This is a genomic window from Dyadobacter sp. SRI_021, from assembly GCF_057586235.1.
Map to the genome: position 1 here is coordinate 1 of NZ_JBYCZM010000017.1, position 56,855 is coordinate 56,855.

A 56,855-nucleotide genomic window follows, 5' to 3' on the forward strand; every position below is an offset into this window, starting at 1 on the left:
GTATGCTGCTATAAAAGTGCTGAATGATTTGTCGAATGACTTGTCAAGATTGTAATTGATCAGGAACGATAGGTAATCTTGCAGCTTTGAGCGAGGGACGTTGGTAAGCAACGGTGTGATATCGTAAGCCTTTTCACCGAATATATTCGATAATCCTATTAACTGGAATTCGGAAATTACTTTTGTTGGGTCAAGTCTGCTCATGGTAATCTAGATAATTGATTAGGAATTATTCACTAACCACCGTCCGTGTCGTTTGCAAGGGTCGGCAGTAGCTTAGCTCACCTTTGGTATCACTAAATTACGGGAAATTGACTTATTCCGGTCGAGTAGTGGAAAACTCCAAGATCTCTTAAATACTGCACGGTCTGGCTAATATCAGAATGTCCGCATTGTTCTTTTACCAGCATGAGGTCTTTCGTTGCTTTATATAGTGCAATTACGCCGGTGTGCTTCCATCCGTAAATGTCGTAACCCTGCTTTTCCAGTTCCATTTTCTCCAAGACCTTTCGATGTTTGTCGTAGAAAAAATTGTGGCTAACCAGCGTTTTACCTGGCTTATAACCATGTGAAAACAGGTAAAAATGCGGCGGGTATTCCCGCACATTCCATTCTTTAAAGATTTCCTCGAGACCGGGCGGTATCATTACTGAACGGTGATTTGTCTTTGATGTGTCGGCATAAATGATAATGTGATCGTCCTTGATATCGCCCACCTGCATTTTGCGTACTTCTTCCCAGGGCCTGCAAAATGTGTAGTAAATCATTCTGACGAAAAACCATAATTCCGGCAGCTCTAATTCGTCACACTTGGCTTTGTAGTCGGCCACCTGATGCGAGTTGTAGGCAATATGCTTACTGGTTTTCGTTTTGAGGTTAAAAAGGGTTTCTGAAATTGGATTTGACGTAAGCTTGTAAATCGGCTTGCTGTATATGAAAAATCCGCTGACAAATCCCTTATAGGTGTTATATGACTTATTGCCCATGTTGAGCGTTTCCAGCGCATGGGTGCGCAGATCAGCGGCATGTTCATTATTGAAATCCTGGATATTCAGGTTCATTAGCCTGTACGCTTCCAGGAAGTCCAAAAAGTAATTTGTCCACTTTTCGTAGGTTTTGACGGATTGCGGCTTTAATGTCCGTTTCTTATCCGCCATGAACTGGTCGAGCGCCACCACGAGCGGCATTTGTCCAATTTCTCTAAGCTTTTTTACTGGGTCAATATGCCCCCCTGCCTTCAACACTGTATTTATTTCCACAATTATTATTCGGGCGGTTTCCTTCCGTTCCTTTTGAGTACCGCCCTGTACTAACTTCTTTCTTCTTTTCAGGCTTTGATCCCTTTCCGAATACACATAATACTGCACGTACCAGGTGGATTTTTTCGGTGTTTTTAATTCGGCTGGCTCGAATGGAAAGACCTTTTCAGGGGATAGTTCCAGCTCGTATTTCGTTGCTAAAAATTGTCCCGAAATTGTCCCGAGCGCCGATTTTGAATTTTCAGACATAAAAAAAGTGCGTTTACAGCTCATAAACGCACTTTTTACAATGTGACCAGAAGGAGAGTCGAACTCCTATGCCCGAACGGGCACTACCCCCTCAAAGTAGCGTGTCTACCAATTCCACCACCTGGCCGTCAATCGTGATGCAAAAGTAGTATTTTAATGATTCGGCGCAACAGTTGTACCCCGATTTTTTTGAGAAAATATCGCGCATTGCGCAAAAAAACTTCGTGTTTGCGCAATTTGGTCGTAGTTTTATGCCCCGAAAACGGGATAGTACCCAAAGGATCAGACTGTTCAGCCTTTTGGCCGACGAGGGCTCAGAAATATTAAAAATTTTAGATTTAGTAATTAGCATAAAAGCCCTGGCATCGATCCAAGGCTTTTTATGTTAATTACCGTTATGTGAAATCCGGCGTCTAGGTCGACAATGGGCGGCCGGCAGGGATATTGATACGTTGGCGGTTGTTCGGAAAGGTCGCTCGTTTGGCAGTAAACTTCGCATTTACATATTCCACCATATCGATTTCGCCGGTAATGGTGTCGCCCGAAAGCTTCCCGTAGAATGTCATCGTCAGGTTGTCGCCCGGCACGCTGTACCGGCTCTGGAACCGGACTTCGTCGCCGTCGATGTTACCAAACAGCTCGCGTGTCGCGAACTCGCCTTTGTGGGTTCCGTACAGGTAGTTGCCATCCTGCCTTTCGATAATGAATGTATGCTTGCTGGTACTGGTGTAAAATTCGATGCTCACATCCCAGCGGCCTGCGATTTCAGCGGCAGGCGCTTTCATGACCGCTTCGGCTTTTGGTGCGCTGCGCTTGCGGGTGAGGATTTCGTAAATGCGTTCCGCCACAATCTTGTCGTTGCCGGGGCCCATCATATAAGCGGCTACGGTAATCGACGTGGTAGGAGGGCCCGATTGTGCTGCCTGGCCCCTGCGGAAGCCGGTTCCTACGGCCACACGCGGTTTGGTGGTTTGCAGCTCGTCGGCTACTTCCTGGCCGGTGATATTCAGCTTGGCAGGGTCCCAGGTTATGGTTAATGTCGGTGTAGCATTATCTAATGCCCCTTCTGCCGGCTCTTTAATTTCGAGTTTGGCGCTCGGGATACCGTTCAGTTTTTTGGAAATGTTTTCCAGCCATGATACCCAGGTTCTCATTTCAGCCTTATGGTCGCGCGTGGCCCATGCTTCCACGGCTGCGAGCATCCCTATCATTTCTTCGCGGCCTACTTTATTGTTACGGCAAGGTCCGTGGTGCGGCGCACTGGCCTGCCATGCCGACATGAGTACGTCCTTGTCGCCGAGCATCAAACCTGCGCATTGCGGCCCGCGGATTACCTTTCCGCCACTATACGCCACCACGCTTGCGCCGGCTTGCAAATGGATGTTAGGGATCGTCAAACGCTCGGCAGCGGCGTCCACCAGCAGCGGAACTCCCGCAGGCTTGGCGATATCTGCTACGGCCTTAACAGTCCACGGTTCGTCGCCAGGCATCATGTAAATCATCGCTGTGCGCGGAGTAATGGCCTTTTTGAGCTCTTCGATGGTTTCAACCGTAATGATTTTCACGCCCACATTGCGAATCGCGTGGTCATACACATTGCGCGAGGACCTGGGGATAATCACCTCTGTTTTTTCAAAACCTTCCAGATTGGGAATGCGGATCAGTTTCTCAGGATTACCACCCGCAATAATGCCCGCGGTTACCTCGTTCATCCCCGCCGCGCAGCCCGATGATACCATGCCCCATTCGGCGCCGGTGATCTCGGCAAGGCGCTGGCCAACCCCAAATGCCAGCTCGTCGATCTGTACATTATATTGGCACGCATACTCCATGGCCTGACGAACTTCGGGCAGCTCAATAGACGCCCCGATAATGGTAAATGTCCCCCGGCAGTTGATAATCGGCTCCACGCCGATCGACTGATAGATTTGCGGTCCCGGTTTCAATGGCCCGGGTGCCGACACGGCGCCGGCCGCCTTCTGAAACCATTTCGGTTTGCTGCTTTCGGCAAAGGCCGCAGACGTGCTGGCCGCCGCGCTCAGAACGCTTCCCGCGAGCGGGATCATGGAAAGATCTTTTAAAAGTTCTCTGCGTTTCATTGGTGTTAAGGTATTGGGGGTTTGAATGGTTAAAGGGCTTTCTCAGGAAATGGTCAGGTGTTGTCAGGTGTTGTCAGGTGTTGTCAGGTTGGTCAGGTATTGTCAAGTGTTGATTAGGTGTTGTCAAGTTTGGTCAGGTGTTGAGGTAAGGATGCCTGATTGGGTTTGGAATACCCTTTTTCTTGAATAAATATCTTCCTTTTAATTACCTGGGGCCTGTTCCCGGGGTTTGCGGGCCCTGGTTGGTTGCAGGGCGTTCCGGACGGGGCAGGTTAACGGGCTCTACGCGCGCATTGAGCGTGTACACGATGTTGCCGCCGCGGATGGTTGCTTCGGTTTCGATGCGTTTTTTGCCGGTGATTTTACCATCGCGGGCGTAGAAGCCGAAGTTACCTTCACGCAAGTTCAGTATGGCCACGTCGGCGGGCGAGCCTACGGACAGGTTCCCGAGCTCCTCGCGGCGGATCTCCTGTGCGGGGTTCCAGGTGCTGGCTTTGATCACACTTTTGAAATCCATGCCCATGGCCATAAACATAGACATGATATTATTCATATCCTTCATGGCCGAGTTCATGCTGCTTGTGTGGAGATCGGTACTGATCGAATTGGGATAAAAGCCCTGCTTGATCGCCGGCTGTCCCTGGGAGAAAAGGAAGCTCGCACCTCCGAAACCCACGTCAAATATCACCCCGCGTTTCTGTGCTTCGATCGCGTAGGATTTCACTTTATTGGTCGATACGTCGACGATAGACTCGCGGCCGCGGCCGCTGTTATTGCTATTGCCGCCGAAGCAATGGGTGTAAATGTCGCCTTTGCGGAATTTTTTCAAATACAATTCTTCCAATGGTAAAACCGGATTGGCACTGCCGAAATCGACCATAATAGGGATGTTGGCGAGCGTACCGGCCTCCAATGCGCGGTCGGTGGGTGTCCAGTCATGACCTACGAAATGTGCCAGCTTTACACCTACGACGTCGTTGGGATACTTTTTGGCCATTTCGGCTGTGGCTTTCGCGTCCATTTCTTCGAGGCTGTTTTCGAATTTCCCGCCGGCCATTCCTTCGCCCACGATGTTCAGGAATGCGAGCACGCGGGTTTTGGAAAGGTCGATGGTTTGTTTTTTGAAGGTCTCAAAATTTTTCCAACCGGAGCTTCCCGCGTCGACAACGGTGGTTACTCCTGAACGGAATGTGAAACCGTCTGCGGGCAGGCCGTTTGGACCATTGCGATAAGTGCCTTTGAGGTCGGTACCCCAGAAAAAGTGTACGTGAATGTCGATCAGCCCGGGCGTGACGTAGAGCCCTTTGGCATCCACCACCTGTACGGCCTGGCTGGCATCGATGTTTTTGGCCACGAGGGCGATCTTCCCGTCCTCACCGCCCGGCGTGCCATCGATGGCCACGTCCATAACGGCGTCGATATTGTTTTTCGGGTCGATCACATGCCCGCCTTTAATCACGATGCTGTATTTCTTGTTTTGCGACCAGGCTGGCTGACACAGCATCAAGAGCACCGCCAGGGCTGAAAGGGAGAAAGCTCTCATAAATATTAAGGGTTTAGGATAGATAAACGCTTCTGTAAAATGCCATTGCAAGCAGGCTGCATTCACAATGAGGACACATATTTCATGTTAACCCCCCCATCACTGGCGCGTAATTATTTTCACTGTGCCTGATATGCCGATAAAAGCAGCAGCGACACCGCTTTTACGCTGGTATTCAGTCCCAAACACAGGATTTTTTGTTCAGATAGTTTGCTTACTAGCCAATCCAAAAAGATTACCTTTTTCACTCGCCGGGGCTAAGTAATTTACGGGAAATCCAATTTCGCTGCTCCGATCCATCGGCTGGCTGGGGTGGCTCTGCCGCGGCCGGAAGATTTTGTCGGGTGTTTATGCCTGTAAAATCAGGGTAGAATTGACCAACGGTCGTTTTTGAACTACAAGGGCGTTGCGAGCCTGCTTCGCTGAGAAAAAAAGCGGTGGGTCTGTCCTGTTTCCGGCATCCCGTTTGTAATGGGGGTAGTTGAAACAATATTCACCTCAAAAACAAACCATCATGGGAAAGCTCATTGCCTACAATTTCACGACGCTCAATGGTTATTTCAAAGGCCCCGATAACGATATCAGCTGGCACCGGCATGGCGAAGAAGAAAACGGGTTTGCAGCAGACAATCTCGAAGCAAAAGCTACGCTGCTCTTCGGCAGGGTAACCTATGAAATGATGGCAGGTTTCTGGCCGACACCCATGGCCATCGAAAGTATGCCGGAAGTCGCCCAAGGTATGAATGAATCCGAGAAGATCGTATTTTCAACCACCCTCGAAAGCGCCGGTTGGGAGAATACCACGCTCATTAAAGGAGATCTCATAGAAGCCGTTCGAAAACTTAAAGCCATTCCAGACAAAGTCATGACCATTCTGGGCAGCGGCAGCATTATCGCGCAACTCGCGGAAGCAAGGCTGATTGACGAGTACCAGTTCATGATCGACCCCGTTGCGATCGGGGAAGGTACGCCTTCATTCCAGGGGTTGACACGGAAACTGGATTTGAAGCTGATTAACCACCGTGTGTTTAAAAGCGGGGTCGTGCTGTTGAGCTATGAGGCGATTTGAAATCTTTAAACTGGAACGATCATGGAAGAATATCTGATCCGAAAACTTCCATAGGTAAAAAATGGCATAAATTTGACTATTTAGGCCATTTTTATGATACATAGTGATCGTGTAACAATGAATGTTGCAATGAAATAAATCTGGGCAAGTACGCCCTAAATGTTCTTATGTGTGGATGGCAGCAATTTGAGGGCTTGGTTCGCCGGGGATTGCTGCAACGCAAAGCTAACTGCTTGGGTCATAGGAGCGACAAGGTCGATGAAGAAATTCGAAATTGTTGACAACTAGGCGAGTCGCTATCTTACACAGTGAAACCTTTTCTATTCAATCTATGGAGTTAAGAATACTGATATTTTCGACCTTTTTTATCTTTCTGCTAGGATGCAAGAAAGACGAGCGTGTTGCCCCGGAGGAGAACGCCCAGAGTTATGTCAGTTATTCCATCGATGGTAAAAAATATCGTTTGGAGCACAACAATGGAAGCCAGTATGTTAGCTATTTTTATGGTAATGAAGGTGGCAGTATTCTCTCCTACAAATTGGGAGTAGCTGCCAGGGATTCAGCAGGTAAAGTCCCTTCCTTTTTGATAACCATTTGGAGGGATGAACCAGTTACAAAAGGTGTATGGAAAGTTTCAACCGATTATTATCGAACTTCTAACGTGCTAATGAGCTGGGTACATCTTAAAACTAAAAATCCGCTTGTGTATCGTGCATACTGGTCATTTTATGAGGGTACAGTTGAGGTCACAGAGCTGACAGAACATACAATAAGAGGGGTATTTTCCGGTGTTGTGGAAGAGGATCCGAATAGTATCATTCGCTTTCACGAAAAATTTCAAGTAACTGACGGAGAGTTTTTTGTGAATCGGAGGCTGGGCTATTCAGTCGAATCCAAACATTAATGCGCCCGCTGTCCGACATGTGTTTTCGATCTATTGATCAGTGCCAGTGGAAGGCGAAGCAGTGGAGCTTTACTGAGTATTGAGCATAAATTCCCGGCGATAGTTCATTGTCCGGTCGTCACTTTACTAATGCAGCTATGGCTTTGTCGATCAATGAAAAATCAATGTTTTCAATCCTGCCAAACAATTCTAACTGATCACCCCTTCGGTAATGTTTGGGTTTAATGTCTGGCGTCAGCCCTGCTGCTTGGAACATTTCCCTCGTGAAATTGGCTAAGTCTAGCGCCTTTTCTTCGCTTTTGGGAAATAGTGGATCTACTTTGTTGAAAACCATCTTTATGGCATCGAAAACGGCATTCCTAATGCTTTGTAGGCTATCCAAGAATGCGATCTGTTCGATCTTTGAATTCAGGTTTCCGACGTACGCCGAGATATGGTATTTCGATCTAATTGCTTCTGACTTGTCTATTTTTAGGAGCGCATTGCGCCATCGATCAAAAACAGTATAGTCGCCATCCTCAACAGACTGCAAAAAATATTCCTTGTGTTCATTATAATATTTGATTTGCATATCGATGTAGGTACATAGTTTCGCTAGCTCCAAAAGTCCCAGGACCACCGGGCGGGGAAGCAGGTCCAGGTTCTCGTACCGGGCCTCGACCGAAAGAAGCCATTGGACGAATTTCTTCTTCAATGGGCTTTTCGAGTCGAGCGTGATTAGCTTTATAAATTCTAGTCTAAGTAATAAAATCTCCTTTGTATTCGGTTGGTTATCAGTGCTCATCGTATACGATGAGTAAAAATAATCATAATCTTTTACCGGAGTGGTTAGCTCAGACTTCCCTTGAAAGAGGTACTCGGCATTTATCCAGCCTTTTATGTCTCTTGAATAGTTTGATGTACGGAGTCTGAGCGCTTCATGTAACTGATCGCTATACCCGTAACGGTCGTTATTGTGGTAGATTATTTCAATCATTCCTCCTCTGTTTCACCATATTCATGAATAATTTCCTTCAGGGTTTCAGGAAGGTATATCCATACCTCATTTCCTCCATCAAAAAATCCATCACTCTTGGCATCGGACCAATATTTCCTTGCTTCCTCATAGTACGGTAGAGTCAGCCTTCTGAGAAATTCGATGTATTCTCTGACGTTTGCAACTTCGGGCACATACTGATCATCAACGAAATCGGGGCCACTATCAATCATTCCGTAAAGAATAGGTAAACCTTCCTCGCCAAGGAAGTATTCTAGATGGTTGTCGGATCTGTCTCCGCGGTTATCATAATGGTAACATCGAACTTGTCGAGTTCCGTCGCTTAATGGAGACACTCGCGAATGATGGACAATTTTGAAACCTTGATTCTTTCTTCGTCCCGTCGCTGGATCTTTCGTGTGAAGCCACTCAACCCAGCCATCTTCCGGCTTTTCGATTATTTGTCCGCATTTGTCGCAAATGAACTGCTTTAAAGGTTCTAGCATATTATAGAGGAGTTAAAATGAAAAAAAATCAATCAATCTTTCAGCCCGAAGTCAGCCTTCACGTTAGCGTAATCGTTGTAGGGCTCCAGGTTCACGCGCTTGCCGGGAGTTCCTTTGATTACGACAGCTCGAAAAACGAAGGTTGAGCCAGCAGGAAGAACGGTTTTGGTAATCTTACCAACATCCTACCAAATATCAAAATAGTTTGATTGAGCGGGAGTCGGATGGTTTGCTACTGCGAATTTTGATAACTTACTACTTTGCCTTTCTCTATGTACAAGTAAATGCTTCCATATACCCACTGCTCATGAACGCCCCAAGTTCCCACTGACTTATTTATTGTCTCTGGTTCGCCTAAGCTAACACGAGCCATTTCCGCGGTCATCCCAACCCAATAGTATCCATCAACTAATTTCTGACCTACTGTGTTGCCATATTTGGCAATTACTCCCTTTTTCCATTCTTCAATTTCTTTTTCTGTCTGTTTTTTTAACTTGTCGGATGCCTGTTTCTCCGCTGCCATTTTTTCGAGTTCGGCATTAATTGCAGCATCCTTGGTCTTCTTTTCAATGGCTGATTTATACTTTCTGGCCTCTTCGTTTTCGTCGATCATTATGTCCATTACATATCCGGAGGCATCCTCTTTTGATATTAACCAATAGTGGCCGGTGTAATCCAATAGTTTTACAATCTCACCAGGTTTTACCTCACCAACAACGGCCGACGACCATTCGGGTTGTCTGAATACTTTGCCGTCTCGCTTGACTTTTGCGGGAATAAAAGTGTCCGTTATTTCACGGTAGTACTTAGATGCGATTTGCTTCTTTTCCAGCCGGTCAAGTTCCTCCCAGGCTTTGTTGAGGGAATCCTGTTTTATGGAGATTTCACTTCGTAGTCGACTGACCTTTTTTTTCAAATCATCAATGGCCTGCTGAGATACATTTTGTGCCGACGCATAAAATGTGGGCGCGAGGAAAAATAGAAGTGACGTGGATGAGGCACATGCCAGTCGGGCAAATGTAGATTTATTCATTGCGTGGAGGGTGATTTCTTCCCTCAACTTAATGGGTTTCATCCAAATCCGCAAATCTATTTGCGCGGGTCGGTTATAGCGACTACACTATAAAGTTCTAATATGTCGTCAAAAGGAATGAGATCGTTTGGATAATGCTCATTCTCTGGCCCGGAAAACCTAATTGCCTGTTTGTCTCGATCGTAGTCAGTCACATGAAGCAGCAAGATTCCATGTTTCACTACTACGATATAAGTTGGGTACTTACGAAAGCTGATTCCTCTCTTCCAAGTGGATTTCTCAATCTTCTTACCGGTCGTTATCCACCCCTCACCGATAAAATCTTCAACGGAGCCTCCGTGATGCTCAATGGGTGTCTCAAAGCTCATGTATTCACCGAATTGCAAATCATCTACTGCTATTACGTGCTTTTGTAACTGGGAAGCGAAGTCGGTGTCATCCAGGTTGTCAATGTAAGCTCTTATAGCCTCGGTCCTGACTAGTGGACACAACACTAGGTATCTATCTTGGCCGAGATGGCGAAATTCTGTCACGCCTTGCGCTTTGATTAACTGCAAGTTTCGGTCTTCAATATGTAGCGAGCTTAGCATCTCACCACTGCCAGTAAGGAGCCATGAAAGATTGATACCAGGGAATCGTTCAGAAATCTGTTGGATGAAATGCTCGTTAACGGCGATTCTTCGAGAAATCATCAGATCAAACACTTTTTGGTCAATGTTAAGCTCAGCTAATATAGAATCTAGGTTATATTTCTTTGCGTCAATATATTCTTTAAATCTTTGAATTACAGAGTATTTAGGGTGGGCTGCGTGGACTGTCGTATCATTAATCAGGTCATAAACACTTACGCCCAGGCCTCTTGCGAATTCCTCTAATGTCTGCATGCTCGGCTTGTCGTTCTTCAATAGAAGCGAAATATTTTGCCGTGATTTCCCCAAAATGTCGGCCAAGTCGGATTGTTTAAGTCCTTGATTATTAAGTATTTGTATAACATTATCTCGAAATCCCATGAAAATTGTCAATTTTAGTAATAATATTATTGACAATAAATCAATAATATTATTTACATTTGTTAGTATACAACTAAGGTAATGTCAAACTATTGAGTGAACAAATAATTTGATTAATCGGTAAAGTTAAAAATTAACATGAAAACAGAAGAATTTGATTTGCGAACGCCATTTGCGATTCAGCGAGAAGCTCGCGACATGGAAATCTACACTGAATTTCAGAAGCTGTCGGGACAGCCCGGAGCGATGAAAACAAGGGTAAGCGAAATTATCTGCCAGAAGTATGGCATCAACTCTACAGTTACTCTCTTAATGCTCCGTAAGCGCGTCGAAAAACGTTTAGCCGCTCAAAGTGCGGTGCCCGCTTGACAATGATTCGAATATTTCATTGTAATCTACCTCATCATGGAACATCCCTATCAACCAATTTTTGACCGCTTGGATAGGATAGACGAGCGCCTCGACCGTGCCATATCCGAAAATCAAAATGAACATGGCCTTAACAAGTTTGAGTTTGTCCGGGCGGAACAGGCCGCGGGAATTCTCGGAGTATCGCTTCCGACGATCCGGCTCTACACGTCTTCAAAAAAGCTACGACATTACAAGCGTGGGCACTATGTATACTACAAAATCGACGACCTGAATGAGTTTGTCAAGAAAGGTCTGATCGAAACTAAGTCTTTCAAAAAGTAATCATTCATCTTCCCTTTAATCAAAAAAAACATGGAAACTTCTGTTAAAGTTACCGCGGGAGAAATCCGCGCAGACCTCTCGAATTGGTTTGGAAACGAGTCGTTTATCTCCGATGCATTCAATTACTCTAATCTGATCAATTACGCGTTTCGGCGCTATTTGATGCTTTCTGACCGCGATGAAAAAACTAAAAATCAAGTGATCTGGCTCAATGACTCATTTGTTTGGTTCATTCAGGATACAGTGACCGATCCGACGTGGCAGGAAACGGAATTCCGCTGCGTGATCATTCCCTCTGAGATTTTCGAGCAGACAAGCTGTGTGGTAGATTTTTTCTCAGCCAATGATGTATTGAATGAGGCATTCGACTCGCTAGCAATGTCAGACGATCTGGACGACATAGTGATACGGACTGATGTAAAGACCTGCCTGTTCAAGTCAAAATCCCTGCTGTATCATATATTGAAGGAATCACTTAACGGCCTTTTCAAAAGTGCTATCAATCGCTATGACCGTAAATTGCCCGCTGATTCTCCTACTAACGTATAGGCACTCTCGTCATGTCGTATTCGTTGAGCAATTTAATCCCGCCTGGTCGGAAAAGCCTGGCCGAACTTCCGGATTACAAGGATGATCTCGATCAGATTGTACACCTGTTTCTGAATCCGGAATTGCCCATCCGAACCGTACCAGTCTGCGGCTGGCGTCGTCTGATCCAGCTGGCCGGTACCGGGTATGATGGCGAATGGCAATTCTTCGCAATCGACAAGAATGGACTGACTTTTCGGTCGTATGTCGATGGATGCTGCCATCTCCCTTGTCTTAATGGGAAGGTCTTGGAGCTGCTGGACCGGATGGGATACATGCTTCCTGCTATGCAGCAAAAACAGGCCCGAAATTATCGTAAGTACGTAAGTTCAAATAAGTGATCACCCAGCCGGGTAATTTACCTCCTATCTATGGCACGACCAACAAAAAACAATGCGCCGTACTTCGGGCACGACAATAACATGCGTAACCACCGGAAGATAAAGGCTCTTCGAGCAAAGTTTCCGGTAGTCGGATACTGCGTTTGGTGCATGTTTTTGGAAGTTTTGACCGAATGCGAAGGCAATCGATGGGCAGAAAATGAGCTCGAAGAGGAGCTTCTAGCCGGTGACTTCGGGGTTTCTGTGACAGAAATACGGGACATACTGAATTACTGTATCAGTTTGGAGCTGATATGCCGCGATAACGGTGTATTGTATAGTCAAACCCTTGATGAGAGGCTTAAATTCTTCTATCAAAAGCGGGATTTATCACGCGAGAGGGCAAAGGGACAAGCCAGGAATGCGGGTAAATTCGACAGTGATAACCGTAAAGACGGGGTTTCTGTCACAGAAATACCGCAATCTAAATCTATATCTAAAGGTAATCTAAAGAATAAAGAGAAAGAGATAATAAATATCTCTTTTGTCGAAATCTGGGATTTGTACGGGAAGAAAGTAGGGGACAAGGCAAAGTGTCAAAAGCATTGGGAAACCAAACTCAACGACAGAGATCGGAAGGCGGTGCTTGACCACATTCCGATCTACCTCTCAACGCTCGACCCGAAAGACACTGCCCGAAAATATCAGTTGCAGCTCCAAACCTATCTCAACCAGCGTAGGTGGGAAACCGACGAATATGTGGCTGCGTCCCGCCCTGAGCCCGAACGCCCACCGGTTGCTCCGATGATTTATCTGAATGATCCGTCCCGCCGTCGCCAACGTCAAAACTCCGAAAATCCATCATGAAAAAGTCAAAATGTCGAGGTGAATGCGTTCCTGCCAGCGAGAAGCCTCAGAATCTCCAAGCTGGTATACTTTACGCGGTGGAATGCGAGGTATGCGGTTTTCACACCTTGTTTACGCTTCCTGGCCAAAAAACACGGCCCAACGATTTCGTAATGCTTGGTGATCAAAAGCCACTTATGCTGGACGGGAAGGTCGATAAATCCTTCCTCGAATTTGGAAGAAAATACGGACACTGCTATACGATTCCGAAAGGGATGATGCCGGAGGCCTCGAAGGAAGAACAAATCGATGCTCTTTACGATGCGCTTGCGAATGGGCTTTTCGGAAACGACGAAGAACGTGCTCTCGAATCCTTCAATAAACTTGTTCTTAAAATTTCAGTGCGATGAACCAAATGATAACCCCGCCACACTCCAAGGAGGTCGAGAAGGATGTACTGTCGGTGATGGTGAACCGTCCCGAGCTTATCGTTCGTGTTGAAGAAATATTGCATCCAGATTGCTTCTATGATGGCCATTACCGGTTCCTATTCGAGTCAATCTTTAAGCTGCACATGGAGGGGGCTGATATTACCCAAAGCAGCCTATTGCGAACAGTTGTCGAGTCTGGCAAGAAAGATTTGCTCGGAACCTACCAGGAAATGAAGCAGTATTTTACGTCTGACACGTTTTTATGGCGTAACGCGATGCTTCTATCAGATCTCTCCGTTAAGCGTGCCATGCTGCTAAAATCAATGGAAATTCAGGCGGCAATTTCTCAGAACGCAACCATCGACAGGCTTGATCAACTGGTGAACGAATCGTCACAGTTAATGACTTCGCGGAATCGACCGCTTACCAACATTACGTTCAGCCATTCGCTTGACGAGTTGGAAACGTTAATTGACAGGCCTGAAACAAAGCTAACCGGTATCACCACCGGTGTTGACGAATTGGATGAATTGACGGGTGGATGGCAGGTTGATGACATCGGTATAATTGCGGGACGGCCAGGCATGGGAAAGACAATGGTCGGTGTATTTCATGCGTACCATGCCGCATTGGCGGGGCACCCGGTGGCCTTCATTTCGCTCGAAATGTCCACGGTAAAGCTGACCAGCCGTATCATGTCCAACGTGTGCGGAGTATCGGCAAGCGATATGACGAAGGGAAGGTTAGCGATGAACCAAAAGTTACTTGTGAAGGAAAGCCGGAAGAAAGTGGACAGTCTGCCGATTTACTATTATGACAACAAGAACTCATGGGATATTGCTGACATATGCCTTCAAATGCGGAACTGGCGGAGAAAGCACGGCATTGAACTCATTTTCATCGACTATGTGCAACTGATCAAGGACCGGACTGTCAAGGATTCCTCCGATTCCACCAGAGTGATAACGTCGGTCTCTCAGAAACTTACCCATTTGAAGGGCACCTTGGGCGTTCCCATTATCGAGCTTGCCCAGCTCAGTCGGAACAACGAGGGAAGGGCAGACAAGAGACCGGGATTGTCCGATTTGAAGGGCTCAGGTCAGCTGGAACAGGATGCCAGTATTGTGATATTCCTTTACCGGCAAGATTACTACGATTCGATAGCTGCCATGGAGAAGAAGGAGAATTTCGTCCCATCTGGCAATTTAGAGTACATTTTTGGCAAGAACCGAGCAGGTGAGACCGGATCGACGTTGTTGAAGTGCGACATGCGCTACAATCGTATTTGGTCTCCGGACGATAGTTTCTTCCCGCCAGAGGCGTCGTCATTCAAGTTATTTTAGGCTTTCGATTTCGCGATTTTATTCCCAAGTTCATAAGGATTAATCACCTAAAACGATTGTGTTATGAACTACGAGTCAGTTAAAATTCGAATGCGCGTACGATTTCAACTTCGCTCAGCCCGCCCAAATAAAATGGGAAAATGCACTTTGGATTGCCGTGTGCGAGTTGGTGGTATTCCGACCAACACCTTCTCAACTTCGCTGAGTATTTACCCATCGACATGGGATTGTAAAAGGCAAATAATCAATGGCGACTCGGACGAAATTATCAAGCAGAACAAAAAGTTGGCAAAAATAAAGATGGCGTTGGAGGAAATCTTCGAGCTGAACTTAGCGCAAGGGAAGACAGTAACTGCCAAAGGAGTCGTCTCTCAATTCCAGGGAAAAACTAAAGTCTTTTTGCGCTTCTCGGAGTTGAGCAGGGAATTCAGAGATGATCTACGTGCGAGAGGACGCAGGAAACCAACTTTGGATAAGTATCGCCGATGCTACGAATATTTGGCTGAGTATCTAGGAACTGATATGCCGATATGGGCAATTGAGCGCAGTCACGTTGCGGGGTTCTGGACCTGGTTAAAGAAGAAGGGCTTTAAGAGGGATTACTGCAACAAGCTTATTCAGGCTTGTCATGGGGCATTTTTATATGCTATCAGAGAAGGGCATATTAATGCAAGTCCGTTCGCTAACATTCGGTTGGAGTGGGAAAATGACTTTGATATTACCTGCCTTGATCACGAAGAGATCGACCTGATCAAGAATAAACAATGGAGTGAAAAATTACAACGTGTCGCAGACTCCTTCCTCTTTATGTGTTACACCGGGCTTCACATCTCTGACTATCAAAATGTCATGGAAACAGACCGCTATGTGTTCCAGGGGATGGAATTTATGAGGGTAAAGCGGTTTAAAACCAAAGTAGAAGCAATGTTTCCTCTGGACCCCGAGGCGATCCGCATTATTGAAAAATATAACGGGATCAACAACCTACCCAAGATTTCAAATCAGAAATCCAACGACTATTTGAAACTGATTGCCGCAGCAGTAGGTATTGAGAAAAATCTTACCAACAAGGTGGCGAGAAAGACATTCACTGACAGATGTTTAAATGACTATGGTCTCAGCGACGAGGTGGTGGCTGTTATGTTGGGGCACACTTCGACCAAACAGTTGAAGCACTATGGAACAATCAAAGAGCGGAGAATACTGAGGGAATGGAAAGGGAAAGCCACGGCCGGTGCAAATATTTATATATAATATCTATTAAAAGATATTTATAATAACTTTTGTCTATATTTGAGTTCTCGAAGTGAGGTTATTGTTTTTAGAGGCTAAGTAACGGGGAGTCAGTTGGGCTCCCTGGCTCTTTGCAAAAATTCAAGCTCATGCATAACAAAGGAGATTTCAAAAGAGACACGTCGCCATCCTCCCGCAAGGTTGAGTCAGAGGGCGCAAAACGTAATGTAGAAACAGCTTCGATTGTGGACACTCGGAGGGCTGAAAGCCGCCCGTCTGTACGTGGAATCGAAACAGGCGCTATCACTTCATGACAATGGATTCAAAGAAACAACTCGACATTATTGTCGAGTAATACCGCGGTGTAGAGCAGTTGGCAGCTCGGTGGGCCCATAACCCACAGGTCACGGGTTCGAGTCCCGTCACCGCTACTAATTTCATCAACAAGCTAAATTGAACTACATGGTCCCCAGCCAGAGAAGGGCGCGGAGATCGAAAAAGACCGAGCTCGTCAAGTATGTGGACGAGCCGGTTGTTGATCGTTCGCCCAAAAATCAGGAAGTGGCCCGCATTGTCGGACTAAAACCCGGTGTACGTATGCTTATCGAGGTTGAGGCTTTGGCCGTCAACGATCGTGCATGCGTCGCCGGGAATTTGTGCATTATAGACGGCCCCAATCATCAGTCCTTTCCTGATCTCCTGTTCCAGATTCACGAAATCAAGTACAAATCATGAGTGAAGCAGCTCTACTACAAAAATGCCTCGATGATATCGCTGAGGCTGGAAAGCTTTATAAAAAGGCCTGCGACCGGCTGCGGGAAGTTGCCGAAGGGATTAGGAGGCGAAGTGAGCCCGTGAATACAAACGTTCGCGGATTCAGTAAGCCAACTCAGGTGGTATTTGACGAAAGTCAATTGAGACGAGAAAAGCAAATATTCCGGCAAGGTCAAACCGCTTTCTTTCTCGATCAAGCTGGAAGAGCGCATGACTGCATCGTTGATGGTTATCGCCGTGACGAAATTCTCGTTTCCAAGGATGGCAAGCCGCTCGGCTGGTTTTCTGATGATACATTGTTCCACTCCACAACCGAGGCATACGCCCCAATCATACGATGATTTTGTTCATTTCAGTGGCTTCCGGTATTGCCGCGAGCACCCTATGGTTCGTCATTTACGAATGGCGCAAAGGTCGTTGGTTAAAGGCCATTAAGCGACTCAGAGACGAGAAGCACCAAACCTTTCATGCGCTCATTTGCCAGTATGAAAAAGCTTCGTTGATAGAGAACCGATTGGTTAAGGAGGAGGCTGAAAATTCAAGGCTGAGGGCGATAATCCGGGAGTTGCGCCGCCACAAACGTTTCATTGAGTCATGAACATCCAGCCTATTCGCTTATATGATCATGATACAAAGATGGTTATTGATCAGGATTTATTGAGAAAGGCGGCGCAAGACCTCATAATAGCCTATCAACTTTTACAGTTGGAACTGGCTGTCAATACATTGGAGGCGGCCAAAGAATCAGCAAGGGCGTTTGGTCGTGCAGTCGGCAAATGCCTCGTTTTAGCAGCTTATGAACGAATTAACTGGACTTACCCCCCGTACCGCCGAAGAGGTAAGAAAAATACGCGATTGCAGAGAGTGGCGCGACAGGGTGCGGCCGCAGCAGCTGCTCGACTTTCCATACTGTCAGACCTGCGACAAAAAAGGGCGTTTGGTAGAGGCGGTTCAGGTCGATCATATAACACCGTTGGAGGTCGGCGGCGCTCCCTTCGATCCTAAGAACCTGCAAAGCCTCTGCAAGCGGTGTCACACCATCAAAAGCGCTGAGGAGGCCAGAAGGAGGAATAAATCAAAATAGCAGTTCATTTTTTCATCAATAAACAATTCAAGTATGGATTCCAATCAATCGTTTGGACAAAAAGCCGTAGGCTTATCTTTCAATCCGTCAGGTGACGATGCAGTATCACAGTGTAAGCAAGGGTTTGCGAATGAGATTGATCGCATGAATGATCTTCGTTCCAATACCAGTAGCGCAGAAGTGCGCCGACTTGCGTCTGTCGCAATCACTGAGTTGCAGACGGCTCAAATGTGGGCAGTGAAGGCGCTGACCTGGAAGGACTAACAATGATCAAGAGGGCGAAGCTTTCAGCTTTGCCCTAATCTTTGAATAATCATACGACTCAAAGTATCCCATGTGAATCGCACCCACGCTTAGAAAAGTTCAATAATTACTCATCAATAAACTATGAAAGCATTTAACGCAGTAATGAACCTATTGGCAGGCGGCATCGTCGCGGTTGTGATATTTGTTATCGTGGTCTCATCATGTGAGCCACGGCGCTACACAACGGAGATAGAATACTGCAATGGAAAGAAGGACACCCTTGTTTATGTAGCAAGATTCAATCCGACGATTGCTACCTACAAAGAAGCTGTTCCAGTCATGTATAAATCCATCTTTTGGGGGAGAACGATCAACGTGTGTTCCTGCCGGGTATTGAAAAGGGAGCAGATAAATTATTAATTCATCAACAAGCTATCATAATCATGAAAATCGAAAACGGATTGCTGTTTTTATCAGCGTATCAATTATCAGGTGACCATAGGTACTATGAGCAATCTTGCATAAACGCATGTGTTCCCATCAGGAACATATCTCACTTGAAGGAGCACCCGCACCGTGGGAAGGTGTACACCGTCCTACATCTTGACAATGGCGATGAGATAATCGCAAATGCTACCATCCCGGATTTGATCAAGCTCATTACGGAGGCCAATGTAATGAACCTGTTCGGCACCGTTCCTTTCAAGCTCTTTGAGGATCCCGAGATCGTCTTAAAGAGAGCCGAAGTTATAAATGGTACAGATTTGAAAACGGTGATAGAGCGGCAGGCTAAGCGGAATGAAGCCCCGTTCTCATTTGCTAAGGGTGGTGTGATAGAGCCTTCACATGAAGACTATGGCACCCATTGAACCAATGAGCACTGAAACAGGCGAGGCTTTATGCTTCGCCTTGTCCTATGTGCTGGTGCTATTGGGACTGTGCCGCATGATGGTCCCTCGAAAAGGGGCGAAAGAGGGGCAAGAAGGGGCAAAACGGGGCGCTTCTTTAAAAAGGCCGTTTCCAGCGTTCTGAGGCCGATTTTGGGGGCTTGTAGTAGGAATGCGATGGGGGAGGGGTCAAAAGTCTGAGAAGGCTTTTTTGACAACCGCCCTTGCCCCCAAACAAATATCGTGTCAAAATTGGAGCAAAATTCCCCGACAGAATGATGGATTTGACTCGCGAATAGACCGCCGACCTTGAAAGGGAGCTGGCAAAAAGGAAAGACAGGAATTGCGGCCGCTGCCCGAGCTGCGGAGGTAAGTGGTCGGCTTACATGGGATGCAGCCGATCTTGGCGAGAGGAGTTGCATTGCTTTGGTTGCCGCCGGCCCGTTGAAAATTGTACATGCTGATTAAAAGTTACCAATGGCAGGAAGAAAACCGAAAGCCACGGACACGCTCCGGGCGCAAGGAACGTACCGAAAGGACCGGCATAAGGATCGAATAGATCCCAATAAAGCTTTGTCGCCGTCACCGGTTGACTGGCTGACCGACGAGGAGAAGGAAGTTTGGGCCCAATGGCATGAATACCTTCAACGAAATGATATTCTGAAAGAAACCGATGAGGTCGCATTCGGAATGCTATGCAAGATTTTTGTCAGGGTTCAAAAACTGTCCAAGACACTACCGGGACCAACCAAGTTTGTGATCAATCACAAATCTGACTCAGGCGCCAGTGTGAAGAAGCGGAATCCGCTGTATGACATTCTTTCAGATAGTGAAAACAAGTTGCTGAAATTGCTGACTGAATTCGGCATGACGCCAGTGAGCAGGGCACGTGTGAAGTCGGCAATCCAGGAAAAGAAAAACCCAATTGGAGCGCTAAGAAATAGACTCAATGGAGGACAGGATTAATCCGATATCGAAGGTATTTGATTACGTTCGCGGGGTGGAGTCTGGTGAAATCCCACTCGGATTGATAGCGAAATTGTCCGTCAAGCGTTTTCAAACCGATCTGGAACGCGGGGCGGATCGGGGCCTTGTGTTTGATGAAAATGCCGCCCAGGTAGCACTTGATTTTTTTGAATGCCTGTGTTTTACCAAGGGCAAATGGAAGGGGAAACCCTTTTCATTGGAGCCTTGGCAAGCCTTCATCGTGGCTAATGTGTTCGGATGGAAGGATGTAATCACTGGCAACCGGAGATTCACTGAGATTTATATTGAAGTGCCCAAGAAAAACGGAAAAACCGAGCTTGCCGCGGGGATCGGATTGTACATGCTGGTGCTTGATGAGGAGAATACTCCGGAGGTTTACGCAGCTGCTTACACCCGGGATCAGGCCGGAATATGTTTCAAGGCTGCTAAATCAATGGCTCGGCAATCGGAATACATCCGCAATGAACTGGATATTTTCGCGAACAGCATCTACTGCGATTACAATGAAGGTTCGATGCTGGCTGTATCGCACGATGCCAATAACACTGAGGGAAAGCATTCCAGCTGCGTAATTTTCGACGAATACCACGTACACAAAACTGATGACGTGAAGACGTCGCTACGGTCCGGGATGGCAGCGCGGGAGCAGCCAATATTCTTTATAATCACAACCGCCGGCGCGAGCCGACAAGTCCCCTGTTTCAGTTACCGGACTGAATGTATCGTTGTTCTTGAAGGTCACTACGAGCGGGACAACCTGTTTGCCATGATCTTTAACCTGGACGAAGGGGATTCATGGGAAGATCCCGAAATGTGGTCCAAAGCAAACCCGAATTATGGCGTGTCGGTGCGACCGAAGTTTTTGGAGGACGAATTTAAAAAGGCGAAGAAGAACGGCCGCGAGGAAGTGGAGTTTAAAACGAAACACCTCAATATGTGGGTGGATTCGGCTGTTACCTGGATTCCCTCGGAGACCTGGAAGAAACTAGCCAGACCGGATTTTACTCCGCCCGAGGGCGCGGTTTGTTATGCTGGCCTTGATTTGGGCTATGCGAGGGATATCGCGTCATTCGCTTTATACTTTCCGGACCACAATTTTCTGACGGTAAAACACTACTGTTCCGAGCATGCTGCCGAATATGCTTCCCGGCCGGCAAATATCAACTATTTGGATTGGGTGAATGCCGGCTACCTCATCGCTACGCCTGGTATGACTACCAATTACGAGTACATTTTCAACGATATCGTCGAGGCTGCAAGCACTTTCGACCTCCGCTTTCTCGGATACGACCCCTTTTCTGCACAGATGCTGAAACAGAAATTAGAGGCGGAGCTCGGAACCACATATGCCGCCGTTCAAAAAGAAGACGGTTCAATCAATTACGATTACCACAACAAGGTTCAAGCATTCCGCCAAGGATTTATATCAATGGGGCCTGCAACGACCCTTTTCGAAGAAACCGTACTCAATGAAAAGCTATTTCATGACGGGAATCCCATCACGGCATGGATGCTGGGGAATGTTGCACTTGCGACCGATGCAGCTGGGAATATCAAGCCAGTAAAAGATAAGAGCAACGGCAAAATAGATGGGATTGTAGCCAGTATCATGGCTATGGGGGAATATTCGATTTGGCATTTAACAACTGATACTTACGCGAATAGCGACAATTATGGCGTTTTCTGATCAAGAAATACAACAAAGCGAGCTCCAAATCACGAAAGAAGGCTTTTTCCGGCTTTATGAGGAGTACAAAAGCAAAGGGATGAGTATGCAAGCGGCATACCTGAAAGTAGCGGCACGCTGCGAGAAAACCGGCATCAAGAGCTATTATTCCTCCTTTTTATCGTTCAAATACGCATTTTATACCTCGAAATAAAAAATACCGGTTATTGGGAATCACTTTTCTAGCGCACGCGTGCGTAGGGTTTTGTAATTTTCCGGTCAAATCATTACTTCGTTGGCAAACTGGATTACAAATCTCATCGGAAGAGGCGCGTTCGTGCCTAAGCCAGCCATTGAAATCGTCCCCATCGCTGAAAAACGGTCGGTTCTGGCTTCAACTGCTGATTCTGCTGATGTGTTTTTGCAAAAACTTGGACTTAACTCATTGCGTGTCCATGTTACAGCGAGCAATGCGATGGGTATAGCCGCCTTTTATGGGTGTGTAAAGTTCATCAGTAATCAAATTGCGAGCCTGCCGTATAATGTATACCGTTCGACCGGAAAGCGAGGTGCTGAAAAACAGTACAAGCATCCGTTAAACTTTGTTTTAGAGACTCGATTTAATAAAAATATGGGGCCGCTCGTGGCTCGAAGATCGATGCTCTTAAACTGCCTGGTTCATGGGTGGTCAGTTTCGGAAATCAAGCGGGACATTAACCGAAGGACCGTCGGAATCATCCCGTATCCGTGCAGCCAAGTGTATATTTTGCATGATATAGCTTCCGATAGCTACTTTTTTGAGATTCCGCATTTGAATAAGCGCCTTTCTCAGGATGATGTCATTTTCTTGAAGGATTTGGACTTCGATGGCGCGAAAGGGACTTCAATTATCACATGGCAGTCCAAAACCATCGAAATCGACCTGACAACCAAGGAGCACGCGCAACAGTTTTTTGCAAATCGTACGTTTATGGGCGGCTTTTTGCGCCACCCTGCCGTCGCGAACGTAAAGGACGAAAAGGCGGCCAAGGTTATCAAAGAAAGGGTGAACGACGCACTTTTGGAGGACGGATTGGCAGTTTTGCCGCCTGATGTGACCTACGAGCCAATGGGTATGTCTCCAAATGATTCTCGGTTGTTGGAGATTTTTAACATGTCATCAAAGGACATTCACAAAATGTTCAATCTGAGCCCATCGATGACAGGCGATCCGGATGTGCAAAGCTCATGGGGAAGCGGAGTAGAGCAGATGTATATCATTCTGACCAACTCGGTCCTTATTCCAATCGCGAGACAAATCGAGGAAGAGGTTAACTATAAGTGCTTCCGAACGGATGAATTGGAGGAGGGATATTACACCAGTCACAATTTTAAAGGTTTGTTGCGAGGTGATTTTAAAACGCAGTCGGAGCATATCTACCGAATGGTAACAGGAGGGGTTTACATGCCAGATGAAGGCCGCGCATATGACGATAAGGGCCCATTGCCGAAGGGAACAGGCGCAAGGGCATACATGAATGGTTCAATGACCCCACTCGATATTATCGATGAGGTAAAAACTTCAAAAAAGAATGGAAACAAGGGTTCTTCCGCAGGAGCTGAGCGAGGTAAGAGCGATCAAGAATGATGAAGGGGTTTGGCATATCCCAGGGAAAGCAATTGTTTTCAATCAGCGTTCCCGCAAAATCGGCTGGTTCTATGAGGTGATTGATTCGAGAGCTTTGGAAGGCGCACGTATCGACGACGCAATTTCCTGCTTTAACCACAATACGAGCATTATTCTGGGATCAGTTCGTAATCAGACTACGAGCTACAACATTACTCCTGGTGCGATGGAATACGATATCCTTCCTCCTGACAACCAGCACACGCAGGATGTAGTAATTGCACCAATTGTACGCCGAGACGTCACCGGTAGCTCCTTCATGTTCAATGCGGCGAGAAAGGGCGACGAATGGGTTGAGGAGGATGGTATCTATGTTCGGTATGTCAAAAAGATCGAGGAAGTGTTCGAGTTCGGGCCCGTCTCCATGCCAGCTTACATGAATACTTCCACGGAGATTGCCAAGCGCTCGTTTGATGACTTCATCAAGGAGCATAAACAACAAGAAATAGCTTTCAGAAGTCAGTTTGCTAAGATGCAGCTGATGCTTTTACGATAATTTTCAATTCATCAATAAACTACAAAATGGCAAAAAAAACGCTTAAAGAGTTGCTGGATGAGCGCGCGGCTAAGGCCGAGGCGGCTGAGACAGCTTCCAAGGTCGGGGATGCCGAAAACCGGAACCTCACCCCAGAGGAATTTAAAACGTTCGAGGACCTGACAGGAGAAATTCGGGCGTTGGATGTGCAAATTGATCAAGCGAGAGCGATTGAATCTTTTCAAGCTGGCCGCGCACAAGGTTTTCCTGGTGGCGGAGAAGAAGGCAACCGCGATACATCGAAAGCTGATCAGAGAGCTTTGGCAGGTTTTAACCTGAACCGTGCCCTTTTAGCGAAATTGGAACAACGCGCACTGGATGGTGTTGAGGCCGAAGTTGCTAAAATGGGAGAAGAACGTGCAATCGATGCAGGTTTGGAGCTTACCGGAAACAGTATCGTCGTTCTTGATTCTGTGTTCGAAAAACGCGGTCAGACAGTAACCGGACAAACAACCAACCCAGGAGACCAGGGTGGTTTGCTGGTTGAAAAAGACCTGCAAGGGCTTTTGGGCTTGATCCAGGCTGATACTTTCCTGGACAAAGTAGGTGCGTGGTTTATGACTGGACTGAAAGGTGATATCGTATTCCCTGTTCAGGAAACAGCACCAGCCATCCAGGAATTGACGGAAATCGAGCAAATGAACGATACGGAAATTCTGTTCAGTTCGATGGAAATGAAGCCCACTCGCCGCGGGACGACCGTGCCGATTTCGCTTCAAACTTTGCGTCAAACTTCGATTGAGATGCAGAACACCGTTTTGACTGCCATTTCCGAGGCTCTCGCACAGAAAATGAATGCGGAAGCCATTGCGACGCTATTGACCATCATCAATTCGGCCAACGGTAACTTATTGGCGCTTGGTGCCAATGGCGCTGTTCCAACTTACAACGACATCGTTGCGCTCGAAGGCCTTGTTGACAGCTTCAACCACAACAAAGGCGTGCCGAAGTACTTGACAAACACAAAAGTACGGTCAAAACTGAAAACGACTCAGATTTTCACCGGAACAAATGGCGCACCGGTTTGGAGCCCTGACAACGTATTGAACGGTTATCCTGCAATAGTTTCCAACATCGTTCCTTCGAACTTGACCAAAGGCACCGCCAACAATGCATCTGCGATCATCTTCGGAAACTTCCGTGATTTCCGTGTGGGTATGTGGGGTGGAACCGAGTACATCATCGACCCATACACCCAGAAAAAGAAAGCGCAGATTGAGGTTACAGCGAATGCGTTCTGGGCAATGAAGGCGGTCCGTAATAAGTCGTTCGCGGGTATCAAAGATGCCCTGACGGCCTAATCGAGGCTTGTGATATTGTATAACCGGGCCGTTTTCGGCGGCCCACATCTATAAAAGTAATGGCAGAACAATCAAAAGAGACGTCGGAGGCAAAAGCGGTCGAAGCTACGTCAGAATACAAAGGCAAAACCAAACAGGTCGAGATCATTAAGTTTCATCCTTTGATAGCTCACGAAGTTGGCGAGACGCCAATTTTGACCGAGGAAAAGGCCAACGAATTGATCGAGAAAAAGTACGCTAAGGCTCTGAAATGAACACCTATCCGGTATTAAAAGCGAAGTACACCTCTTCGCCTGTCACTGTTGAACAGGCGAAGAATTGGCTTCGTCTTGATATTCCGGATTTCACCGAGGATGATGCAAAAATTCAGGATCTGATCAACGCGGCTGTAAGCTATGTGGAGAAAGAGTGTAATTTGTCGCTGGGCGTATCTACCTACGAATGGTACACTGATTATCTCCCATGCAAATTTGCTGATACGTTCAATGTAGCCAGTATTGCCAGTATCGAACAAGAAATTGACGAAAATTTCACGTCGATCGCCGCAACGGAATACAAGCTCATTCCTACGAGTGAAACCACCTCTCGAATCAGGTGGAAATCATCATTCAAGGCAACAGGTAGCTTATTTCGAACAACTTTCACTGCCGGTTACGATGATGGAAAGATACCGCCCAGGCTATTACAGGCTGTTCGGGCACTCATCGCGGAATGGTACGACGACCCCGGCGACTATGTACGTGAAAAAAAGACAATGGCCGACCGCCTTCTTCAACCTTACGTGATAGCTTATGCGGGATAGAAGAGAAAGACGTAGAGGCCTGGGAAGGTATGATAGGCGCGTGCAGCTGATTCGTCCCGTCAACGTCGTAAATGAATATTATGAGCCGGGAACCGGTCAAGAGGTTGTTTATGACAAATATCCGGCCCATAAGCTCGAAAAGGCTTCCGCTCAGGACAATGAAAATTCGAATCAGCGGGTGATTTCTATCCTGTCGGTGGATTGGGACTTGCGGTTTATACCATCGCTCATCAGGGATAAAGATAAGACAATCAACAATACCTGGATTCTCAAAGACCTTACCGATAACCGGACCTACAAAGTTGTGGCGCCGGCATCTGAAATTGGCCGCGGTGATGGCATTCTTATAAAAACTGAACTGGTAGAATGATCAAGATAGATGCAGAAGATTTGAAAATGCTCGCCAGAGGCTTGGACGCTTATCAAAGCATGATGCCGAAAACTGTGGCCAGCTCCGCCTTGCGAAGGTCAGTTCGCCCAATGTTTCAGGCGGCTCGACGTCTCGCGCCGAAAGGCAAGGTGAAGTCGAGTGAAGGGTGGGGAAAATATAAGGGGCCTGAGTACGCACGCGGCGGGGTTACCCGCAGGGATGTTCGAACGAAAATGGTACCTGGTGTCGCCGGCGAAAGTGCCCGGGCGGTAATTGGCGTATCGAAGAAGAAAGGGAAGGTAGGTTGGAGAACACACTTTATTACTCAGGGCTTTACTGATCGTGGTGGCCGGTTCCACAGTGGCAAGAACTTCCTGGAAGATGCTTTTGAGTCCACTATCGGGGCTGTCCGGGACAATTTTGGGAAAGAGGTTTTGCTTTCGTTTCAAAAATGGGCCAGAGGGGTCCTGCCAAAGGGTAAGTACTGATGATCACGAAAGCATTTTTGGATAAGCTGCATTCCACGCCGGAAGTTTCTCAATTGGTAGGTGCCCGCATTCAGCCCAATTTCATCAAGAAAGGAACGGTTCTGCCCGCGGTGTATGTGCTTTCTGACCGAATGGAAAAGCAGGCTTGCTATGATTCGCAGGGTACGCATACAGGCATTATAGAGATAGGAGTTCACGCGAACAGCTATATAGAAGCTCAAAACATCGTTGACGCAATTCGCGAGACGCTCGATGAATTTAGCGGTACGGTGAGCAATGTCGGCATCGTGATCATGAATGGGCAGGTACTTGGAGACAACTCCGACGAAAATACGGAAGCACATATTAAAATAATTGAATACGAAGCGATTGCAGAACGAAAGTAATTCATCAATAAACCATAATAAATTATGCCAGCAAGAGACATATCCACCGTAAGGGGTAATGAAACCACGATGGCGGTGGACAAAGCGGATAACGACAATTTCGTGGTTATCAAATGTGCTACGGACATCAATATGTCCAGTGAACTCGAACAGCTGGAAGCGAACTGCTACGGCGGCAACGAAATTCTGATTTCTGGAAACGATCCGATTCCGGCTTTTACGCTGAACGGCATTGTGAAGGAATATCCCGCCGCTGAAAAAGCCACCAACGTTTCCGGTAACGATTTGGAGGACTGGCACCTTACAAAGGTGGTAAAAGATTTCAAGTATGCCCGGGGAATGACTGGCGACCGTGTCCGAAGCTTCAAGGGATTTGTTTCCGCATACGGGGAGGCAGGTACCGCGAACGGACTGCAAACATACAGCGCGACCATTTCGGCAATGCAAAAAATCACCATCACCGAGGCCCCGTAAGCCAATTTCACTTCATCAACAATCAAGCGAGGTTCGGAAACGGGCCTCGTTTAAACTAAATCGTTATGTCAAAGAAATCAACCACAAAGGCGCAGGCTCAGGTGGAGCCGGAAAAGCTCGATGTTATCAAAGCGCCAACCATGTTCAATATCGGACTGGCCGGGCAATCCTATAACGTCTTTTTCGGGACCAAAGCTTTCATTCGGATCATGGAGGAGCGGCCAACGCTTACTACCTGCTTCGATGTAATGAATGAAATGGTCGCCATTGAAGCGATCCCGTTCTTAATACACTGCGCAATCCGTCCACAGGACCGGACGTGGAAAAGCTTTGATGAATTCCTTGACTTGTACGATGAATGCGAGGATACGGAAGCGATCGCAATGGTTCTTCCCGGTTACCTGAGCGCATGCGGATCGGTCGTAAAAAAGATAACTCCCGCACTCGTCGCAATCGAAAAACTAAACGAAAGCGGGACGAAGTAAAATTTGATCCCGACGACTGGTACCGGGGCGCGGGACTTATGGGCCTGGCTCCCTCTGAATTGGATGCAATAACCCCGTACCAGTTTACCCTACTGCGGGAGGGATTCAATCAGCGCCAAAAGATTGAAAATGATCGATCGAGATACATCGCCTATTGGGTGTATAAGATGGCCGGCAAGGTCGTGGAGAAGCCAGTTTCGGTTGAGCAGTTCCTAAACCCGACTGAAACTGACATGACGATGGATTTGGAAAAATTCATCGAGGAGAAATTCACACCGGAGGCAATGGAGCAGTACGACAGAATATTTAATCCGAAGAAATATGCAACCTAGCGTTGGGGCAACCAACATACGAGTAGGCTCGTCAATTCAAGGATTGCTCGACGGTATGAAGCGGGCATCCGCAGCAGTCCGTTCCACTGTTTTTGAGATCAATAACAAACTTACCGACAGCTACAAACGTGCAGCCAAGGAACAAGCTGTGTTCCGAGGAGGCTTATCGAAATTGAGCGGGGATCTGACAGACATTAGCAAGAAAATGGCTATCGTCGGCGGACTCCCCGCGCTTTTTGCAGCTGGTAAAGCTTTCAAGGACTACGCTGAACTTCAAAAGCTTCAACGCGGTCTGGAACGTTACGGCGAGTCGCTTCGCGAGCTGGCCAAATTGCCAAACATTGGGATTTTCGACGGCGCGAAGGCTTTGATCGGCATGAAAGCTATGAAGCTCAATAGCGACCTGGCTACCCGGTCGTTGAAGGCCTTTGCCAATGCTATTACTGATGCCGGCGGTTCGGCGGTTGACCTGGAACCGGCACTCATTAACCTGAACCAGTTTGTTCGTGGCCGTCACATCAACCAGGTTGATCTTCGACAATTGGCAACTCGTATGCCTCAAACATACGACGCGATGGAGACTGCATTTGGCACCACTGATGTGGAGAAGCTGAATGCCAAAATGCAGAGCATCGGCGTCACTGCCTTCATCGACAAGTTTGTAACCGAGCTTGAAAAGATTCCTTTTGCCGGTGGGGGCGCAGCCAACGCTATGGAGCAGTTGAGCGACGCTACAACATTTGCATCTGCCGCGCTGGGTGAGGGTGCAGACAACGCGTTTGATATCACCGGAAAGATATCCGGATTAACCACGATCTTGGACAACCTTACATCGAACTTTCAGGCCCTCACTCCCGAAGCCCAAAAATCAATCTTTACCCTTGGCGCTTTGGCCGTGGGTATGCCCGCTTTGATAGGATCCGTAGGTGGGCTAATCAAACTTTTGCCACTCCTTGCAACTGGCTTTGGCTTGATATCCGGCCCGATAGCTGCAACCATTGCGGTCGTAGGGGTAGCGGCAGCAGCCATCATCACGAATTGGGACTCGGTCAAGAAATTCCTAACGGACTCGACATGGTGGACAACACTCACTGGACTTGGGAGTTCAGCCCTACGGATATTGATGGAGTCTTTCAAAGTCGTTCTGAACCTGATTCAAGGTGACTGGTCGAACCTTTGGAAGGCAATTGTCAATATTGGCAAAAATGCCGCCAACCTGGTTGTAGATACCTTGGGAGGACTCGTAAAAGGGGCTCTCGGCTTGTTTGGGACCTTCAACGAGGCATTGGGTTTTGAAGCGATTGGCAAGGGCGTGAGCTCGGCTGTGAAATACGTTGACGGGCTGACCCAAAAATTCCGCTTTGATGTGCCTGACTCATTCTCGGCTGCTGGCAAAGCAATCGATGGGGTGAAAGGGGCAATGAGTAAGCTGGGCGGTGAAGCGGCCGACCTGGCCCCTGCCGCTGGCGATGCTGCCGAATATTATGAGAAGATGTCAGAGTCCGCCTTCAAAATCTGGCAGATCGATCTCGCTGGTAAATGGGCAGAAGAGCGCGACGCATTAAAGCAGAAAATAAAAAGCTACAAGGAGCTGATTGGCGTGACCGCCTCGTTGTCCGCCGAGCAGTTGAAATTCAGGTCGCTAGAAATTCATGACAAAAAGCCACAGCTGGGCGATACAGTAGACGACGGCCGAAATCGGGCCAAAGCCTACGGCGCCGCGTTAATGGATTCCAGGCTAAAAGCAACTCAGGACGCAATTGCAAAATCTTCTGCCAAGTATTTCGGTGCTGGCAATCTGCAACTGGATGCCGCGGTTGATCTGAATTCAATGTTCGGCTCAGTGTTTGACCTGGATTCGGCAAAGGAATATTTCAAGGGTTTTGCAAAAGCTGCCGACGAATCTCTCACTCAGTACGCGGACCGGCTCCGAATGATCCTGAGCGTGACAGCTCAATTCAAGGATGCATTCGGATCGGCGTTCAATCTGGAAGATGCGAAGAAGTTCTTTAAAGAGCTCCCCAAGGCTGCAAACATGTCGGGTGAAAAGTATTCGGAATCGACCCAGAGAATGGCGGCGGCCACGGTCCAACTGAACCAGGCTTTCAATGACGCATTCAAAGATGCCGCTCGCGATGCGGCCGTTTCGTCTGGTGAGCTGATCGGCAACCTGATGACTGGCGCGGGAGGGATCGAGGATTTCGGCAAGCGTGTACTTGGCACTCTGTCAAGCCTGCTCAAAGATATGGGTAAGGCGCTTATTGCATCGGGTACCGCGGGGATAGCGCTGAAATTGTTCGCGAAAGTGCCAGCGGCCGCGGTGGCTGCGGGTATTGCACTCGTTGCCCTCGGTCAGGCAACCCAAAACAAAGTAAATAACCAGGTAGGCAAAGCAATACCCAAATTCGCAACAGGGGCCGCTGTTTATGGCCCAACAACTGCTATCGTTGGGGATAACCCTAATGCCCGTCACAATCCGGAGCTCATTGCGCCGGCATCGAAGGTCGATCACTATATCGAGAAAAGCATCAAAAAGCATGGCGGCGGCGGTGACGGCGGAAGTAATGTTTTCATACCAGAAGTGAGGCTTCGCGGCGAAGACATTTACGTCTCGTTCAAACGAACAGAGAAAAGGAACAAGGCAATCTACGGAGGATAATGGGATTAAAATATTTCACCAAGTATCGGGATTCTTTTGGAGATACAAGGGAAGTTAGATTTTTCAAAGACGGATTCGAAGGCGAGCCTATCGAGTGGATTAGTGAGCGTGGCGCGGTTCGATATACAAGGGGTGGATCAGACGGATTCTTTCCCGACCAGCCCATTATTGCCTCGCAAGCTCAAATTGGCCTGATTTTAAAGGAACGCTACGACCTGACCGAATTTGCCACGAACAGGAAAACCTTCTATGTTGAAATAGTAGATACAATATTTAACCGAGTTGTTTGGAGCGGATGGATTGAGCCTTGGGACGCTCGGCACAATTACCAAAAACCGCCCTTCGTGGTCAATCTTACTGCGAGCTGCGGATTAGCACACCTTTCGAAAAAGAAGTACGCAAACCCTGACACCACCTTCAAGAAAACCGGATTGCAGATCATTCAGGACTGCCTGGCTGTGATCGGCCGTGACGACCTTCCTATTCGGCTTTCGACCCACATGTATGAGAATAGCTTTACGGGAGATAGCAGGTTGGGGCTCACATCGTTTGAGGAAAACACATTCAGGTACTATGATGACAATGGGGAAGCGCTCTATTGCGACGTCATCGTGAACAATATCCTGAACCACTTTGACGCTGAGATAACTCAGTGGAATAATATGTGGGTGATAGTTTCCATTGTCGATAAGTCCACGGCTTTTGATACCTCTTATCTTGATCTTTCCCCTTCGCCACACCCAATGGCATGGCCCGGGACGTTTGTCGTAAATGGCGACATTTCCAAGTCGCTCGATGGTGGACAGATCAGGATTTTGCCGCCAATTAATAAATATCGGACCGAGATCGACTTCGGTCAGCAAATGCCGTTTTTCGAGAATGGCAACATGATCATTTGGAATGAGAATGGACTCGTCGGATGGGACTTTACGCACATGCCGAAAGGAAATCCGGGATGGGAACAGTACGGCCTTGGCGGAGAGAGTAGCAAATCCATTCTGAAAGTCAATGGTAAGGCTCCGCAGCCGTATCGGAAGCGCAAGAAGGTAGGACTGTTTAAAAAGCTGACGAACCAGGCGATCAATATCGCTATTGCCGGAACGGGTGCGGTTGGAGCTCTCTTCAACAAGCCCGTACTGAAAGGATCATGGTATGACGTTGAGCCATCAGAATGGATTGAAAGTCCAGGAGGGACAATTTCAAAGGCAGACAAAAGCGTAACGATAACCTTCGAATACGAGACTGAGGCGTTTTCTTCTGACTTACTGATTGCTATAAGAGTGCCTGTTACATTGCCCGACGGTTCGATTCGAAACTTTTGGGTAGATTCTAATTCAAACCCTGCCCAGGCTGGCTCTGACAAATCAAGTTGGAGCTTGGATACCAATTATCACATAATTCGCGTGCCGCCGGTTGATCGAGGAAGTCTGATCAACAAAGGCGAGATTAACGCTTCCAGCAATCCGAATTATCCAGCCGCGAGCGCGCCAAACTGGACTTGGGCAATTACAGGAGTTCCCGCGGGCGAATATAGAAAGATTGGTGGAGTGAACGGGGTGATCGTTGAGAATGGCGATTTGGTGATTGCCCGGGTAGCGAACGCGGGCGGTACGCAGGAGGCAGTAGGTGGCAGCTTCGAAGTGATCAGCGTCCGAAATAATACCAAGCAGGGCATTTTTAGTTGTACGGTGGCTCTCAGCAGCACATTTCTTACTACAAATCTCAGCGTTCCCTATCCAGATAAAGTCTACGTCCGTTTTTACAAAATGGCTGACGATGAAGGCAAGCCGGGGGATTGGTACAAGATTTACAATTTGAAGGGCGAGCTGGAAGGTTTTGTTGCGTCGAACGAGTCGTCCAAATATGCAACCACGTTGGAGCGAGGGGACGTAACAGACGAAGAGGCCGACACGATTAGCCTGATAAGCGGAGACTTTACACCTTGGTATGTTGGGGCTTGGACACGTCCCGGCAGTAACGAAGTTACTTCTTCGTGGAGGCGCAGGCCAAACCTGAACGAGGCGCTTTCGATTTACCGTGCCATGATGAAAGACCGGCTTTGCATGACTACAAAGCCTCTGACTGTTTTTGAAGGGAAGATATTCCTTTTGCCTGGCGATGGGTATGTACATTATTTGCACAGACTCTATTTCGAAGATCAGGACAAATATTTCCGGATCGTCCGCTTTTCTTATGATGATTCCCAAAAAGAGGCTGATGTTACGGCGGTTGAGATTCGGTACGAGGAAATTCCAGATTCTGAATTAAAGCAAGATTCATACATCCCAGGATCAAGGCAATTGAACACAGTTCCTGGCCAGGGTGACGGAATTTATCCGAGCAAGCAAGACAGCACGAACGGCCGGATCAATGCCGAGGATACGCCATTGACGGGCGAGGAAGTATTGGAAGCTATCCAGGCGGTAGGCAGAACGGGTGCATTGTTTGAAGATATCACGCCGCTGACATATGTAGCCGGCGTTGAAAGCGAGGATTCGATCGACCTTCACGATTTCATTTCCGAGGCGTTCACTGAATACGAGGAGGACCTGGAAGAGGAGGATAAAACCGACTTTTCGACGCTGACCTTCAAAATCGTTTCGAAGCCTACGTGGGTTAGTGCTGTCGATGTTGAGAACCTGGTCGTAACCGCAACTGCCCTGGCGCCAAAGTCAGGCTCGTTCTTTATTGACTTCGAGGCATACGACCCAACGGATCCGGAAAATGCGATCCCTATCCGCGTTCCGGTCCTGGTCGAGGAAAATGCGGATTACGTCGAGACATGGCCGCCGGAGTTCGAATCGTTCCCGGTTTTAAGTTTCGTGCTGGATAAGCTGACAACAACAGGCTTTAATTTTCGGGATTACATGCCCGATGGCCACAAGCTTTTACAGTACCGCTTTTTCTCCGTGCCCGAATGGATTACAGCGCGTAGCGTAGTGAATGATGACTTTTCGATCACCGGCCAGCCGCCGATTATTGAGAAGCGTCAAATCACGGTCGAAATATGGGATGGCGTAGCAGAGCACCGTCCGTATACCGACGAGATTACCCTGCAAGTTATTGAGGCAACCGAGATCACCGGCGAGCTGATGGATACTTCGGCGGGCGATGCCAAAATAGGCGACCTGCCGGGCGCTTTTGAGGTAGTGCCGCAATGGGATACCCCTATCATGGTGAAAGGCCTTCACGACCGAGTTTTGATAAAAATAACCGGGGGCGGTGATTTGGGCGACGAGTTGAATATCACCAAAGATTTCCCGTTATCCAGTCCTGCCGAGGAGGGTATTTATAGGCCTTTCGCCGATATCAGCGGAACTACGGCGGGAGTGGGGCAATACCTGATCGAGGTGACCGCATTCCTTGGCGAGAACGAAACAGTTCAACCGCTGGACCTGACGCTTTACGATGAGGAGTATCTGGCAAAAATGCATAAGTTCCTTATCAAGGCAGGTACCCAGGTGGGCGAGATTGCGCCCGATGGCAGCACGTCGTTTGTGTATCCAGGCGCGGCCAACCTTCGCGCGGTTGTGGCTGATCTCGACTTTGACGAAATATATCTCTCCGTCGAAAAAGATGGTGTGATCGTTGGCGTTGAAAAACACTTGACTGGACTTGACCCGCTGGTTGATACAAGCTTCGATGTGTTCGACGATGATACCGAGTTGGAGGCTGGCGTATATACATTTCCGGTACGACTTTTGAAGGTTGGTGTAGATGTTTTTAAACGGACGGACAAGTTCACGATCGAGTCGAAAGATGCAGAGCCGCAGCCGCTTTTGTCGCTGGCTACTTTTGCGCCTGGAACGACCAACGCGACAATTATCGCGGAAAGTATTCCTTTGAAGGGTTCCGAGTATGATCTTGTTCCTTGGACGCTGGTATTTAACGGTTTTGGCCCGGGCGTGGAATGCGTTACAGGTGAGTGGGAATTGGACTTTCTGCGGGGCGGTGCATTCGCTGAGGTAGACCTGGAACAGTTTACGGGATATCCCCAAAAGTTTGCTTATACGTCAGGGAAAACCCTTATATTTGGCAACAAATCATCTTTGAAAATCGGGGACATTCATCAGGCGCCTTCCCGCGTGCTGGCGAAGTTTATTGGCCGTGATGCCGACGGGAAAATCGTAGGCATCGCCCAGGCCGATTTTGGCTTTCGCGTTGCGCTGGATCCGGAAGACTATTCAGGCCTCCGGTTCCTGACATGGCCGGTAGGTAGCGAAATGACACTTATTGACGCCAACGTTCCGAAAACCGGACGTCAATACCTCATGCCTCCTGCGGGATCATGGTGGACTGTCTCAGCTCGCAGCTTCGGCGGCGCTGAGTTTGACGCTGTTAAAGTCATGCTTTCCAAAATAGTAGGAGGTATCGAGGAGGTCTGTTGGGTTTTTGGCTCGGACTACATCGTTTATCACAATGTGGGCAGCGTGGTTACGGAGCTTACGGCAGATGATAAGGCCTACATTTTCGGAATGGATACGGACGGCGACAAAGTTCGGGTCGTATTTCGTGTAGGGGATCATGCCGAAATGCCGCTCGACGGAACGGCGGGGCTCGGATTCTGGAAAATTACGATGATCGCTTACCTGGCAACGGTCGAGGTAGCGACGCTTTCAGCAACAATTGAGCTGATCGAGGATGTAGAGCCGCCTATTAAAGATTGCTGTGCATGCGACTGCGAGGGCGAAGCATCCGAGCAATTGGAATTCCAATTCAATTCGCCCGCTGAGGAGTGGATCGTAACGCATAACCTAAACAAGAAGCCTGATCCTCTGATTCTGATCGGCGGTAAGAAGGTAATGTCTGACGTGCAGTATATCGACAATGATGTTTTCAAAATTATTCATATCAAGCCACAAACTGGTTCTGTGTTAATTATATCATAATCAACAAACTAAGATGGAAATTTACAATAACCTTGATATGCAGCAGAACCAGATCATAAATGTGGTTCTGCATGCATTAGCTGTCCCCCCCAGCGCCCCGGTTGATGGTCAATTGTACTATAATACCAGTACCAAAATTACCTATCAATACGACGCGGTAGCTGCTGCGTGGAAGCCGCTAGGTGCTGGAAATGTCGTTGGTGGTGATGGGCTCGACGAGGTAACCGTTGGCGGAGTTACAACACTTTCCGTAAAGACGGATGGTGTAACCTTAGAAGTAGTGTCCGACGTGGTAAGGGTGAAAGATGGCGGTATTTCCGCTACCAAACTTGCCACTGATTCGGTAACTGCCATTAAAATTCTCAATGGCGCCGTGACCTTCGCGAAGATGCAAAACATCAACGCAATGACCGTAATAGGTCGGACGGCTGCCGGCGCGGGTGTTGCCTCGGAGATTACCCTGATCAATGATAACACGCTTGCCACGGCCACCGCTACCAATATTGCTACGGCGGCTTCAATAAAAGCTTACATCGATTCGCTGGTTGGGGGCCAAGGAAAACAAATTGGCGGGTTTGACGCGGCCACAGCTACAAACTTCCCAGGCACGGCAGCTACCAAAAAAGGGGATTATTGGTATGCAACATCAGCAGGGACGGTACAGGGGCAGAAATTCAACCCGGGTGATGTACTGATTGCCAATAAGGACAACCCATCGACAACCCTTGCTACCGACTGGATTTTCCTCGAAACGAACCGCGACCAGGCTACTGCTACCGTGTTGGGTCTGGTCATGCTTGCAACTGCTGCCGAGGTTCAGACAGGAACGGACGCAAACAAAGTTGTCACACCGTCCACGCTGAGTGCGCGGACCGCAACGGAAACTCGTACCGGTTTGATCGAGATTGCAACGCAGGCGGAAACCGATGCGGGCACGGACGACACCCGCGCAATCACTCCGTTGAAAATGGCTACCTACGTAGCGGCCAGGATCGCCGGCGGCGCATACGCTGCAACTATCGGGGACGGTACGGCCACGGCCTACACTGTCACACACAACCTGAATACGCTTGATGTTGTGGTGGAAGTCCGGAAAGTTTCTGACAATTCATCCGTCATCGTTGACAATCGCGCATCGACCGTTAACGCGGTGATTGTGACATTCGCCAAAGCTCCCGCCGCCGGCGCATTCCGTGTGATCATTAAAAAGTAAGCAATGGATTTTTTTAGCGACGCATATTTCGATAATGCTCTTACCGCCGCCTCCAAGATTCGGGCGGCGACAAGCTACGTCATGCTCGCGGTTGGCGTTGCTAATAGCGCCTACTCGAATGGTGCGTTTGAGGCATACACCCCGCCCGGAGCGTACACTGCTGGCGCCCGGCCTGGTATTGGGTTTCATGCGTCCGGCTCTTTCGGCACCTACCTTTATGCGCAGGCCGCTTCTGATCTCAGGCTGAGGACAGATGCAGGCCTTGATTATACATTATGGCATTCGGGTAATGCTCGGAGCGACGCACAGAACGATACGCGTTATTCTCAGCTTGGGCATACTCACGCAATCGGTGATGTAACCGGCCTGCAAGCCGCGCTCGATGCGAAAACCGGAGGTAGCGGCACGCCTGGGCGCTATGCAAAGTTTGCAACGAGCTCGACTTTTGCCGACAGCCTTTTGAGTGAATCGGGAATAAGCATTACCGCGAACGGCGGCGTGTTTGTTTCCGACGTCGCTCACAATCCAAACTTACGCGGTTATGGGTTGTGGGCTTCGGGGCTTGCCCGTTGGGGCATGGGTAAAGCGGGCACTGAATCGGGTTCAGATTCTGGCTCCGACTTTGTTTTGTGGGCTTACAATGATGGCGGCACTTTCCTACGCGAGCCACTTCGTATTTCTCGGGCGTCTGGCAACGCGACATTCTCGGGCACGATCGCGGTCAGCGGAGGCAATTCAACACAGTGGAACTCTGCCTTTGGGTGGGGTAATCACTCGGGTCTTTACGTTCCCCTCGCGCGCACCGTGTCCGCTGGCACTGGATTGACCGGCGGCGGGGCGTTGTCTGCAAATATTTCCCTGGCTTTCGATACCACTTACGGCGATGGAAGGTATGCAGCACTATCCCATACCCATACAATTGCAAACGTAACGGGTTTGCAGGCCGCACTCGACGCAAAGGTAACAGGAAGCGGAACGACCGGAAGGTTACCGAAATTCTCTGCATCGGCAACCTTGGCAGACAGTATCCTGAGCGAATCAGGAATTAGCATCACCGCTAATGGAGGGATTTTTGTTTCTGATACTCCAACCAACACCAACGTTCGCGGATACACAATTTTAAATGGTGGTCAAACGCGCTGGTCGTTTGGTAAGGCAGGTACTGAATCCGGCTCAGACTCAGGATCAGATTTCACTTTGTGGAGTTTTAATGACGCTGCGGCATTTTTGAGAGAGGCGTTGCGGATTTCCCGCGCAACAGGTAACGCGACATTTTCGGGAACAATTACGGCCAGTGGCGGCAATTCAGGAAACTGGAACACTGCATTTTCCTGGGGCAATCATGCGAGTGCCGGCTATGTTCCATCTACCCGCACGATCACAATCAACGGCACCGCTTTTGACCTTTCCGCGAACCGATCTTGGACTGTCTCGGGTGGTGTTGGAGGATCCGGCACGAACGGGTTTGTAACAAAATGGAATGGAGCAAACTTGACGGATAGCTCGATTAACGACTCTGATGCAAACTACTTGAACACGTCCAAGGGAATGAAATTTGGACAAGATGGATCCCGATGGTCACTAACCGCCGAGCCTAATCCCGGACAATCTTCCTTGATATTTTACAATCCGGCATTGAATGACGGGTATCAAATATCAGCAAGTCCTAGTGGCATGTCATTCGTACAAATTGGCGCCGGGTACATTATGTCGTTCCTTTCCAATAGAAATGTTCAGGTTACTCAGCAGTTGGAAATGCTCGTACCGACTGGAACCGCTCCATTTGTTGTAACCAGTACGACAATGAGCCCTAACCTTAACGCCGATATGGTGGACGGTTTGCACGCAAGTAGTTTTGCATTGGCTTCATCGTTATCCGGTTATGTGCCGACCACCCGTACCATTACTATCAATGGTACTACTCTTGACTTATCAGCTAACCGCTCATGGACAATTGCGGCAGGGATTGGAGGTAGTGCGACGACAGGACGGCTCCCGAAAATGGCTACATCAACGACGTTAACAGATAGTTTGTTAAGCGAATCGGGAATAAGTATAACTGCAAACGGCGGCGTATTTGTTTCGGATGTTGCTCACAATTCAAACGTACGCGGCTATGGACTATGGGCTTCCGGGGTTGTTCGATGGTCTTTTGGCAAGGCTGGCACCGAGTCGGGTTCGGATTCTGGATCTGATTTTGTTCTGTGGAGCTACAACGACGCAGGAACATTTTTACGGGAGCCTTTCAGGGTATCCAGAGCGACGGGCAACGTAACATTTACCGGAACGTTGACCGCATCCGGCGGTAACAGTACGCAGTGGAATGCAGCCGTGCCGAACAGCCGGACGATTACAATTAACGGTACAACTTTTGATCTAACAGCTAACCGATCTTGGACTGTGGCGGGAGGTGTAGGTGGAAGCGGAACTAATGGTTTTATTCCAAAGTGGAATGGGTCAGACCTGACGAATAGTTCGATTGACGATTCGAATAGTTCTTATATCAAGATTAACAAGGACTTCCGGGTTAACAACGACGGGTCTCGCTATTGGGTAGAATTCACCAGCAACACAAGTGCTGCTGGCCTGGCATTTTACAATCCTAGCGGATCATCAAGCTACGGTATGTATTTCGGGTCAGATGGACACTTCCTATTTCAGAGAGGCCCCAACCAACTAATGCGATTCACAAGCGGGAATAATGTTGAGTTTCTGAACGGCTCTGTTCCGTTTATCGTGAACAGTTCCACCACTGTCTCAAACCTGAGCGCGGATATGGTGGATGGCGTTCATGCGTCGAGTCTTGTCCAAACGAGCCGGACGCTTACGATTAATGGCACGACCTACGACCTATCAGCAAACAGATCCTGGACGATTTCGGGCGGAATTTCAGGAAGCGGCTCGACAAGCAAATTTACCAAATGGTCAGGCACAAATTCGGTGGCCGCTGTGGAAATGTATGAGTCGGGCAGTTGGATAGTAGTTGGATCAGAATCAACACGCAGGGATTTGATAATACAAGGGTCGCTCGTACCTAAGCAAATGACAACCTCTGAACTTGCCAGCTACTCGCCGGGCTTCTACGGTGCGCTTGTAGTGGTGACGGATGGCACCGAGGGGTTGTACAGAAGCAAAGACAATGGGTCGGGTGGGGTCACCTGGGTATTTGTAGGATAATCAATTTTTTCATCAATAAACTAAATCAAAAATGGAGACCAGCTACAAAAGTGCTTTCAGATTCGTGGACGTCGCGCAAATTCTGATCAAAGAATCGGACGAAAAAGACACAAAGTTCATCGCGGCGTTGAATTCAGTAATTGAACAGATCGACGAGCAGCGCGACGGGTATGGTAAAAAGCTATTGAAGATCCAGCGCAAGCACGCCGCCGAGGACAAATTCGGGTGTATTCTTCGTGACGAACGCGGCAACTACCGGTATAAAAAGGACCAGGAAGAGGCTATGGAGGAGAAAATTGAGGAGCTGTTCAATCACGAAACCAGCGTAGAGTTTGAACCTGAGTATGTCGATGAGGAATCGATCCCCGCGAGTGTCCCTAAGCACGTCCGCAAGTGGCTTGTTGGCTTCGTTATCGCACCTGTGGAGGAAGAGCCAACACCTGCTAAAAAGCTTTTGAATTCTTTACCAACAACAAACAATACAACCAATGAAAAATAGCAACATCGCGGCGCTGGTGGAAACAGAAACACCGGCGCCTGCCCCGCAATTCGAGTTCGACTACGCGAGCATCAACTTTTCAATCACGGGCCGGGAGGTGAGCACCGGCCAGCCCAAGGCATTTTCATTCAACGATTCGGCCAGTCTCAATTTTAATGACGAGAACGAGCTGAACAGAACATTGAACGACAAGGGCTTTCTGCTTGAAGTCGTGCCCGCCCTCGTTCGGAGAGCTTTGCAGTCGTACGATTCGGAGAACGAAAAGGCGAAGCAACTGAAACAAGCGCTCGGCGCATTGCTTCAATAGTACAATTTCATTTCATCAGCAACTAAATACCCATTCATGAAAAATCTGCTTTTAGCGGCACTCCTGGCATTTTGCCAGGTTGTTTCCGCGCAATCGATCGATCAGGTTATCGACGGAAAAATCAAGGCGTCTGAGGCCCGGCAAAAAGCCTACACGGATAGCCTATTCAAGATCAAAGGTGACGGCGGAGGAACGCAGAATCCGCCAAACGGATTAAAGCCGTGCCCGCGGGGGCCAAAGCCGGAGGACATTTACAACGTCACCACGACGACCGCAATGGTACTGTGGGACGGTGAGGATGTGCGCGGATGGGATTATTCCATTTACAAAGGATCTACTCGCGTTGCCTTCGCATCGGTTAAACCTACGGGCAACCGGGAGCCGATTACTTATGCAGGTCTGGAACCAGGCGAGTACACATTAAGCATGCAGGGGAATACCTGCAAAAGCGACGTGTACAGCAAAACGTTTGTAGTGCCGAAGCCTACCGGCGATAACGGAAACGGCGGGGATGGTGGTAATAGTGGCCCGCCTCCCACAAGCAAAGGAAAGCGGCAAATCATAATGAACCTGACCGGTTATGGGTTCGATGTTTCACAGCCGACCGGTATTAGTCCTGAATGGCTTGAACGTATCGAGGCATTTTGCAATCTCAGTTATAACGGCAAAAAGTTCCGTGGCATCGATGGTATCCGGGTTAATGTAAAGTGGTACAGTTACCAACCCAATGATAAAACGTTTCGCGACGACAAGATTCTCGACCTAATAAATTATTGCAAATCTCGCGGTTTAAAACTTTCAATTGCACTTATCCCTTGGCGTGTAATTGGCGATGGGATGTTTGAGCGGTCCGAATGGCTGGAACAATTACCGGATCCATTCTGGCAGCCCTCCGAAGAGGAGCCTACACAGGACCTTGTGTGGCACGAAGAGGGAAGATTACGTTCCACCGAGAGAACCTATATGCCGAGCCTGCACAGTAAGGAAGGCCAGAAGAAATTTAAAAATGCCGCGCGGCATCTGGCTGAATTCATGGCACAGTACCCCGATTATGTGGATTACATTTCAACGGCAACAAGCACGGGAGAGGAGTATGAAACCAATATCCAACGCGCCACGAATAACCAGATACTTTTAACCGGCTACGGGCAAGCCGATTTGAACGCATGGCGCGAATATTCGGGAGGTTTGCCCGTTCCGTATCCCGCGCAGAATAACGAAGAGCATTTAGCCTACCTGTTCAACAATTCGGAAGTTGGGAGGAAATGGTACGAGTTCCGCACCAAAGGACTGAAAGACTTTCACGCTGCATTCGTTCGCGGCGTGCGCGAGGGAGGTAAAGGGAAGGTTCGTAGCATGGGGATGTACGCCGGCGTTGGCGCACCAAGCGGGACCTGGACCGGCCTTTACAAACTGAATGAAATTTTCAGTGCGGGTACTTCGGATCAGCCGGATTTGATCTATTCCAGCGAGGGCGACGCGGGAAGCCAGAATAGTAAGTTGATGGCTACCGACTTGAATGCGGCCACGTTTCCTGGGGCCGGCTATGCCATCGAATTTGATCCAAATGACGTATCGGCAGATCAGACGTGGGATACCAGTAAGGATGAAGATCTCAATGGCGATATCCTCTATTTCTGGGGTGCCCCGTTCTTCCGACGTGGCGGTGAGATTATTCACTTTGCAATGGCTTACCCTGCCTCAAAAATAAATGCCCAGCTGGGACCGGCGATTTACCGGATCCGCTCCGAGTTCATTGATTCCGATTCCGGAATGACAGGCATCGCCCAGGGCGAAGGCTTCACGTTTCCGATCACTCGCTACGCAGGTTTGCAGGAATATCGGGAAATCTATTCGGGTCGTGGCGGCGGTATCAACAAGGTTGTAAAAATTACCCTGAAATGAAGCTCAACCATTGGAAGATCATCGCCAGCCTACTGGCGGTGATCCTGGTACTCGCCTGTATTCTCTGGTACCGAGGACTCCGGCAACCCACACCAAACCCGGACGCTCCAAGTTTTGCCGATGCAATCCGGGAGAACCAGCGCCGCGCTGATCAGCACGCCGATTCAGTCAATAAACACAATCCCGACTATGAAAAAAATCTTGAAGGGTATCGCAAAAGTGTCGATCCTGATTCTGTTGAGCGTGACGAGCTGGGCGCAAGGATCGAAGCCGAAGCCAGAGCGGACAGCATTCGAAAGCGCGCTCCTCGATAGTGCGTACCGCTACGAAAAATTGAAACTGGCCTTTATCCCACTGAAAACTGCTTATGAATACCAAGGCAAAGAAAATGAAGAGTTACGAGCAACCGTGCGTCTGCAAAACCTGCAAGCTACGGTGCAGAAACAAAGTTTTGAAGCCGCGATCAGCAAGGCGAAACAAGAAGGTGGATTTTGGAGAGGCTTTAAGTGGGGACTCGGCACCGGATACGCAGCAGGATTATTAACAGGGCTTCGGGCCCGTAAATAGCAATTACATGAAATTATTCGAAAAGTTGGATGTGGTTTCAAGCGTGCTCATGACAGCATGGTTGACCATCAAGGGAATATTTACCAATCCCATCCTTTTGCTGCTTTCCTCCTCGACGGTGGGAGTTATCCAGGTATTCATTTACCGGAAGGATCTGACCGTTAAGCTGGTTGCTGCGGTCGGCATTTGCTTTATTTTAATGACTTTCCTCGGGCTGGTTAAACACTACGCGGCCGGAGAATGGAAGGCCGAAATTTTCTTAAAAAAGACGGTTGAGCAGTTTATAGTTATGGTAGCCGTAATTCTCCTCGGCTATGTCGCGTCGCTTGTTGTAGGCGTGGTTTTTAGCGTCGTCACGCAAGCGGAGCCGGAAGCCGCTCCAATACCGAGTGTATCGCTATACTTCATTTTCGCGGGATACGCGGTAATGATCGCGTACTACTTCGTGAAGTGCTGCGACCTGATCGAACAGATTATTCCTAACCTGGTTCCGAAATGGTTTAGCGCACCCTTCCGGAAGTTCCGGGAGACTGGCAACATGAAAGACATGCTGAGTTTTCAGGATGAGGAAAAGGAGGTGGCGCCATGAAAACACAAGCGCAGCTGATCAAGCAGTTTGGTAACCCAGAGGTTAACCGGCTGCCATTCGAAAATAAATGGATGAAGGTGTGGATCGTGCCCGCCGATATCCGGGAGGCAATACCATGCATGCCTGAAAAAATCTATCTGAACCGCCTCATTGAAGTGCCGCTGAACAAGGCGCTGCGAAAGCTGATTGCGCTCGGCTTGCATACGGAAATCAAGACGTGGGACGGGTGTTTCAACATTCGCAAGAAACGCGGCAGTAGCGGGATATCAGCGCATGCATTCGGGATCGCCGTAGATATCAATGCGGCCACGAACCCGTTCAAAGGAAAAGTAACCTGGTCCGCTCCGTTTTTGAAAGTCTGGCGGGATATCGGTTGGATATGTGGTGCAGACTGGTCCGCAGCCTCGCGAGATGGAATGCACTTTCAATGGGAAGGATTTTGACTTTCGATTTAGTTTACAGGTATTTAATAAAAAAGGGGCTTTATGGGCCCCTGATTTGTTTCCAGCCATTCCTTCATGCCACCTTGCAATAATAGTAAAGTTTTGATATTATTGTAATCAATATTTTGATACTTAAAACTTCATCAACATGGAAAAGGACTTTGGAAAGCATGGCCCTCAGATCGTACAGATTCAACGATTCATGGAGGACTCAACACATTATTGGGAGAACGTCAAAGATTACGACGTGGAAAGCAAACAGTTAACCATGGCAGGGCCAGACGACAAGTTAACAATGGAAGAGGCCCAGGTTTTGATCAGGAAGCTTAACCCTACGGGATTCTCTGCTATTTATCGCGTAATTCATTGGCATTGGCCGGAACAGCGAGCGTAGTATGAAAGCCAGGGTTTACAAATCCTGGCTTTTTATTGGCTGAATGTTGAAGTGTTGTTGGACGAGAAGAAGGAATACGATAATTTGACCCCTACTGAATTTAACCATACCTATGAACCCTATACTACGAAATCTTGCTCTTGAAAACTACATGAACTTTGCTAATTCGTTCGATAACAGTAAAGAAATGTATTGGGATCAGTCAAAAAAACGGCTGCGGCACAGCGGCGAATTCGGGACGCACAGGGAAGAGCTGATAAGAAAATGGTTAACTCTTGTAGTCCCTCAACGGCTGAGTATAGGATCAGGTTTCATTATTGGGCCGAGAGGAGCGGTTAGCACTCAATGCGATATAATTATCTATGATAAAAGCAGAACTCCGCTTCTGCAAAATTCTGAAAACCAGCGATTTTTTCCTGTAGAGACTGTTTGTGGAGTGGGCGAGGTGAAATCTATAATATCCACGCCTTCCCAATTGAATAAGTACCTTAGAAAGTTGGCGGAAGTCAAAAAAATACGAGACGATATCGAGTATCAAACACCGTATTGGAGACATCCATGGGGAGATTTGTTTGATCCGAATACAAATCCCTATGATTCAATATTTACATTCTTGATTTGCAAAAAAGTTGATTTTAAGGTGAAGGGATTCGATTATCAAGATGTATCGAGGAAACACTTTCACAATCTCATATTTAGTATGACTGATGGCATGTGGGCATACATTCCAACGGAGATGTCGACCACAGTTCTCGAAATTCCGTTCCAGGGGCCTTATAATCACAGTCCTTGGTTTCAAAGAATGGAGAAACCCGATTTGGCTTCGGGAGAGAAATTGTCCGAGACGGTAGTTGACTTTATTGCTATGCTCAGCAAAGGTATTTCACTCACAACCTTGCTAAACATCGATATGGTCGATTATATATCAGCCAGAGTGTCGGACGAAGATCCTAAGGCAGTGCATAATAGGTAATAGCTGCGTTACGGCTGTCTTCACAGGCCGGAGCAGTGGGTGTAGTGAAAGGCCAGGATTTACGAATCCTGGCTTTCTTGTTTTTGCGGAATGAGTGCGCTGAGGTACTTCTGAGTCTGATCGAGCTCAAACGACCCAAGATATTTTTGTGTGGTTGCCAAATTACTGTGTCCGAGCTTTTGGGATATAAATGCGAGAGGAGCCTCGGCACGAGCCAATGTTGTCGCGAATGAGTGCCTGGCTTCATAAGTATTGAATTTTGCATTGATGTTGAGGTCTTCCGCAACCTTCAACATTCGCCTATTAACCCGGTTAACCAACCTCGATATTTTCTTCTTTTTGGTAAGCTCATCCATTTCCGTGTCAAGAAACGGGAAAATGAATTCATGATTTTGAGAGACCGGGTTGCCGCGCCTTTCAATGATGTCAATGGCCTCTGGCAGCAGGTGGATCACAACTTTGGTTTCGTTATCCTTCTTTGTTTCCTTGGTTTTTGTTCTCGTGAAACTAATCGTGTTCGATGATCTGTCGAAGTCTCCCCAAGTAAGCCGGGCCAGATCTGCAAAGTTCAGCCCGTTGCAGAGGTAGGAGAACAACCACATGTCGCGCGCAAAATTGCGGCTATCTTGATTGCTTTTGTATTCGATAATTTGGCTGATCGCATCAGAAGGAAGGGCTTTCTTTGTGTTTCGAGCCTTCGGTGCCCTATACTTATCTCTTCCAAACGGCCACGTCTCCTCTGAAATTACGCCTTCTTTGATTCCCCTCTTCATCGTCTTATAGACGCATTTCAGGTAATAATCAATGGTGGTAGGCGAGGCCGGCCGGGAGGTTGATTGTAGCCGATGCTTTGCGCCTTTCAACCTCATGAACTTCTCGTAGTCATTCAGGAATGAAACCGTGATCACCCCAAATGGTATTTTCGGCTTTTGCGTCGAGGTAAGGCTCTTACTTGTGACATATCTTATGAGGCTGGCTTTTGCTGAGGTAAAGATTGAGTGTTGTGAAAATCTTTCCTCCGCCAAGAGCTCGTTCGCAATGAAGTCCATTCCGGCCAGCAATTCGGCTGGAAAAACGGTTGCAGGGGCTGCGGGGGTATTGTATCGATGAGCGAACTCCTCGAAAGTGAAATTCTTCCCGAGATCGGCGATTATTTGCTGCGCGCGGAATAGTTGTGTCTCCCGGCGCTTGTCACTTATATCATCGTGGTACTCCCGATTGTAAACGCGATCCCACAGATTTCTTAGCCGCTCATCTTTGACTTTCCCCGAAAGCTTAAGTTCGTTAGCTTTGAGGAAATCGGCGTCTTTAGTAGGTATCACGAGGCCGGTGCTGAAAAGCTTTTGACGGTCCTGGAAGTATACGGATAGCTTTACCGAGAAATGACCTTCTTTGATTCTGCGGTTGTCGAAGTAAACGGAAACGGAGGGCTTTTTTATCATTGCAACATGGGTTTTGTAACAGTGAAAGTTGCAATGTAAAATTAACATTTGGGCAGAAATTGGTTATAACTGAACAGATACTAAATTTTAAAAACTTTCATTTTTGACCGTATAGGCCTATTTTTTGATACTTAGAAATTCATGAAATCTTTATGGAAGAATATCTGATCCTCATGCGCCTTGATCTCATGACAAAGGGTGCACAGCCTTCTCCCGAGCAAATGCAGGAATACATGAAGCAGTACCATCACTGGATCAGCGGCATTGTGAAGGAAGGGAAATTTGCCGGCGGGAAAGGGCTTTCTACGGAAGGAAAAGTTCTTAAAGCCAATAACGTGGTGACGGATGGTCCGTATGCTGAAACCAAGGAATCGCTCGCAGGCTTTATCGTGATCCGGGCGGAGAGCTTCGATGATGCGGTGAGGCTGGCGGCGCGATGCCCTATCCTGAATGGCGATGGGAATAGCGTGGAGGTGCGGAAAATCGTTTCTGTGCATGAACACTGAACCGCTGATCCCGCATTTGTTCAGAACGGAGTACCGGAAGATTGTTTCGGTGCTTTGCAGGCATTTCGGGTTTCGGGAAATAGAAGTGGCGGAGGACATTGCGAGCGATACATTTCTGGTGGCAACGCAGGCGTGGGGCATCGAGGGGCCGCCGCCGAACCCCGCAGGTTGGCTGTACAATACTGCCAAAAACAAAGCGAAAAATTACCTGCACCGGCATTCGATCTACGAGGACCGGGTATTGCCGAAGGTTAGGGCCGGCCTGGATGAGGATCTGGCGGTAGAGATCGATCTTACGCCCGGGAATATTACAGACAGCCAGTTGCAAATGTTGTTTGCGGTGTGTCACCCGGCGATCTCGGAAGAATCGCAGGTAGGGCTGGCGCTGCGGGTGCTTTGCGGATTTGGCATTCAAGAGATTGCCGACGCGTTTCTTACGACCAAAGAGGTCATTAACAAACGGCTAACCCGAGCTAAGGAGCGGCTTCGGGAGGTCGATATTCGCATAGAGATGCCGGCTGCTGCTGTGATGGACACGCGGCTCGGACCTGTGCTGACCACCCTCTATTTGCTTTTCAATGAAGGATATTATTCGATGAGTCAGGATTATACGCTTCGAAAGGATGTATGCCTGGAAGCGATGCGGCTCTGTACGATGCTGATCGAAAACAATGCTACGAACAAGCCGGAGGTCAATGCGCTGATGGCGATGATGTGCTTTCACGCGTCGCGGCTGGATGCGCGCAGGGGCGCTCCGGGCGAGCTGGTGCTATACGAGGAACAGGATCCCGCATTATGGAATGCCGATTTGATTAGGAACGGATGCGCTTTTCTGAAATCGGCAGCGAGGGGCGATCGGGTTTCGCGGTACCATCTTGAAGCGGGCATTGCATACTGGCATACCCAAAAGAAGGACAGTCCCGAAAAATGGAGCAGCATTGTTTACTACTACGATCAGCTACTGAAACTCAATTATTCTCCCGTAGCTGCGCTTAACCGGGCATTTGCAGTATTCAAATGGAAAGGGAAAACCGAGGCGATCCGCGAAACGGAGGCCCTGGCGCTGAAAGGCAATCATTTTTATTTCGCTTTACTGGGCGAACTCTATAACGGAATCGACCAGCAAAAGGCTTTGGAAAACCTGGAAAATGCATTGCGGCTTGCAAGGACCGCTACCGACCAACAGGCGATCCGCAAGCGGATTATGGCACTTTCCTGAAATGACGTCCCTACTTTTTGTTAGTCATTTTCATCAAACGCTTTTTCAACACCCGCTGATAAAGCAAATTATTCAGCCAGATGAAAATGATTACACCCAGGATGATAAACACCGCATTCAGTTTATAAGAGAAGCCCACGAATTTCTCCTTACCATCGAGTGAAAGTTCAAAGCGGAGCCAGGAGCGCTCGACGGTGGTGGTAACATGGTCGAAAGGAAGGGCTTCGTCGTAAATGATTTTGGTGATAAAACGGCCGGTTGTATCCATATAACCATACTTATCATCTATCCGGATCATCGAGACGCCATGGTTGTAATAGGAAGCAAAATCGTATTTCAGTGGGGTCCGTATCTTGCCCGACTTATCGATATGCCCGAATTTACCGTCAATAGCGACCGCAGAACGGTTTTCGGCGGTAAAACCCGTGGCTTCGTCGTATAAATGCGGGATGCGCAATTTGCCGGTTTTATCGATACAGCCCCATTTCCCATTCTTTTTAACCCAAAATAGGCCGTTGGTAGGTTTGCGGGTATCGGTGTATTCAAACGGGACAATGAGATCGCCGGTGAAGGGGCTAATATAACCGTACTTATCGCCGTATTGCACGCGTTCCATTCCCTGGCCCGAGTATTTGTAGTCAGGATCGATGTCGTCGAGTGCCACAGGGACTTTCAGCATCATATTTTTATCAATGATCCCATATTTGCCTTTGTAAAGGAAATGGTAAATAAATTTTGACGCTTTGATTTCCTTTTCGATGAAGCGGCTGAAATTGAAGTTCAGTATATGAAAATCCGTCGGCCTTTGTACCCACCATAAAACATCCTCTTTTGTGTCATGATTGCAGAGGAAATCGATATCGGAATCCTTGATCAGGTAGTCTTTGGTATAATGGTGAATAGGGATTTTGTAGATTTCATTTCCTTTGAGATCAATGTAGGAAAGTCCGTAATGTTTGCCGGATGGATATATAACCCAGGTTTTACCGTCGCGGAAGCGATCGGTGGAAGTGTATTTGGGTTCAATGACAATTTTCCCGCGTTTGTCGATAAAGCCGTGCAGGCCGTGTCCTTCCGGCCCCAGTTCCATCGGTACGAACTCGGCGAGGCCCTCGGCAAAGTCGCCGATGTCGCGGTAGGCGGGTGAGAGCTTACGGCCGCTTTTGTCGGTGATGAATGTCTCATACGACCGGCAGGGGATGCTCACCTTCTTCACGACATACACATCGTCGTATTCACGGTATTCATTGTATTCTTTCAGCCATGTTTTGTTGCCGACGGGCGTTGTCTGAGCCGCGGCCCAGGCCGATTGCAGCAGAAGAAACAGGCATGTAAGATGATAAAAAGTCGGTCGAAGCATTCAAAAAACGCAGGTTTCAGGTTAGTCGCGGCCACTACGCAGAACTATCTGCAAGTCGAGGAACGTGGCAGGCATTCAATTTTAACCTGCAAAAAACAAAAACTTGACAGGATTATCGATTTCCACAGGGGTAATTATTTGAGAAAATAGGTTTAAATTAACCTCGAATTTATTCAGAAATCATGTCGCTGGCCCGGAACGAACAGTTTTATTCGCGTTTGCCTGCCAACCATATTTCGTTGGGCGAACTGCTAACGGAAGAGCACCTTTTTTACAATGTGCCCGAGTCGTGGCATGTGGTGATTACCGACATCCGGAATTCGACCGGTGCCGTCGCGGGCGGAGTGCATGAGACGGTCAACCTGATTGCGACGGGCAGTATCGTGAGCGTACTGAATATCGCATTCAAGGCGGGCATTACCGTACCATTCTTTTTTGGCGGCGACGGGGCCACTTTCATCATGCCGCCTGCGATTGCCGACGCGGCCATGCGTGCGCTGGCTGTTTTCAGGAAAAATACCATGGAAAATTTTGCGCTCGATCTTCGCATCGGTATCGTCGCGGTGAGCGAAATTTATGCTAACGGATACGAGCTGAGACTTAGTAAATTGAGGGTGTCCGGCGCATTTTCGATTCCCGTCATACTGGGCGACGGACTGTATTATGCCGAAAAACTCATTAAAAGCGAGCATTACCGATTCGAGTACGAGCCCAAACCGGATGACGAGCTCGACTTGCGCGGCATGCAGTGCCGGTGGGACAAGATCGGTCCACCGGAAATGGACCAGGAAGTGGTGACGCTCCTCGTGACTGCCCCGGCCGGGAAAAAACAGGCGGAATTGTTCGCGAAGGTAATGGAGCATATCGACGGCATTTATGGGCCTTTTCCGAGTCGGCGGCCTATTTCTGTTGCGAGGCTGATTTGGCGGACGACTTTCAAAAAGATGGAAATGGAGATGCGGGTCAGGGAAGGGAGCACAAGCATGCTCGGCCTGGCGGCGTCCTGGATCGCCTGGCTCTTTGGTTACGTATACTTCCGGACGTCATATGGTAGAAGTTATCTCAACAGCCTGGTCGAAATGTCGGACACATTGGTCATCGACGGGAAGATCAACACGGTCATTACCGGCACACCAGCGCAGCGTGAACGGCTTCAAGCCGCCCTTGACGCCATGGAAGCAGCGCGGGAGATTCAATACGGATTGCATGTGAGCGGCGAATCCGTAATGTCGTGCTACGTCCATGACCTCAAAGACGGCCATATTCATTTCATCGACGGCGCAGAGGGCGGTTATACCAAAGCGGCGGGGATGCTGAAACAGAAGTTGCGGAATGCGGAAGCTTAGCGGCTACTGCGGAGGGCCCACCGGTAGCATATTCTGTACGTCCACCGGGAAGCTGTCATATTTCTGGTACAATTGCAGGTATTTCGCCGGGTCGATCACCGGCTCGGTCAATATAGATTTCAACCCGCGGAAAAAGCCTTCCCGCTGCTGGCCGGGGTTGAATATGAGGTTAATCACCACGTCTTCGTCGGATTGATTGGAAAACCCGTGCGCGGTCATACGCGGGACGTACACCACAGCGCCCTCGCGTGCGCGGATGGGACCATCGGCCAGTTCGACTGTGAGCGTGCCTTTGCGGACGATGAATGTCTCGTCCATAAAACGGTGATAATGCAGTCGTGCGCCGATCGTGGCCGGGGCCAGTTTGATTTCGTAGACGCCCAACTGGTCATTTGAAATGTCGCTGGTGACCTTTAACGTGACGCTGTTGCCGCCCATGGCCAGCACTTCGCCTTCGCCCGGTGCGAAGAGGACGGCTTTATTTTCAAGGGTGTCTGTCAGGAAATCGGTTTCATTTTTCATAGCATTTGTCATTGTTTTGGTTTGAACAGGACAAATGTCGGGCTCCCGTCGGCCGAAAACATTTACAAATGTTGAGACTTCGGAAAATTAATTTTCCGCACGGATGCGGCTGAGCTGGGTAGGGGTAATGCCGAGGTACGATGCGATTTCGTGCTGTTTGAGGCGCGGTTCGAGATTGGGATACTCTTTCAGGAAATTGGCATAACGTGTTTTGGCATTGTCGTACCGGAAGGAGATTTCCAGCGGTTCCTTTTCGATGATCCAATGGAGCTCCATATACCGGATATAGAATGCGGCCAGGTCGTGATGCTTCTCGGTAAGGGATTTGAAATCGTAGAAGTTATATTCCAAGGTCTCCGTAGGTTCAAGCGCCCTGATCGCGAAAATGCTCGGAGAATGCGTGAGCATGGCAGGTAGGGAGCCTGCAAAATGGTTTTCGGGGAAAAACTTCTTGACCACCATATCCCCGTCCGGCGACGCATAGTATTGTGAAAGGAGCCCTTTTACCACAAATCCGACGTTTTTAGGCGTTTGCCCTTCTTTCAAAAAGTAATCGCCCTTCGCATAGCAATGCGGCTTGACGAGCTTCGCCAGATCTTCCATTGCTTCTTCCGAAAGCTTGCCATAAGTATCAAATTTCGCGCGGAGCTGCTGCATTTGTTTTGGTAATAATGAGGAAATAAGGTTGCGATAGTATTCAGGTAAGCAGGTTTATTAAAACTATGACAATAATTACACGGTACAAAATCCAAGTTATGGTCGGCAAGTAACCTATTCCAAGCAGCCTGGACCGCCGCACGTGCTCCCGGATCATCAGTGCAATGATGATTAAACCGCTAATTCCGGCGATTTGCCAGCTAAGATTGAGGAGCATACAGGTAAGCGTCGTCAAAAAAAAGACTAATGACCCTGCAAGAGAGATCGTTGCGAGATTCCCGAGATAATCCCATATTTTGCTTTTTTTGCCGAGCATTAACATGAGACATTGGACCAAAATGTGCCCGGCACAGATTGCAAACTCCCCAACGAACATTTCGCTGGTCACAGTGCCGCCCAGTAACGAGGGGTAGGTAGCCATCACCAGTGACGTAACAACCCACCCTAATGTTATCCACGCGATGCGATACTTCGCATTAAACGACGGCTGGTACCCAAATTTATTTTTAGATGCCGCTGCCGGGATGATCACGCGGCGGTTGTAGGAAATGAATGCGTAGGCTTGCGAGGCAATCCATAAAAACGGTTTCCAGCGGAATAATGGCGCGAGGAGCGGGATAGCATTTCCGCAGACTTTCAGCAGACTTTCGATGCCGTAGGTAACTTCTCCGGTGGCCTGATTGACGAGCGCTATTTCGTTGACGGCGCGTTGCCAATCGAGATTGGGGCAGGCCGCGCCTGCATATTCCTGATAAGCCTCGCGACCGTGGGCGTCCAGCAGGCCGTTGCGCACAAATGCGCCCGTGTACAGATCGCACATCGGGCATTCGGCGTCGTACAAAATGGTGTAGTTATGCAGTGTTTTCATTTGTATAGTATATTTCGAATTTTCAGAAAAAATTGAAAGTTTAGTCTAAAAAAATATTACTTGAACAATTTGAAAATACCACCCCAAAACCAGCTCTCTTCCGCACCCAGCATGGTTTCCAGGGTTTTATCGACGTTTTTAGCCAGCTTGTTGATGTCCGTAACCGACTTGTTGAATGTGCTGAATTCGGGATCGCTGGTATCACCGGTCACCTTCGAGAGCTCGTCGAGTACCTTGATAACCGGCTCCAACTCACGTTTACGACGTTCTTTGGCTACTTGTTTGGCGATATTCCAGACGTCTTTGTCCGCAAAGAAATATTCCTTCCGCTCACCCGGCTTGTGTTGCTTTTCGATCAGGCCCCAGCCGATCAGATCGCGGAGCGTCATGTTGGCATTGCCGCGCGAAATACTGAGCGTTTCCATGATTTCCTCGGTCGTAAGCGGGTCAGGAGAGATCAGGAGTAACGCATGGACCTGCGCCATGGTGCGGTTAATGCCCCATTCCGAGCCCAGTTTGCCCCATGATTCGATAAATTTCCGTTTCGCGTCTTCGAGTTCCATGTTTCAAAGGTAGTGATGTATTTAAACTTTCAAAACTTTTTGAAAGTTTAAATACTAAAATTTTGCATTTGCCGGGTAAGGCAATAGAAAGTAAATCTGAACCGCAGTTGACTTGTAATCCGGCAGGAAATTGGCTGCTGTTTTAACCCAAACCCGATTTACCATGAAACGTTTTGTCATAAAAGGCCTCGCCGGGCTTGTGCTTCTAGTCATTTGCAATGCGTCAAGACCGCACAGGCCTGGTGCCGCGGCGGTAGTGAAGGTAGTGGAGGCATTTCCCAAACTGCATTTCGATTATCCCGTTGATCTTACCCACTCGAACGACGGTTCCAACCGGCTTTTTGTGCTGGAACAGGAAGGGACGATCCGTGTTTTCGAAAACGCCGCGGCAACGTCATCGGCAAAAGTGTTTCTCGATATCAAAAAACTGGTGAGTTATGGCGGTGAGGCAGGGTTATTGGGCCTCGCTTTTCACCCTGACTATAAAAACAATGGCTATTTCTTCCTGAATTACACCACGAAAGTATCGGGCAAGCTCGAAACGGCCATTGTACGCTATAAAGCGAGTGCCAGCGATCCCAATCAGGCCGACCCAGCAAGTGCAACGGTGCTTTTTACATTTGATCAGCCTTTTGACAATCACAATGGGGGAGCTGTGAAATTTGGCAAGGATGGCTACCTCTACATTTCCACAGGCGACGGCGGCAGTTGGGGCGACCCGGGCAATAACGGCCAGAACAAAAGCTCCTGGCTAGGGAAGATTCTGCGTGTGGATGTGAACAGCAAGACAAAGGGCAACTACGGAATTCCGGCCGATAACCCGTTTGCGGGCAACAAGGAAGGATTCAGAGAGGAAATATATGCCTATGGCCTGCGGAACCCGTGGCGGATCAGCTTCGATGATGCCACCAATACGCTTTGGGCCGGAGATGTGGGGCAGAACAAACGGGAGGAGATCGATATCATCGTTAAAGGCGGCAACTATGGCTGGCGGTTAAAGGAAAGTATCGACTGCTATAACCCCAAGCGCGATTGCAATGCCGAAGGGCTGATCGACCCTGTGCTGGACCTGCCGCAGGCTAACGGCGAGCATTCGGTCACGGGCGGGTTTGTGTACCGCGGCAAGGCGGTGCCGTCGCTCGCGGGCAAATATGTATTCGGCGATTACGTAAGCGGGCGACTTTTCGCGCTAGAAACCCAAAATGGCAAAGCGGTTCAGAACAGCATTATTGCCGAAGGCGTAGGGCAAATATCCGCCTTCGGCACCGACCAATCCGACGAACTTTATATCTGCAATTACGGCACAGGAAAAATCATGAAATTGGCGCAGCCTTAATCTGGCTTGCTTATGGCGAAATAGCGGGTTGGGAGCCTGGCGGTAACGTAGAAATTGGTGAGGCGCTGTGTCGCACAATGCTGAAAAACAGCGGTTGTTCCTCCGACAATAAAATCGGTAGCGCCGGTAATTGATAATCCAGTCAGAGAAAGCATTACTACACTGCAAAATTTTCTAAGTGTTATTTTATTATTATTTTTCATACATATTGTTCTAAATGATTGGATTCATTTTGCAATGCCATGGAAGCCCTTATCGTTTTTGCCCTCTATTTGTATTCGCATTTAGGAACCGACTTGCATAGAAATCGATATTATGCAGTCGATGACAGCCGTTTTTTTGCATTACCCAAATGCAATGAGCTGATTCCGTTGCGAAATCCCGACACGCTTTTTCTGGACGCGGCCGTTTTTCATGCCAGTAATGAAATGAGACGAAAACATGATTTACCGCCATTTGAATATGACCCCGGTTTGTACCTGGCATCGTCCGGGCATGCCACTGCGATGGTGTATCGCATGTTTTTCAACCATACCAACCCTTACAGCCCTTACGAACGCACGGCGCAGCGGCGGGTGGAATTATATACCAAAAGATTTAAAAGGGTTGCCGAAAACATCGGCAAATACCAAACACTGGTAAGCGGTGATTTTATGATCGCAAGATGGGACCGTCACTTGAATCAATATGAATTCTTAAATGAAAGCGACCAAAAACGCTGTATTCCGTACACTTATGCGGCCTACGCGCGGTTTGTTGTGGAGCAATGGATGGCGTCGGCGCCCCACCGTCATAATCTATTAAATCCCGTATATACTTATTTGGGTTGCGCCGCC

Annotated in this window: 61 protein-coding genes and 2 tRNA genes (1 of these 63 running past the window's edge); 47 read left to right on the forward strand and 16 right to left on the reverse strand. The window is 48.3% G+C overall.

Annotation, left to right across the window (positions count from 1 at the left end):
* The 5 genes from AC2YIT_RS30055 to AC2YIT_RS30075 all read right to left on the reverse strand — a co-directional run.
* A partial coding sequence (locus tag AC2YIT_RS30055; protein ID WP_487281628.1) for a hypothetical protein occupies positions 1-204 on the reverse strand: 204 nt, incomplete at its 3' end.
* 92 nt (positions 205-296) lie between these two features.
* A complete protein-coding gene (locus tag AC2YIT_RS30060) occupies positions 297-1,508 on the reverse strand; it encodes a tyrosine-type recombinase/integrase (protein ID WP_487281629.1) in 1,212 nt (403 codons plus the stop codon).
* Between the two features lie 43 nt (positions 1,509-1,551).
* Positions 1,552-1,635: transfer RNA gene (locus AC2YIT_RS30065), tRNA-Leu, on the reverse strand.
* A 286-nt stretch (positions 1,636-1,921) separates the two neighbouring features.
* Positions 1,922-3,607, reverse strand: coding sequence for a selenocysteine synthase (locus tag AC2YIT_RS30070; RefSeq protein WP_487281630.1), 1,686 nt, complete (start codon positions 3,605-3,607; stop codon positions 1,922-1,924).
* 205 nt (positions 3,608-3,812) lie between these two features.
* Positions 3,813-5,150 (reverse strand): amidohydrolase/deacetylase family metallohydrolase, encoded by a 1,338-nt coding sequence (locus tag AC2YIT_RS30075; protein ID WP_487281631.1) that lies wholly within the window; start codon positions 5,148-5,150, stop codon positions 3,813-3,815.
* Between the two features lie 514 nt (positions 5,151-5,664).
* On the opposite strand from AC2YIT_RS30075, the gene AC2YIT_RS30080 reads away from it, so the two are divergent.
* Positions 5,665-6,219, forward strand: a complete 555-nt coding sequence (locus tag AC2YIT_RS30080) for a dihydrofolate reductase family protein (RefSeq protein WP_430846199.1) — start codon at positions 5,665-5,667, stop codon at positions 6,217-6,219.
* A 331-nt stretch (positions 6,220-6,550) separates the two neighbouring features.
* Complete coding sequence (locus AC2YIT_RS30085; protein ID WP_487281632.1) at positions 6,551-7,123, forward strand: hypothetical protein; 573 nt, start codon at positions 6,551-6,553, stop codon at positions 7,121-7,123.
* Between the two features lie 118 nt (positions 7,124-7,241).
* Here AC2YIT_RS30085 and AC2YIT_RS30090 read toward each other — a convergent pair whose 3' ends face one another.
* The 4 genes from AC2YIT_RS30090 to AC2YIT_RS30105 form a co-directional block, all read right to left on the reverse strand.
* Positions 7,242-8,099, reverse strand: a complete 858-nt coding sequence (locus AC2YIT_RS30090) for a hypothetical protein (protein WP_487281633.1) — start codon at positions 8,097-8,099, stop codon at positions 7,242-7,244.
* Complete coding sequence (locus AC2YIT_RS30095; RefSeq protein WP_487281634.1) at positions 8,096-8,605, reverse strand: hypothetical protein; 510 nt, start codon at positions 8,603-8,605, stop codon at positions 8,096-8,098. Before AC2YIT_RS30095 ends, AC2YIT_RS30090 begins: the two co-directional genes overlap by 4 nt.
* A 232-nt stretch (positions 8,606-8,837) precedes the next feature.
* Positions 8,838-9,665 (reverse strand): hypothetical protein, encoded by an 828-nt coding sequence (locus tag AC2YIT_RS30100; RefSeq protein ID WP_487281635.1) that lies wholly within the window; start codon positions 9,663-9,665, stop codon positions 8,838-8,840.
* 29 nt (positions 9,666-9,694) lie between these two features.
* The gene (locus tag AC2YIT_RS30105) at positions 9,695-10,648 is read right to left on the reverse strand and encodes a helix-turn-helix transcriptional regulator (RefSeq protein WP_487281636.1); all 954 of its coding nucleotides are present in this window, start codon (positions 10,646-10,648) and stop codon (positions 9,695-9,697) included.
* Between the two features lie 138 nt (positions 10,649-10,786).
* Between AC2YIT_RS30105 and AC2YIT_RS30110 the strand changes: the two genes are divergently transcribed.
* From AC2YIT_RS30110 to AC2YIT_RS30120, 3 genes are all read left to right on the forward strand, one after another.
* Positions 10,787-11,017, forward strand: coding sequence for a hypothetical protein (locus AC2YIT_RS30110; protein ID WP_487281637.1), 231 nt, complete (start codon positions 10,787-10,789; stop codon positions 11,015-11,017).
* Between the two features lie 69 nt (positions 11,018-11,086).
* Positions 11,087-11,341 (forward strand): helix-turn-helix domain-containing protein, encoded by a 255-nt coding sequence (locus AC2YIT_RS30115; RefSeq protein ID WP_487281638.1) that lies wholly within the window; start codon positions 11,087-11,089, stop codon positions 11,339-11,341.
* Positions 11,342-11,371: 30 nt separating this feature from the next.
* On the forward strand, positions 11,372-11,890 hold the full coding sequence (locus AC2YIT_RS30120) for a hypothetical protein (RefSeq protein ID WP_487281639.1): 519 nt from the start codon (positions 11,372-11,374) through the stop codon (positions 11,888-11,890).
* Between the two features lie 32 nt (positions 11,891-11,922).
* Here the strand turns inward: AC2YIT_RS30120 and AC2YIT_RS30125 are convergent, their stop codons facing one another.
* Positions 11,923-12,153 (reverse strand): hypothetical protein, encoded by a 231-nt coding sequence (locus tag AC2YIT_RS30125; RefSeq protein WP_487281640.1) that lies wholly within the window; start codon positions 12,151-12,153, stop codon positions 11,923-11,925.
* A gap of 147 nt (positions 12,154-12,300) precedes the next feature.
* Between AC2YIT_RS30125 and AC2YIT_RS30130 the strand changes: the two genes are divergently transcribed.
* The 37 genes from AC2YIT_RS30130 (at position 12,301) to AC2YIT_RS30310 (ending at position 46,200) form a co-directional block, all read left to right on the forward strand.
* Positions 12,301-13,116 carry a Lin1244/Lin1753 domain-containing protein gene (locus tag AC2YIT_RS30130; protein WP_487281641.1) on the forward strand — a complete coding sequence of 272 codons (816 nt, stop codon included), beginning with the start codon at positions 12,301-12,303 and terminating at the stop codon, positions 13,114-13,116.
* Positions 13,113-13,505, forward strand: a complete 393-nt coding sequence (locus AC2YIT_RS30135; protein WP_487281642.1) for a hypothetical protein — start codon at positions 13,113-13,115, stop codon at positions 13,503-13,505. Before AC2YIT_RS30130 ends, AC2YIT_RS30135 begins: the two co-directional genes overlap by 4 nt.
* Positions 13,502-14,869 carry a replicative DNA helicase gene (locus AC2YIT_RS30140; RefSeq protein ID WP_487281643.1) on the forward strand — a complete coding sequence of 456 codons (1,368 nt, stop codon included), beginning with the start codon at positions 13,502-13,504 and terminating at the stop codon, positions 14,867-14,869. Before AC2YIT_RS30135 ends, AC2YIT_RS30140 begins: the two co-directional genes overlap by 4 nt.
* A gap of 63 nt (positions 14,870-14,932) precedes the next feature.
* Entirely contained in the window at positions 14,933-16,123 is a 1,191-nt protein-coding gene (locus AC2YIT_RS30145) for a site-specific integrase (protein WP_487281644.1), read from the forward strand.
* Positions 16,124-16,460: 337 nt separating this feature from the next.
* Positions 16,461-16,533, forward strand: a tRNA-Met gene (locus AC2YIT_RS30150).
* A 31-nt stretch (positions 16,534-16,564) separates the two neighbouring features.
* The gene (locus AC2YIT_RS30155; protein WP_487281645.1) at positions 16,565-16,837 is read left to right on the forward strand and encodes a hypothetical protein; all 273 of its coding nucleotides are present in this window, start codon (positions 16,565-16,567) and stop codon (positions 16,835-16,837) included.
* A complete protein-coding gene (locus AC2YIT_RS30160; RefSeq protein ID WP_487281646.1) occupies positions 16,834-17,217 on the forward strand; it encodes a hypothetical protein in 384 nt (127 codons plus the stop codon). Before AC2YIT_RS30155 ends, AC2YIT_RS30160 begins: the two co-directional genes overlap by 4 nt.
* A gap of 455 nt (positions 17,218-17,672) precedes the next feature.
* Positions 17,673-17,960: an HNH endonuclease signature motif containing protein gene (locus AC2YIT_RS30165; RefSeq protein WP_487281647.1), complete on the forward strand. Its 288-nt coding sequence runs from the start codon at positions 17,673-17,675 to the stop codon at positions 17,958-17,960.
* A gap of 33 nt (positions 17,961-17,993) precedes the next feature.
* Positions 17,994-18,224, forward strand: coding sequence for an Acb2/Tad1 domain-containing protein (locus tag AC2YIT_RS30170; RefSeq protein WP_487281648.1), 231 nt, complete (start codon positions 17,994-17,996; stop codon positions 18,222-18,224).
* A 123-nt stretch (positions 18,225-18,347) separates the two neighbouring features.
* Positions 18,348-18,626 (forward strand): hypothetical protein, encoded by a 279-nt coding sequence (locus AC2YIT_RS30175; RefSeq protein ID WP_487281649.1) that lies wholly within the window; start codon positions 18,348-18,350, stop codon positions 18,624-18,626.
* Positions 18,627-18,649: 23 nt separating this feature from the next.
* A complete protein-coding gene (locus AC2YIT_RS30180; RefSeq protein WP_487281650.1) occupies positions 18,650-19,075 on the forward strand; it encodes a hypothetical protein in 426 nt (141 codons plus the stop codon).
* Between the two features lie 495 nt (positions 19,076-19,570).
* Positions 19,571-20,059, forward strand: a complete 489-nt coding sequence (locus AC2YIT_RS30185; protein WP_487281651.1) for a phage terminase small subunit P27 family — start codon at positions 19,571-19,573, stop codon at positions 20,057-20,059.
* Positions 20,043-21,767 carry a terminase large subunit gene (locus tag AC2YIT_RS30190; protein WP_487281652.1) on the forward strand — a complete coding sequence of 575 codons (1,725 nt, stop codon included), beginning with the start codon at positions 20,043-20,045 and terminating at the stop codon, positions 21,765-21,767. The genes AC2YIT_RS30185 and AC2YIT_RS30190 overlap by 17 nt, the downstream gene beginning before the upstream one ends.
* Positions 21,754-21,960, forward strand: coding sequence for a hypothetical protein (locus tag AC2YIT_RS30195; protein ID WP_487281653.1), 207 nt, complete (start codon positions 21,754-21,756; stop codon positions 21,958-21,960). Before AC2YIT_RS30190 ends, AC2YIT_RS30195 begins: the two co-directional genes overlap by 14 nt.
* A gap of 81 nt (positions 21,961-22,041) precedes the next feature.
* Positions 22,042-23,373: a phage portal protein gene (locus AC2YIT_RS30200; RefSeq protein ID WP_487281654.1), complete on the forward strand. Its 1,332-nt coding sequence runs from the start codon at positions 22,042-22,044 to the stop codon at positions 23,371-23,373.
* Complete coding sequence (locus tag AC2YIT_RS30205; RefSeq protein WP_487281655.1) at positions 23,318-23,908, forward strand: HK97 family phage prohead protease; 591 nt, start codon at positions 23,318-23,320, stop codon at positions 23,906-23,908. The genes AC2YIT_RS30200 and AC2YIT_RS30205 overlap by 56 nt, the downstream gene beginning before the upstream one ends.
* Before the next feature lie 26 nt (positions 23,909-23,934).
* Positions 23,935-25,248 carry a phage major capsid protein gene (locus AC2YIT_RS30210; RefSeq protein WP_487281656.1) on the forward strand — a complete coding sequence of 438 codons (1,314 nt, stop codon included), beginning with the start codon at positions 23,935-23,937 and terminating at the stop codon, positions 25,246-25,248.
* Between the two features lie 59 nt (positions 25,249-25,307).
* Positions 25,308-25,502: a hypothetical protein gene (locus AC2YIT_RS30215; RefSeq protein ID WP_487281657.1), complete on the forward strand. Its 195-nt coding sequence runs from the start codon at positions 25,308-25,310 to the stop codon at positions 25,500-25,502.
* On the forward strand, positions 25,499-26,050 hold the full coding sequence (locus tag AC2YIT_RS30220; RefSeq protein ID WP_487281658.1) for a head-tail connector protein: 552 nt from the start codon (positions 25,499-25,501) through the stop codon (positions 26,048-26,050). The genes AC2YIT_RS30215 and AC2YIT_RS30220 overlap by 4 nt, the downstream gene beginning before the upstream one ends.
* Positions 26,040-26,420, forward strand: a complete 381-nt coding sequence (locus AC2YIT_RS30225) for a hypothetical protein (RefSeq protein WP_487281659.1) — start codon at positions 26,040-26,042, stop codon at positions 26,418-26,420. The genes AC2YIT_RS30220 and AC2YIT_RS30225 overlap by 11 nt, the downstream gene beginning before the upstream one ends.
* A complete protein-coding gene (locus AC2YIT_RS30230; RefSeq protein ID WP_487281660.1) occupies positions 26,417-26,908 on the forward strand; it encodes a hypothetical protein in 492 nt (163 codons plus the stop codon). The genes AC2YIT_RS30225 and AC2YIT_RS30230 overlap by 4 nt, the downstream gene beginning before the upstream one ends.
* Positions 26,908-27,294 (forward strand): hypothetical protein, encoded by a 387-nt coding sequence (locus AC2YIT_RS30235; RefSeq protein WP_487281661.1) that lies wholly within the window; start codon positions 26,908-26,910, stop codon positions 27,292-27,294. Before AC2YIT_RS30230 ends, AC2YIT_RS30235 begins: the two co-directional genes overlap by 1 nt.
* Before the next feature lie 24 nt (positions 27,295-27,318).
* Entirely contained in the window at positions 27,319-27,768 is a 450-nt protein-coding gene (locus AC2YIT_RS30240) for a hypothetical protein (RefSeq protein ID WP_487281662.1), read from the forward strand.
* A gap of 65 nt (positions 27,769-27,833) precedes the next feature.
* Positions 27,834-28,253 (forward strand): hypothetical protein, encoded by a 420-nt coding sequence (locus tag AC2YIT_RS30245; protein WP_487281663.1) that lies wholly within the window; start codon positions 27,834-27,836, stop codon positions 28,251-28,253.
* A gap of 59 nt (positions 28,254-28,312) precedes the next feature.
* The gene (locus tag AC2YIT_RS30250) at positions 28,313-28,585 is read left to right on the forward strand and encodes a hypothetical protein (RefSeq protein ID WP_487281664.1); all 273 of its coding nucleotides are present in this window, start codon (positions 28,313-28,315) and stop codon (positions 28,583-28,585) included.
* Positions 28,575-31,244: a phage tail tape measure protein gene (locus tag AC2YIT_RS30255; protein WP_487281665.1), complete on the forward strand. Its 2,670-nt coding sequence runs from the start codon at positions 28,575-28,577 to the stop codon at positions 31,242-31,244. Before AC2YIT_RS30250 ends, AC2YIT_RS30255 begins: the two co-directional genes overlap by 11 nt.
* A 344-nt stretch (positions 31,245-31,588) precedes the next feature.
* Positions 31,589-36,133: a hypothetical protein gene (locus tag AC2YIT_RS30260; protein WP_487281666.1), complete on the forward strand. Its 4,545-nt coding sequence runs from the start codon at positions 31,589-31,591 to the stop codon at positions 36,131-36,133.
* 13 nt (positions 36,134-36,146) lie between these two features.
* The gene (locus AC2YIT_RS30265) at positions 36,147-37,346 is read left to right on the forward strand and encodes a hypothetical protein (RefSeq protein WP_487281667.1); all 1,200 of its coding nucleotides are present in this window, start codon (positions 36,147-36,149) and stop codon (positions 37,344-37,346) included.
* A gap of 3 nt (positions 37,347-37,349) precedes the next feature.
* Positions 37,350-40,523 (forward strand): hypothetical protein, encoded by a 3,174-nt coding sequence (locus tag AC2YIT_RS30270; RefSeq protein WP_487281668.1) that lies wholly within the window; start codon positions 37,350-37,352, stop codon positions 40,521-40,523.
* Positions 40,524-40,554: 31 nt separating this feature from the next.
* Positions 40,555-41,022 (forward strand): hypothetical protein, encoded by a 468-nt coding sequence (locus AC2YIT_RS30275; protein ID WP_223408532.1) that lies wholly within the window; start codon positions 40,555-40,557, stop codon positions 41,020-41,022.
* Positions 41,012-41,329, forward strand: a complete 318-nt coding sequence (locus AC2YIT_RS30280; RefSeq protein WP_487281669.1) for a hypothetical protein — start codon at positions 41,012-41,014, stop codon at positions 41,327-41,329. The genes AC2YIT_RS30275 and AC2YIT_RS30280 overlap by 11 nt, the downstream gene beginning before the upstream one ends.
* Before the next feature lie 36 nt (positions 41,330-41,365).
* Entirely contained in the window at positions 41,366-43,234 is a 1,869-nt protein-coding gene (locus AC2YIT_RS30285) for a hypothetical protein (protein WP_487281670.1), read from the forward strand.
* A gap of 189 nt (positions 43,235-43,423) precedes the next feature.
* Complete coding sequence (locus AC2YIT_RS30290; protein ID WP_487281671.1) at positions 43,424-43,801, forward strand: hypothetical protein; 378 nt, start codon at positions 43,424-43,426, stop codon at positions 43,799-43,801.
* 7 nt (positions 43,802-43,808) lie between these two features.
* Positions 43,809-44,390: a hypothetical protein gene (locus tag AC2YIT_RS30295; RefSeq protein WP_487281672.1), complete on the forward strand. Its 582-nt coding sequence runs from the start codon at positions 43,809-43,811 to the stop codon at positions 44,388-44,390.
* Positions 44,387-44,833: a M15 family metallopeptidase gene (locus AC2YIT_RS30300; protein ID WP_487281673.1), complete on the forward strand. Its 447-nt coding sequence runs from the start codon at positions 44,387-44,389 to the stop codon at positions 44,831-44,833. The genes AC2YIT_RS30295 and AC2YIT_RS30300 overlap by 4 nt, the downstream gene beginning before the upstream one ends.
* A 148-nt stretch (positions 44,834-44,981) precedes the next feature.
* Positions 44,982-45,227, forward strand: a complete 246-nt coding sequence (locus tag AC2YIT_RS30305; protein WP_487281674.1) for a hypothetical protein — start codon at positions 44,982-44,984, stop codon at positions 45,225-45,227.
* Positions 45,228-45,339: 112 nt separating this feature from the next.
* Positions 45,340-46,200 (forward strand): DUF6602 domain-containing protein, encoded by an 861-nt coding sequence (locus AC2YIT_RS30310; protein ID WP_487281675.1) that lies wholly within the window; start codon positions 45,340-45,342, stop codon positions 46,198-46,200.
* A gap of 59 nt (positions 46,201-46,259) precedes the next feature.
* Here AC2YIT_RS30310 and AC2YIT_RS30315 read toward each other — a convergent pair whose 3' ends face one another.
* Positions 46,260-47,642, reverse strand: a complete 1,383-nt coding sequence (locus tag AC2YIT_RS30315; protein ID WP_487281676.1) for a tyrosine-type recombinase/integrase — start codon at positions 47,640-47,642, stop codon at positions 46,260-46,262.
* A 152-nt stretch (positions 47,643-47,794) separates the two neighbouring features.
* Between AC2YIT_RS30315 and AC2YIT_RS30320 the strand changes: the two genes are divergently transcribed.
* Complete coding sequence (locus AC2YIT_RS30320; protein ID WP_487281677.1) at positions 47,795-48,148, forward strand: YciI family protein; 354 nt, start codon at positions 47,795-47,797, stop codon at positions 48,146-48,148.
* A complete protein-coding gene (locus AC2YIT_RS30325; RefSeq protein WP_487281678.1) occupies positions 48,138-49,367 on the forward strand; it encodes an RNA polymerase sigma factor in 1,230 nt (409 codons plus the stop codon). The genes AC2YIT_RS30320 and AC2YIT_RS30325 overlap by 11 nt, the downstream gene beginning before the upstream one ends.
* Before the next feature lie 10 nt (positions 49,368-49,377).
* On the opposite strand, the gene AC2YIT_RS30330 is transcribed toward AC2YIT_RS30325, so the two are convergent.
* Positions 49,378-50,727 carry a WG repeat-containing protein gene (locus tag AC2YIT_RS30330; RefSeq protein WP_487281679.1) on the reverse strand — a complete coding sequence of 450 codons (1,350 nt, stop codon included), beginning with the start codon at positions 50,725-50,727 and terminating at the stop codon, positions 49,378-49,380.
* A 182-nt stretch (positions 50,728-50,909) separates the two neighbouring features.
* On the opposite strand from AC2YIT_RS30330, the gene AC2YIT_RS30335 reads away from it, so the two are divergent.
* On the forward strand, positions 50,910-52,073 hold the full coding sequence (locus AC2YIT_RS30335) for a DUF3095 domain-containing protein (protein WP_487281680.1): 1,164 nt from the start codon (positions 50,910-50,912) through the stop codon (positions 52,071-52,073).
* 3 nt (positions 52,074-52,076) lie between these two features.
* Here AC2YIT_RS30335 and AC2YIT_RS30340 read toward each other — a convergent pair whose 3' ends face one another.
* The 4 genes from AC2YIT_RS30340 to AC2YIT_RS30355 form a co-directional block, all read right to left on the reverse strand.
* A complete protein-coding gene (locus tag AC2YIT_RS30340) occupies positions 52,077-52,595 on the reverse strand; it encodes a cupin domain-containing protein (protein ID WP_487281681.1) in 519 nt (172 codons plus the stop codon).
* Between the two features lie 87 nt (positions 52,596-52,682).
* A complete protein-coding gene (locus AC2YIT_RS30345; protein WP_487281682.1) occupies positions 52,683-53,252 on the reverse strand; it encodes a Crp/Fnr family transcriptional regulator in 570 nt (189 codons plus the stop codon).
* A gap of 40 nt (positions 53,253-53,292) precedes the next feature.
* The gene (locus AC2YIT_RS30350) at positions 53,293-54,120 is read right to left on the reverse strand and encodes a thiol-disulfide oxidoreductase DCC family protein (protein WP_487281683.1); all 828 of its coding nucleotides are present in this window, start codon (positions 54,118-54,120) and stop codon (positions 53,293-53,295) included.
* Positions 54,121-54,176: 56 nt separating this feature from the next.
* On the reverse strand, positions 54,177-54,683 hold the full coding sequence (locus AC2YIT_RS30355) for a GbsR/MarR family transcriptional regulator (RefSeq protein ID WP_487281684.1): 507 nt from the start codon (positions 54,681-54,683) through the stop codon (positions 54,177-54,179).
* 163 nt (positions 54,684-54,846) lie between these two features.
* Between AC2YIT_RS30355 and AC2YIT_RS30360 the strand changes: the two genes are divergently transcribed.
* Both AC2YIT_RS30360 and AC2YIT_RS30365 read left to right on the forward strand, forming a co-directional pair.
* A complete protein-coding gene (locus AC2YIT_RS30360; protein WP_487281685.1) occupies positions 54,847-56,019 on the forward strand; it encodes a PQQ-dependent sugar dehydrogenase in 1,173 nt (390 codons plus the stop codon).
* A gap of 242 nt (positions 56,020-56,261) precedes the next feature.
* Positions 56,262-56,855, forward strand: the 5' portion of a protein-coding gene (locus AC2YIT_RS30365) for a CAP domain-containing protein (RefSeq protein ID WP_487281686.1). 78 nt of this gene lie beyond the right edge of the window; only the first 594 of its 672 coding nucleotides appear in the window; it begins with the start codon at positions 56,262-56,264; the stop codon falls past the right edge of the window.

Bases quoted from the DNA above. Each gene is read 5' to 3' on its own strand.
- AC2YIT_RS30060 (WP_487281629.1), bottom strand. From the start codon at position 1,508: ATGTCTGAAAATTCAAAATCGGCGCTCGGGACAATTTCGGGACAATTT.
- AC2YIT_RS30070 (WP_487281630.1), bottom strand. From the start codon at position 3,607: ATGAAACGCAGAGAACTTTTAAAAGATCTTTCCATGATCCCGCTCGCG.
- AC2YIT_RS30075 (WP_487281631.1), bottom strand. From the start codon at position 5,150: ATGAGAGCTTTCTCCCTTTCAGCCCTGGCGGTGCTCTTGATGCTGTGT.
- AC2YIT_RS30080 (WP_430846199.1), top strand. From the start codon at position 5,665: ATGGGAAAGCTCATTGCCTACAATTTCACGACGCTCAATGGTTATTTC.
- AC2YIT_RS30085 (WP_487281632.1), top strand. From the start codon at position 6,551: ATGGAGTTAAGAATACTGATATTTTCGACCTTTTTTATCTTTCTGCTA.
- AC2YIT_RS30090 (WP_487281633.1), bottom strand. From the start codon at position 8,099: ATGATTGAAATAATCTACCACAATAACGACCGTTACGGGTATAGCGAT.
- AC2YIT_RS30095 (WP_487281634.1), bottom strand. From the start codon at position 8,605: ATGCTAGAACCTTTAAAGCAGTTCATTTGCGACAAATGCGGACAAATA.
- AC2YIT_RS30105 (WP_487281636.1), bottom strand. From the start codon at position 10,648: ATGGGATTTCGAGATAATGTTATACAAATACTTAATAATCAAGGACTT.
- AC2YIT_RS30110 (WP_487281637.1), top strand. From the start codon at position 10,787: ATGAAAACAGAAGAATTTGATTTGCGAACGCCATTTGCGATTCAGCGA.
- AC2YIT_RS30120 (WP_487281639.1), top strand. From the start codon at position 11,372: ATGGAAACTTCTGTTAAAGTTACCGCGGGAGAAATCCGCGCAGACCTC.
- AC2YIT_RS30125 (WP_487281640.1), bottom strand. From the start codon at position 12,153: ATGGCAGCATCCATCGACATACGACCGAAAAGTCAGTCCATTCTTGTC.
- AC2YIT_RS30130 (WP_487281641.1), top strand. From the start codon at position 12,301: ATGGCACGACCAACAAAAAACAATGCGCCGTACTTCGGGCACGACAAT.
- AC2YIT_RS30135 (WP_487281642.1), top strand. From the start codon at position 13,113: ATGAAAAAGTCAAAATGTCGAGGTGAATGCGTTCCTGCCAGCGAGAAG.
- AC2YIT_RS30140 (WP_487281643.1), top strand. From the start codon at position 13,502: ATGAACCAAATGATAACCCCGCCACACTCCAAGGAGGTCGAGAAGGAT.
- AC2YIT_RS30145 (WP_487281644.1), top strand. From the start codon at position 14,933: ATGAACTACGAGTCAGTTAAAATTCGAATGCGCGTACGATTTCAACTT.
- AC2YIT_RS30155 (WP_487281645.1), top strand. From the start codon at position 16,565: ATGGTCCCCAGCCAGAGAAGGGCGCGGAGATCGAAAAAGACCGAGCTC.
- AC2YIT_RS30160 (WP_487281646.1), top strand. From the start codon at position 16,834: ATGAGTGAAGCAGCTCTACTACAAAAATGCCTCGATGATATCGCTGAG.
- AC2YIT_RS30165 (WP_487281647.1), top strand. From the start codon at position 17,673: ATGAACGAATTAACTGGACTTACCCCCCGTACCGCCGAAGAGGTAAGA.
- AC2YIT_RS30170 (WP_487281648.1), top strand. From the start codon at position 17,994: ATGGATTCCAATCAATCGTTTGGACAAAAAGCCGTAGGCTTATCTTTC.
- AC2YIT_RS30175 (WP_487281649.1), top strand. From the start codon at position 18,348: ATGAAAGCATTTAACGCAGTAATGAACCTATTGGCAGGCGGCATCGTC.
- AC2YIT_RS30180 (WP_487281650.1), top strand. From the start codon at position 18,650: ATGAAAATCGAAAACGGATTGCTGTTTTTATCAGCGTATCAATTATCA.
- AC2YIT_RS30185 (WP_487281651.1), top strand. From the start codon at position 19,571: ATGGCAGGAAGAAAACCGAAAGCCACGGACACGCTCCGGGCGCAAGGA.
- AC2YIT_RS30190 (WP_487281652.1), top strand. From the start codon at position 20,043: ATGGAGGACAGGATTAATCCGATATCGAAGGTATTTGATTACGTTCGC.
- AC2YIT_RS30195 (WP_487281653.1), top strand. From the start codon at position 21,754: ATGGCGTTTTCTGATCAAGAAATACAACAAAGCGAGCTCCAAATCACG.
- AC2YIT_RS30205 (WP_487281655.1), top strand. From the start codon at position 23,318: ATGGAAACAAGGGTTCTTCCGCAGGAGCTGAGCGAGGTAAGAGCGATC.
- AC2YIT_RS30210 (WP_487281656.1), top strand. From the start codon at position 23,935: ATGGCAAAAAAAACGCTTAAAGAGTTGCTGGATGAGCGCGCGGCTAAG.
- AC2YIT_RS30215 (WP_487281657.1), top strand. From the start codon at position 25,308: ATGGCAGAACAATCAAAAGAGACGTCGGAGGCAAAAGCGGTCGAAGCT.
- AC2YIT_RS30220 (WP_487281658.1), top strand. From the start codon at position 25,499: ATGAACACCTATCCGGTATTAAAAGCGAAGTACACCTCTTCGCCTGTC.
- AC2YIT_RS30225 (WP_487281659.1), top strand. From the start codon at position 26,040: ATGCGGGATAGAAGAGAAAGACGTAGAGGCCTGGGAAGGTATGATAGG.
- AC2YIT_RS30230 (WP_487281660.1), top strand. From the start codon at position 26,417: ATGATCAAGATAGATGCAGAAGATTTGAAAATGCTCGCCAGAGGCTTG.
- AC2YIT_RS30235 (WP_487281661.1), top strand. From the start codon at position 26,908: ATGATCACGAAAGCATTTTTGGATAAGCTGCATTCCACGCCGGAAGTT.
- AC2YIT_RS30240 (WP_487281662.1), top strand. From the start codon at position 27,319: ATGCCAGCAAGAGACATATCCACCGTAAGGGGTAATGAAACCACGATG.
- AC2YIT_RS30245 (WP_487281663.1), top strand. From the start codon at position 27,834: ATGTCAAAGAAATCAACCACAAAGGCGCAGGCTCAGGTGGAGCCGGAA.
- AC2YIT_RS30255 (WP_487281665.1), top strand. From the start codon at position 28,575: ATGCAACCTAGCGTTGGGGCAACCAACATACGAGTAGGCTCGTCAATT.
- AC2YIT_RS30265 (WP_487281667.1), top strand. From the start codon at position 36,147: ATGGAAATTTACAATAACCTTGATATGCAGCAGAACCAGATCATAAAT.
- AC2YIT_RS30270 (WP_487281668.1), top strand. From the start codon at position 37,350: ATGGATTTTTTTAGCGACGCATATTTCGATAATGCTCTTACCGCCGCC.
- AC2YIT_RS30275 (WP_223408532.1), top strand. From the start codon at position 40,555: ATGGAGACCAGCTACAAAAGTGCTTTCAGATTCGTGGACGTCGCGCAA.
- AC2YIT_RS30280 (WP_487281669.1), top strand. From the start codon at position 41,012: ATGAAAAATAGCAACATCGCGGCGCTGGTGGAAACAGAAACACCGGCG.
- AC2YIT_RS30285 (WP_487281670.1), top strand. From the start codon at position 41,366: ATGAAAAATCTGCTTTTAGCGGCACTCCTGGCATTTTGCCAGGTTGTT.
- AC2YIT_RS30290 (WP_487281671.1), top strand. From the start codon at position 43,424: ATGAAAAAAATCTTGAAGGGTATCGCAAAAGTGTCGATCCTGATTCTG.
- AC2YIT_RS30295 (WP_487281672.1), top strand. From the start codon at position 43,809: ATGAAATTATTCGAAAAGTTGGATGTGGTTTCAAGCGTGCTCATGACA.
- AC2YIT_RS30300 (WP_487281673.1), top strand. From the start codon at position 44,387: ATGAAAACACAAGCGCAGCTGATCAAGCAGTTTGGTAACCCAGAGGTT.
- AC2YIT_RS30305 (WP_487281674.1), top strand. From the start codon at position 44,982: ATGGAAAAGGACTTTGGAAAGCATGGCCCTCAGATCGTACAGATTCAA.
- AC2YIT_RS30310 (WP_487281675.1), top strand. From the start codon at position 45,340: ATGAACCCTATACTACGAAATCTTGCTCTTGAAAACTACATGAACTTT.
- AC2YIT_RS30315 (WP_487281676.1), bottom strand. From the start codon at position 47,642: ATGATAAAAAAGCCCTCCGTTTCCGTTTACTTCGACAACCGCAGAATC.
- AC2YIT_RS30320 (WP_487281677.1), top strand. From the start codon at position 47,795: ATGGAAGAATATCTGATCCTCATGCGCCTTGATCTCATGACAAAGGGT.
- AC2YIT_RS30325 (WP_487281678.1), top strand. From the start codon at position 48,138: ATGAACACTGAACCGCTGATCCCGCATTTGTTCAGAACGGAGTACCGG.
- AC2YIT_RS30330 (WP_487281679.1), bottom strand. From the start codon at position 50,727: ATGCTTCGACCGACTTTTTATCATCTTACATGCCTGTTTCTTCTGCTG.
- AC2YIT_RS30335 (WP_487281680.1), top strand. From the start codon at position 50,910: ATGTCGCTGGCCCGGAACGAACAGTTTTATTCGCGTTTGCCTGCCAAC.
- AC2YIT_RS30340 (WP_487281681.1), bottom strand. From the start codon at position 52,595: ATGAAAAATGAAACCGATTTCCTGACAGACACCCTTGAAAATAAAGCC.
- AC2YIT_RS30345 (WP_487281682.1), bottom strand. From the start codon at position 53,252: ATGCAGCAGCTCCGCGCGAAATTTGATACTTATGGCAAGCTTTCGGAA.
- AC2YIT_RS30350 (WP_487281683.1), bottom strand. From the start codon at position 54,120: ATGAAAACACTGCATAACTACACCATTTTGTACGACGCCGAATGCCCG.
- AC2YIT_RS30355 (WP_487281684.1), bottom strand. From the start codon at position 54,683: ATGGAACTCGAAGACGCGAAACGGAAATTTATCGAATCATGGGGCAAA.
- AC2YIT_RS30360 (WP_487281685.1), top strand. From the start codon at position 54,847: ATGAAACGTTTTGTCATAAAAGGCCTCGCCGGGCTTGTGCTTCTAGTC.